The organism is Flavobacteriales bacterium (genome assembly GCA_020435415.1).
In the GTDB taxonomy this organism is placed as follows: Bacteria; Bacteroidota; Bacteroidia; order JACJYZ01; family JACJYZ01; genus JACJYZ01.
The window spans coordinates 1-42,756 of the sequence record JAGQZQ010000018.1; the positions used below are offsets into that span (position 1 = coordinate 1).

At 47.2% G+C, this 42,756-nt stretch carries 32 protein-coding genes; 15 read left to right on the forward strand and 17 right to left on the reverse strand.

Translation table 11 applies throughout. The features are described from left to right. Positions 1 to 180: 180 nt before the first annotated feature. From KDD36_04860 to KDD36_04880, 5 genes are all read left to right on the forward strand, one after another. Complete coding sequence (locus tag KDD36_04860; GenBank protein MCB0395957.1) at positions 181 to 513, forward strand: GIY-YIG nuclease family protein; 333 nt, start codon at positions 181 to 183, stop codon at positions 511 to 513. A 380-nt stretch (positions 514 to 893) separates the two neighbouring features. After that, positions 894 to 1,577 carry a response regulator transcription factor gene (locus KDD36_04865; protein MCB0395958.1) on the forward strand — a complete coding sequence of 228 codons (684 nt, stop codon included), beginning with the start codon at positions 894 to 896 and terminating at the stop codon, positions 1,575 to 1,577. Continuing rightward, on the forward strand, positions 1,574 to 2,929 hold the full coding sequence (locus tag KDD36_04870) for a HAMP domain-containing histidine kinase (protein ID MCB0395959.1): 1,356 nt from the start codon (positions 1,574 to 1,576) through the stop codon (positions 2,927 to 2,929). Before KDD36_04865 ends, KDD36_04870 begins: the two co-directional genes overlap by 4 nt. A gap of 140 nt (positions 2,930 to 3,069) precedes the next feature. Further along, positions 3,070 to 4,596, forward strand: a complete 1,527-nt coding sequence (locus KDD36_04875) for a SulP family inorganic anion transporter (protein ID MCB0395960.1) — start codon at positions 3,070 to 3,072, stop codon at positions 4,594 to 4,596. Then, positions 4,593 to 5,426, forward strand: a complete 834-nt coding sequence (locus KDD36_04880) for a hypothetical protein (GenBank protein MCB0395961.1) — start codon at positions 4,593 to 4,595, stop codon at positions 5,424 to 5,426. Before KDD36_04875 ends, KDD36_04880 begins: the two co-directional genes overlap by 4 nt. A 38-nt stretch (positions 5,427 to 5,464) precedes the next feature. On the opposite strand, the gene KDD36_04885 is transcribed toward KDD36_04880, so the two are convergent. The 3 genes from KDD36_04885 to KDD36_04895 form a co-directional block, all read right to left on the reverse strand. Beyond that, a complete protein-coding gene (locus KDD36_04885) occupies positions 5,465 to 6,943 on the reverse strand; it encodes a hypothetical protein (protein ID MCB0395962.1) in 1,479 nt (492 codons plus the stop codon). A gap of 123 nt (positions 6,944 to 7,066) precedes the next feature. Further along, positions 7,067 to 8,212 (reverse strand): 4-hydroxyphenylpyruvate dioxygenase, encoded by a 1,146-nt coding sequence (hppD, locus tag KDD36_04890; GenBank protein ID MCB0395963.1) that lies wholly within the window; start codon positions 8,210 to 8,212, stop codon positions 7,067 to 7,069. Positions 8,213 to 8,268: 56 nt separating this feature from the next. Further along, positions 8,269 to 9,426, reverse strand: coding sequence for a homogentisate 1,2-dioxygenase (locus KDD36_04895; GenBank protein ID MCB0395964.1), 1,158 nt, complete (start codon positions 9,424 to 9,426; stop codon positions 8,269 to 8,271). Positions 9,427 to 9,612: 186 nt separating this feature from the next. Here KDD36_04895 and KDD36_04900 point away from each other — a divergent pair, with 186 nt between their 5' ends. Next, positions 9,613 to 10,152 carry a CopD family protein gene (locus KDD36_04900; GenBank protein MCB0395965.1) on the forward strand — a complete coding sequence of 180 codons (540 nt, stop codon included), beginning with the start codon at positions 9,613 to 9,615 and terminating at the stop codon, positions 10,150 to 10,152. Here the strand turns inward: KDD36_04900 and KDD36_04905 are convergent. From KDD36_04905 to KDD36_04920, 4 genes are all read right to left on the reverse strand, one after another. Further along, positions 10,139 to 12,040, reverse strand: coding sequence for an amidophosphoribosyltransferase (locus tag KDD36_04905; GenBank protein ID MCB0395966.1), 1,902 nt, complete (start codon positions 12,038 to 12,040; stop codon positions 10,139 to 10,141). The two genes, KDD36_04900 and KDD36_04905, sit on opposite strands and share 14 nt — an antisense overlap. 159 nt (positions 12,041 to 12,199) lie before the next feature. Beyond that, positions 12,200 to 12,898 (reverse strand): response regulator transcription factor, encoded by a 699-nt coding sequence (locus tag KDD36_04910; GenBank protein ID MCB0395967.1) that lies wholly within the window; start codon positions 12,896 to 12,898, stop codon positions 12,200 to 12,202. Between the two features lie 8 nt (positions 12,899 to 12,906). After that, positions 12,907 to 14,502, reverse strand: a complete 1,596-nt coding sequence (locus KDD36_04915; protein MCB0395968.1) for a HAMP domain-containing histidine kinase — start codon at positions 14,500 to 14,502, stop codon at positions 12,907 to 12,909. Between the two features lie 186 nt (positions 14,503 to 14,688). Further along, positions 14,689 to 15,195, reverse strand: coding sequence for a redoxin domain-containing protein (locus KDD36_04920; GenBank protein ID MCB0395969.1), 507 nt, complete (start codon positions 15,193 to 15,195; stop codon positions 14,689 to 14,691). A 33-nt stretch (positions 15,196 to 15,228) separates the two neighbouring features. On the opposite strand from KDD36_04920, the gene KDD36_04925 reads away from it, so the two are divergent. Then, positions 15,229 to 16,014 (forward strand): hypothetical protein, encoded by a 786-nt coding sequence (locus tag KDD36_04925; GenBank protein MCB0395970.1) that lies wholly within the window; start codon positions 15,229 to 15,231, stop codon positions 16,012 to 16,014. 61 nt (positions 16,015 to 16,075) lie between these two features. Here the strand turns inward: KDD36_04925 and KDD36_04930 are convergent, their stop codons facing one another. Both KDD36_04930 and KDD36_04935 read right to left on the reverse strand, forming a co-directional pair. Then, positions 16,076 to 16,222 (reverse strand): hypothetical protein, encoded by a 147-nt coding sequence (locus KDD36_04930; protein MCB0395971.1) that lies wholly within the window; start codon positions 16,220 to 16,222, stop codon positions 16,076 to 16,078. A 143-nt stretch (positions 16,223 to 16,365) separates the two neighbouring features. Further along, the gene (locus KDD36_04935; GenBank protein ID MCB0395972.1) at positions 16,366 to 17,373 is read right to left on the reverse strand and encodes an aspartate-semialdehyde dehydrogenase; all 1,008 of its coding nucleotides are present in this window, start codon (positions 17,371 to 17,373) and stop codon (positions 16,366 to 16,368) included. Positions 17,374 to 17,505: 132 nt separating this feature from the next. Here KDD36_04935 and KDD36_04940 point away from each other — a divergent pair, with 132 nt between their 5' ends. Beyond that, positions 17,506 to 19,293, forward strand: a complete 1,788-nt coding sequence (locus KDD36_04940) for a lamin tail domain-containing protein (protein MCB0395973.1) — start codon at positions 17,506 to 17,508, stop codon at positions 19,291 to 19,293. Positions 19,294 to 19,420: 127 nt separating this feature from the next. Here KDD36_04940 and KDD36_04945 read toward each other — a convergent pair whose 3' ends face one another. Continuing rightward, complete coding sequence (locus KDD36_04945; GenBank protein MCB0395974.1) at positions 19,421 to 22,657, reverse strand: hypothetical protein; 3,237 nt, start codon at positions 22,655 to 22,657, stop codon at positions 19,421 to 19,423. Between the two features lie 368 nt (positions 22,658 to 23,025). Between KDD36_04945 and KDD36_04950 the strand changes: the two genes are divergently transcribed. The 5 genes from KDD36_04950 to recO all read left to right on the forward strand — a co-directional run bounded on the left by KDD36_04950 (position 23,026) and on the right by recO (position 30,797). Then, positions 23,026 to 24,831 carry an excinuclease ABC subunit C gene (locus tag KDD36_04950; protein MCB0395975.1) on the forward strand — a complete coding sequence of 602 codons (1,806 nt, stop codon included), beginning with the start codon at positions 23,026 to 23,028 and terminating at the stop codon, positions 24,829 to 24,831. Between the two features lie 142 nt (positions 24,832 to 24,973). After that, positions 24,974 to 27,073 (forward strand): S9 family peptidase, encoded by a 2,100-nt coding sequence (locus tag KDD36_04955; GenBank protein ID MCB0395976.1) that lies wholly within the window; start codon positions 24,974 to 24,976, stop codon positions 27,071 to 27,073. Positions 27,074 to 27,130: 57 nt separating this feature from the next. Further along, on the forward strand, positions 27,131 to 27,631 hold the full coding sequence (locus tag KDD36_04960; GenBank protein MCB0395977.1) for a hypothetical protein: 501 nt from the start codon (positions 27,131 to 27,133) through the stop codon (positions 27,629 to 27,631). A gap of 90 nt (positions 27,632 to 27,721) precedes the next feature. After that, positions 27,722 to 30,076 (forward strand): hypothetical protein, encoded by a 2,355-nt coding sequence (locus KDD36_04965; protein ID MCB0395978.1) that lies wholly within the window; start codon positions 27,722 to 27,724, stop codon positions 30,074 to 30,076. Positions 30,077 to 30,086: 10 nt separating this feature from the next. Further along, entirely contained in the window at positions 30,087 to 30,797 is a 711-nt protein-coding gene (gene recO, locus KDD36_04970) for a DNA repair protein RecO (GenBank protein ID MCB0395979.1), read from the forward strand. A gap of 24 nt (positions 30,798 to 30,821) precedes the next feature. Here the strand turns inward: recO and KDD36_04975 are convergent, their stop codons facing one another. The 7 genes from KDD36_04975 to KDD36_05005 all read right to left on the reverse strand — a co-directional run bounded on the left by KDD36_04975 (position 30,822) and on the right by KDD36_05005 (position 40,361). Further along, positions 30,822 to 31,853 (reverse strand): DUF4837 family protein, encoded by a 1,032-nt coding sequence (locus KDD36_04975; GenBank protein MCB0395980.1) that lies wholly within the window; start codon positions 31,851 to 31,853, stop codon positions 30,822 to 30,824. Then, positions 31,840 to 33,372, reverse strand: a complete 1,533-nt coding sequence (locus tag KDD36_04980) for a LysM peptidoglycan-binding domain-containing protein (GenBank protein MCB0395981.1) — start codon at positions 33,370 to 33,372, stop codon at positions 31,840 to 31,842. The genes KDD36_04975 and KDD36_04980 overlap by 14 nt, the downstream gene beginning before the upstream one ends. A 36-nt stretch (positions 33,373 to 33,408) precedes the next feature. Then, positions 33,409 to 33,606, reverse strand: a complete 198-nt coding sequence (gene tatA, locus KDD36_04985) for a twin-arginine translocase TatA/TatE family subunit (GenBank protein MCB0395982.1) — start codon at positions 33,604 to 33,606, stop codon at positions 33,409 to 33,411. Positions 33,607 to 33,828: 222 nt separating this feature from the next. Then, a complete protein-coding gene (locus KDD36_04990) occupies positions 33,829 to 37,272 on the reverse strand; it encodes an efflux RND transporter permease subunit (protein ID MCB0395983.1) in 3,444 nt (1,147 codons plus the stop codon). A 1-nt stretch (position 37,273) separates the two neighbouring features. Continuing rightward, positions 37,274 to 38,410 carry an efflux RND transporter periplasmic adaptor subunit gene (locus KDD36_04995; protein ID MCB0395984.1) on the reverse strand — a complete coding sequence of 379 codons (1,137 nt, stop codon included), beginning with the start codon at positions 38,408 to 38,410 and terminating at the stop codon, positions 37,274 to 37,276. Further along, a complete protein-coding gene (locus KDD36_05000) occupies positions 38,407 to 39,744 on the reverse strand; it encodes a TolC family protein (protein ID MCB0395985.1) in 1,338 nt (445 codons plus the stop codon). The genes KDD36_04995 and KDD36_05000 overlap by 4 nt, the downstream gene beginning before the upstream one ends. After that, positions 39,741 to 40,361 (reverse strand): TetR/AcrR family transcriptional regulator, encoded by a 621-nt coding sequence (locus KDD36_05005; GenBank protein ID MCB0395986.1) that lies wholly within the window; start codon positions 40,359 to 40,361, stop codon positions 39,741 to 39,743. Before KDD36_05005 ends, KDD36_05000 begins: the two co-directional genes overlap by 4 nt. 135 nt (positions 40,362 to 40,496) lie before the next feature. Here KDD36_05005 and asnS point away from each other — a divergent pair, with 135 nt between their 5' ends. Both asnS and KDD36_05015 read left to right on the forward strand, forming a co-directional pair. Next, a complete protein-coding gene (gene asnS, locus KDD36_05010) occupies positions 40,497 to 41,900 on the forward strand; it encodes an asparagine--tRNA ligase (protein MCB0395987.1) in 1,404 nt (467 codons plus the stop codon). 112 nt (positions 41,901 to 42,012) lie between these two features. After that, the coding region (locus tag KDD36_05015) for an RNA polymerase sigma-54 factor (protein MCB0395988.1) at positions 42,013 to 42,756 on the forward strand (744 nt) is incomplete at its 3' end.

A 42,756-nucleotide genomic window follows, 5' to 3' on the forward strand; every position in this document is an offset into this window, starting at 1 on the left:
TATGCTCCACCCCTGAAGTAGAAAAGCCGGGATATGATGTCCCGGCTTTTTCTATATGTACTACTCCGGCTTTTCACTTCAGGGGTGGAGTCCCGAAGCGAACGACCAAAGGGAGTTCTGCTTCGGGGCAGTTCTTCTTGCTTCTGTTATATTTGTTCAGAGGGCACTAATTTTTTTACCATGCCCTTACCTTATTGCGTCTACATTTTATTTAGCCAGAAAGATCATCTGCTTTACGTGGGTTATACGAGCAACCTTGAAAAACGATTGTTATATCATCACCAGGGAAAAACCAAAAGTACTGCCAACCGACAACCACTGAGACTCATATTCTGCGAATTTTATCTTTTCAAAAAGGATGCCCTCAAACGGGAATCATATTTCAAAAAGACTGCAGGCAAAAAAGCACTGCAACTCATGCTTGCCTCAACATTCACTCAATTGAACTACAAGGGAAACCCTACCGTGATAAATTTGTTAAAGGAGAACCCTGAAATCGAACCGAACGAATGAGTCCATTGTATACCGTAATTTCCCAGTCTGCCGTAGCTTGTCGGCGATGCCGTTAGGCGAAGGTTGCACCTTCGTCTTGCTATTTTGTAGCATCCGCTACGGGAACCTGACTGTTCACGATTAGCCGTTACGAGCTGTTCCGGTGAATGCCAATAGCTAACAGCTACTTTTCACCATCTAAGAAACACGTATCTTGTATGCTGTATGTGGCAAAGGGCATTTACAGTAGCTGCAAGCTACCCGATAGACAGACGAAGGTACAACCTTCGCCTAACTCACAACCGGTCATATCGGCAAGCCCCAGAGAACGGGGTATACAGCGTGTGTCATACGTCCGGTACCTGCACAATTTTTATCTTTCCGTCAAAGAACACCATCACTTGAAAATATTGCTCATAGAAGACGAAGCCAAGGTCTCCGCCCTGCTGAAGAAGGGACTGGAAGAGCAGGGGCATGATGTGAAAGTCGCGTTCGACGGTAACTCCGGACTTGCACTTTATCGCCAGTCCGAATGTGACCTCATCATCATGGATATTGTGATGCCTGGTATATCCGGGTTAGAATTATGCCGGAAGATCAGGGAAAGCGGCAATGACTATACACCCATTCTCATGCTCACAGCACTTGGCACCACAGAAGACATTGTGGAGGGACTCAATACAGGCGCCGATGATTACCTGACCAAACCCTTCCGGTTCAAAGAACTGCTTGCAAGAATCAATGCGCTTGGAAGAATGCATAAAAAGGTGAAAGCACCGGAAAAGATACTGACTGCCGGAGACCTGGAATTGCATACCGCTTTGAAAGAAGTACGCCGTGCTGGCATCCCGGTTGATCTGACCGCATTGGAATACCGGCTTCTGGAATATCTGATGATCAACAAGAACCGGGTCGTATCCAGGATCGATATTCTGGAGAACGTGTGGCACGACAATGTGGATGTGACATCCAACATTGTAGAGGTTTACATCAGCTACCTGAGGAACAAGATCGATAAGAACCATACACCAAAACTGATCCGTACCATCATCGGTATGGGATATGCTATCAAAGATCAGGGATGAAGATCCGACACAAGCTTTCATTATTCTTTTCGCTGGCCGGAGCCTCCATCCTCTTGCTGTTTGGCATCGCCGTTTACCTGTTCTCATCGAATCACAGGGAAGAAGCGTTTGACAATAGGATTTCCCAGCGTGTCAACATCACGGAAAAGATGTTCCTTGAAAGAGACGCTTTTACAAAGGAAGAATTTGAAACGATCAAGGAACAATTCCTGCATACCTTACCTGAAGAGCACGAGGATGTGATCGCTCTTTCGGAGAACCCTGAAAAACACGACCGCTATTCGCAGGCTTTTATCCACAAAACCGTTCAGGAGAAAATGGTGGTTTTCCGGAATGGCGATCGCCAGGGGATTTCGAAACTCTTTCATGTGGATGGAACCGACTACATCGTTGTTGTCACCGCCATCGACAAGGAGGGATTGGAAAAACTCACTTACCTCAAAGGTATCATAGCCATCAGCTTGTTTGTCGGCATCCTCCTCTTTACGCTGCTTAGCATTCCCATATCCGAGAAGATCATACAACCGCTATCCTATAAGATCAGGCTGGCCAATATGATCAGTGAAAATAACCTGCATCAGAGGCTCACCGGAATTTCATCCAACGATGAGATCGGAGAGCTTGCCGTTGCTTTCAACGGCCTGCTGGATCGGATTGAAAGTGCATTTGAAGCCAAGAAGTCCTTCATATCAAACGCCTCCCATGAGATTCGGAATCCGCTCACTGCGATTATCAATGAAACGGATATCGCCCTTGAAAAGGAAAGGACTGTGGAGGACTACCGTGAGGCATTGCATTCCATCTCCCAGGAAGCAGAACGCCTGAACCTGTTAGCCGATAATCTGCTGGAGCTCTCAAAAGTGAACTACTCGCTGACTCCGCTTCGCTTTGAATTTCTTCCCCTCAGGTCATTACTTCATGAGGTCGTCGCCAAGATCGGGTTTACCAGACCAGAAAGCCAGATTACACTTTCTGACAGCACACCTGAGTTGGAAGCAGGAATCTGGGGGAACCGCAACCTGATGTTCACCGCCTTGCTGAACATCATTGACAATGCCTGTAAGTTTTCTTCCAATGCACCGGTCGGTATCGACTTGTTCATGGAAGATAACCAAATCGGGATCACCGTGACCGACCAGGGCATAGGGATCCCGGAAGAGGAGATCGCACTTATCACCGAACCATTCTTCCGATCATCAAATGCCCGCACCACCAGTGGATCAGGCATTGGCATAACCCTGGCTGCCAAGATCATTCAGATACACAGGGGAATGCTCAGAATTGATTCCGTGGTCAGTTCCGGTACCAGCGTAACCATTACGCTTCCCACCGAAGAACACCTGAAGGCATAGTTGCTTTTGCAGATCGTGATAACCCTGTTTCCATAACCTGATATCACACTAATCCCATTCTAATATCCGCCTTAAACACCTCTAAGACGGTCTGCTTAGCATTGCCATAAATTAAAAAGACAATGCAAACAGCAAAAGGAATGGGAAGGCCCACGCAACAGGACATCTTCTCAGGTGTAGTGGTATTTCTTGTGGCACTTCCATTGTGCCTGGGGATTGCACTGGCCAGTGGTGCCCCTTTATTTGCCGGATTGATAGCCGGCATTATCGGAGGAATTGTGGTGGGTGCAATAAGCAATTCTCAATTGGGTGTGAGCGGTCCCGCTGCAGGACTTGCCGTGATTGTGCTCACGGCCATAGAATCGCTTGGTGGTTATCAAACTTTTCTGGCGGCCGTGGTGGTGGCCGGACTGATACAACTGGTACTGGGGCTACTCAAGGCCGGGATCATCGGGCATTTCTTTCCGACCTCCGTCATCAAAGGTATGCTCTCCGGCATCGGAGTGATCATTGTTTTGAAAGAAATCCCTCATGCTGTCGGATACGACAAAGATTATATGGGTGATCTGTCTTTCGACCAACCGGACAGTGAGAATACTTTCTCGGAATTTTTGGTCATGCTCGACTATATCACCCCCGGCGCCGTGGCGGTAAGTATTGGGGCGCTGTTGCTCATCATACTTTGGGACCAGGTTCTTGTAAAACGATTCAGTGTACTGAAGATCGCACCCGGTGCGCTGGTGGCAGTAATTGGTGGCATTATATTCACCAATGCCGTGAATCCGGACAGCCTGTTTGCCATTACAAAAGAACATTTGGTGAGTGTACCGGTAACAGACGATCCGAAAGCATTCTTCAGCTTCTTTACACTTCCAAAAATTGCGGATTTCGCTAAGATGGAGGTATGGACCACCGGTATTCTTATGGCGGTGATCGCCAGCCTGGAGACCTTGCTCTCGGTGGAAGCGATTGATAAGCTTGATCCGAAGAAAAGGGTCACCGGCAAAAACCTGGAACTGCTGGCCCAGGGCACAGGCAATATCGTTTCAGGGCTGATCGGCGGACTTCCCATCACACAGGTTATTGTCCGCAGCTCCGCCAACGTTCAATCCGGTGGGGACAGTAAACGCTCCACAATTATCCACGGCTTCCTGCTTCTCATCTGTATCATTCTCATCCCTGTTTTGCTGAATATGATTCCGTTGGCTGTCCTTGCAAGTGTGCTGTTCATCGTTGGTTACAAACTGGCCAAACCATCGCTTTTCAAACAGATGTATAAAGCCGGATGGGAGCAATTCGTACCGTTTATCGTAACGATTGCCGGGGTGGTATTCACAGACTTGCTGAAGGGGATACTGATGGGTTTGGCCGTAGCGATATTCATCATCCTGCGGAACAGCTATCGCAACTCTCATTTTCTTCACATGGAAGAAGCGGGCAATGGAGAGAAAAAAATAAAGATGACGCTGGCCGAAGAAGTAACCTTTCTTAACAAGGGTGCGGTAAGGCATGCGCTGGATAGTTTACCATCCGGATCCAGTCTTTCCATAGACATGAGCAAGTCATTTCGCATTGATCCCGACGTGATGGAGATCATAAATGATTTCCGTGAAACGTCCGCAGAACGTGACATTAGTGTAGAGCTCATCTCATCCGCGAAGCCATGATCAACAGAAGAACGAAGATCCTGATCCCTGGTGATTTCGAACGTACATTCTTCACGCCCGCTCAAACATATTATATCAGATCAATTGCCGGGGCATGTCATGCACATATCCGGTTAATACATCTGAGTTCTACCCATGACTACTTCCAGGGAGATAATCCCTACGCTTTTCTCAGGTCATATCAGTCCACCCACAGTGCCGTAGAGCGCAACACACAGCGGCTTTCGGCGCAGCTTAAGAAACAGGGATTGGAAGTGGATTATGTTATCACCGGATACGGGAATCAGATGAAAGAACTGCTTGATCAGATCATTCTGTTTTCCCCTGACTTTGTGATACTGCGAAAGAAGCGTGGGTTAGCACCGGATCATCACAAACTGCTCTCAAAGATACCGGTACTCTGTATTCCCGAATCACCACCCCAATGTCTGCCATCACGTCTTGCCCTGCTTGAAACCGACACCGAACCGGCAGACATGAAGAAGTTGGATTTTTTTTTCCGGCTCACCCGCAACCTGACAGGCAGTCTGGTCATCCTGGATCGCAAGCATAAACCGGGCATGCAAATCAATGGTGACCGGGTCATGCACGCAAATAACATCAACCGACAATACGGTATCAACATAGAAACTGTGACGCGGTTCAATCATACGGGGCCACGAAAAAATAATGCGAACCACCAAATGGATGAGGCGGACCTTCCGTTTGTCTTATGGAAGAATAAAAGTACAGTTACCAGATTATTGGGAGATCAAGGCCTCAGGAAGCTTTTGAGAACCACCGAGAAACCTTTCTTCATTTACTCTCCGGAGACCCGTTCAGGAAAATAACCCCTCCAAAGCATTTACCGGTACTGCATGCTGTAATCTTATACCCTGAATCTTAAAAAGCCGAAGCTCATGGAAAGGGTTGGATTGTTCGGGGAGAAATACGTAAGCACATCTCTTGTAGCGATGCCCATTTCCCAGCCGCCGTTCTCTCCCATCAAGATGCCTATACCTGCCGGCAGATTGAAACCATAATTACCTCCGACGATCAATCCGGAAGAAAGCCTGAGCCATGGTAGCGCCCGAAAATCCAGTCCGGCTGCAACCAGCGGATTTTCAATATTACCGGGTTCGGTATTCGCGGGCATGACGGCATCAATACCCACTTCCAGTTTTTCACTGAACATGATGCTGGCACCTGCGCGGATTACCGTGGGTAACTTTTCTTTTCGTTCCACCACACCATCCCAGTTAAATGTGCCGCTATCGCTCAGAATTTTCGGGGCCTCTGCAAAGATGTTATAGCTTTCAAAACCACCGGAATTGGTGTTAATGACAAGCGTGTCATTCATCTGGTAAACGTTGCCATCCCAGGTCATGCTGCCCATATCGGTCATCGCTGCAGATATCTTCACATTATCATTAAGGGTGAGTGTCAAACCCAGGTCGATACCCATCCCGGAACCCACCGTATTGGGGAGTCCACCGGATTGTTCAACTGCCGAAGGATTCGCATCGCCCGCACTTCCGTAGTCGATATCAAGGAAGGGGGTAACCGCTGAGAAGGCGCTGAGTTGGTTGTTTTCCGAGCCAATGTCGATAATGGCAACTCCTGCCAGGTATTTAAAACCGATCCCACCGAAAAGGGCCAGTTTATCCCCTTCACCTTCATCCTTGGCGACACCGAATAACTTCACTCCGTAAGCGAAATTGAATTCCCTGACCCATGACATGGTCACCCTGGAGCCATTCATCAATGAAGAGATGAGTTTGGGACTTGCGGAGATCCCTGAAGTTACCGAATCGGGATTAAAATTAGGGTCATTGGCCATAAGGGTGTCACCGTTGGTCATCACCTTCCAGTCAAAGTACGGGGCATTATAACCTAAGAACAGAATGTCAGAAGTGGTTTCATTGAAAATCGAATACCACTGGATACGTTCCTTGATGCCAAAGGCAAATCCTCCGATCTTTTTTGTATTCACGCCAATTCCGAAAAGGGTCAGATCGGCATTTACGCTTACGCCGGCCTGTGCAAACGATCGGGCAGCATCCACCTGATCCTGATAGGTGAATTCATCCGAATCAATATTTCGGATGCTATTTCTGAGATCCGGTTTGGTGAGAGCTTCACTGTGGATGGAATGCGCCCATTCAAAAAAACCGAAGGACACATGCTTATCAGGATATTTTGAAGGAAGTCCCAGGTTAGCAGGATTGATTCCGATGGTCTGATAATCTGTAACGAAAGAAGTGGAAACACCCGCACGGCCGCTGGCCGAGAATACACTGCGTTCCTGTTGGGCCATGATTGCAGTTGTGCATCCCATAGCCAGTAATAGGATTCCGTATTTTTTCATAGATCGTTTGGGATGAATACTGATCGAAGATAAGAAATTCGTGAAGACCCGGGGATGGTAAAAACAAAAATCCCCCCGCCGATGATGGCAGGGGGATAACAGGTGTTTTAATCAGGGGTATGATTAAAGTGTACCGCGATTTGCCTGCTCACGTTCGATGGCTTCAAAGAGCGCTTTGAAATTGCCTTTGCCAAAAGACTTCGCTCCCTTACGCTGGATGATCTCATAAAACAGGGTTGGTCTGTCTTCCACAGGTTTGGTGAAAATCTGCAGGAGATAGCCTTCATCATCACGATCTATAAGAATGCCCAATTCCTTCAGAGGCTGAAGATCTTCGTCGATCTCCCCTACGCGATCCAACACTTCGTCATAGTAAGTATCAGGAACATGAAGGAATTCCACGCCTCGTTTTTGCAATTCCGTTACCGTAGCGATGATGTTATCCGTAGCAATGGCAACATGCTGTACGCCGGGTCCGCCGTAGAATTCCAGATATTCCTCGATCTGTGATTTCTTTTTGCCTTCGGCCGGTTCGTTGATCGGGAATTTGATGCGACCGTTGCCATTGCTCATCACCTTACTCATGAGTGCGGTGTAGTCGGTTGAGATATCCTTATCATCAAATGAAACAAGTTGGGTAAAGCCCATCACGTCCGCATAGAACTTGGCCCATTTGTTCATTCCATCCAGCTCTACATTACCCACCATGTGGTCGATGAATTTCAAACCGATAGGTGTGGGGTTATAGTCGGATTTCCATTCACGGAAACCCGGAAGGAAGATGCCGTTGTAGTTTTTACGCTCAACGAAGATGTGAACCGTTTCACCGTATGTGTAAATACCTGCACGCACCACTTCTCCATTGTCGTCTTTCTCAACCACCGGTTCCATGAAGGATTTTGCACCTCTTTTTGTAGTTTCTTCATATGCACTGCGGGCGTCATCCACCCAAAGAGCGACTACTTTTACGCCGTCACCATGTTGCCTGATATGCTCGGCAATGGGACCTTCCGGGGTCAGTGGAGTAGTAAGCACGAGGCGAATCTTATCCTGTTTTAACACATAGGATGTCTTTTCGCGATCGCCGGTTTCCAGGCCTGAATATGCGCAAGACTGAAAGCCGAATGCGGTCTTATAGTAATGCGCCGCCTGCTTGGCGTTGCCTACATAGAATTCCACATAATCCGTTCCATTGATGGGAAGGAAATCCTGAGCATCATCGAAAATCTTCTCTGTTCCGTACTCCACATTTTTCAAGTTTGTTGCCATAACGATACGTATTTAATGAATGTATAGTTCTTTGCTTTGGGAAAAGGGAAATTGGTTTATTCCATCCAGGATTTATAGTAGTCTGCATCCTGAATGCGCAATGCATCTTCCGTTATCTTCAGGGGTTTGAACGGATCGATCATCACGGCTAGTTCTTCGGTTTCTTTCTGACCTATGCTGCGTTCCATGGCACCGGGATGCGGACCATGCGGAATGCCGCCCGGGTGAAGGGTAATATGGCCGGGGCCCACATCGTTTCGGCTCATGAAGTCACCATCCACATAATACAGCACCTCGTCCGAATCAATGTTGGAGTGGTTATAAGGCGCTGGAATTGCCTGCGGATGGTAGTCATACAGGCGCGGGCAGAAAGAGCACACCACAAAATTGTGCGCCTCGAAAGTTTGATGGATGGGTGGCGGCATATGAATCCGGCCGGTGATGGGTTCGAAATTGTGGATAGAGAATCCATAGGGAAAATTATATCCGTCCCATCCGACAACATCAAAGGGATGTGTTGCATAGATGTATTCATGCAACATATTTTCCTTTTTGATTTTGATCATGAAGTCTCCCTTCTCATCATGGGTTTCCAACTCCGAGGGCAGTTTCAGGTCACGTTCACAGAACGGAGAATGTTCCAGCAGCTGTCCGAAATGGTTGCGGTACCGTTTGGGCGTGTACATCGGACTGAATGATTCAACAATCAGCAAGCGGTTGTCTTCGGTGTCAAAATCGATCTGGTAGATCATTCCACGTGGAACAAGGAGGTAATCGCCGTACTCAAAGGGAATGTTCCCGAGCAGTGTGCGCAGGGTACCAGACCCTTTATGAATGAATAACAGTTCATCCGCATCCGCATTCTTGTAAAAATAATCCCTGAGTGATTTTCTGGGAGCAGCAAGTGCAATGGCGAGATCGTTGTTCACCATCAACACCTTTCTGCTGTCCAGGAAGTCATCCTCGGCTGGAACCTCGAAGCCACGCAAACGAAGCGCCTTCATATTTTTTTCAATCGCAATTTTAGGTGCTACCGACTTTGACTCGCCCACGGCTTTGACCATGGTAGGGCGATAAACGTGGTAGAGCAGGGAAGACATCCCTACAAACCCTTCAGTACCGAAAAGTTGTTCATAATAGTAACCGCCTTTTCCATTCTCAAATGTGGTGTGACGTTTCTGTGGTATGTTTCCAAGGTGATGGTAGATAGGCATAACCGCAATTTTGTTTCGTGGATATCTACAAAAATACGTCGATACCATACAATAAATCAATATTTTATATGAAATACATAGATCATTTTACATTGCCACTCCAGGTCTTTACTTTATTCTATATAATTAATTAATCTTGGAATATAATTTCGCCTACACCTTCTTCAAATTACCTTACTTTTGAGCATGACCTGGATTTATCTCAAAGCCATTCATATCATTTTCGTAGTGACCTGGTTCTCGGGTCTCTTCTATATTGTCAGATTGTTCGTCTATCACGCCGAGGCTTCCGATCAGGACGAACCGAAGCGTTCCATTTTACAGCAACAATACAAGATCATGGAACGTCGGTTGTGGTATGGTATCACCTGGCCTTCCATGATTATTACCCTCATTACCGGATCATGGTTGGCTTTAGAGCTTTACCGTGTTTCCGTTCCTTCATGGTTGTGGTTGAAGCTGGCACTGGTTCTTGGATTGGTATTATATCACCTGCGTTGCCATGCGCTGTTCAAGTCTTACCAGAATGATAAAACAGGTTGGAGCAGCATCCGGCTGCGCATGTGGAATGAAGTGGCGACCTTGTTCCTTGTTGCCATTGTCTTCATTGTAGTATTAAAGAACATTCTAAGTTTCTGGTGGGGATTGCTGGGAATGGTATTGTTCGGCCTGCTGTTGTGGCTGGCCATTCGAATCTACAAGAAAAGCAGGGTTAATAAGCCCTGACGTTCTTGCCTTCCACGAAGTTGATAAAGGCCCGGTTGACCACCGCGTTGCCACCCGGTGTCGGGTAATCGCCTGAGAAGTACCAATCACCCATATGATTTGGAATGGCTTTGTGTAATCCTTCAAGGCCGAGAAAAATAATTTCCAGATTTGCCTTCATTCCTTCAGGTGTCAGTAGTGTAGCGATCTTGGCGGAAATTTGTTTGGCGGTGAAGGGTGCGTAAATCTCCTTGACCACATTTTGCAAATGCTCTGCAGGAAACCCCTCCTGTCCTTTTGCTTTCTCGTACAGCTGTTCAATCAGGTTTTCCTGATGCGTCTCATGTAAAAGTGCAATGGCTGCGCGGAACGCAATGAAGTCACCCAACTTGGCCATATCAATTCCATAGCAATCGGGATAGCGAATCTGCGGGGCGGAAGAGGCAATAATGATCTTCTTTGGTCCCAGGCGATCCAGTATTTTGATGATACTTTGTTTCAGGGTTGTTCCCCTGACGATGGAATCATCAATGACCACCAGGTTATCGGAGCCTTTTTTGACAACGCCGTAGGTGGTATCATAGACGTGAGCAACAAGGTCGTCACGCTGGTTATCAGCAGCGATGAACGTTCGCAACTTGATGTCTTTGATGGCTATTTTCTCCGCCCTGGGCTTAACGGAAAGTATCTTCAGAATTTCCTCTTCCGTTAGTTTTTTATCTGCGTTGGCCAAAGCGGACGCCTTGACCTTATTAAGGTGTTCGTTGAACCCTTCGATCATTCCGTGATAGGCCACCTCAGCGGTATTCGGGATAAAGGAGAAGACCGTATTCTCGAGGTCGTAATCCACTGCTTCCAGGATATCGGGACATAGGGCAGCGCCGAGTGATTTCCGCTCATGGTATATGTCCTTATCATTTCCTCTTGAGAAATAGATTCTTTCAAAAGAGCAGGATTTTCGTTCAAGGGGCTGAGAGATTTGTTCTTCGCTGAACGTCCCGTCCTTTTTAATGATGAGTGCATGACCTGGTTTTATCTCCTTGATATTCTCAGGCTGTACATCAAAGGCAAGTTGTATCGGTGGTCTTTCAGAAGTCACCACCACCATTTCATCGTCTTTATAGTACCATGCCGGTCTGATGCCCCGCGGATCGCGTATGACGAATGAATCTCCATGTCCGAGCAATCCGGCGATGACATAACCCCCATCCCACTTTTTGCTGGACTCATGAAGGATATCTTTCAGGTTGATCTCCCTCGCAATTTTCGGGGATATGTCCGCATTGCTTAAACCCTGGTCTTTAAATTTCCTGAACAACCTCTCATTTTCCACATCCAGAAAATGACCGATCTTTTCAAGCACGGTAACGGTATCCGATCGCTCCTTCGGGTGTTGTCCGAGTTCAACCAGGTGGTCAAACAGTTCGTCTACATTGGTCAGATTAAAGTTTCCCGCGATCACCAGATTCCTGGTCATCCAGTTATTCTGACGAAGGAACGGGTGACAATATTCGATGGAGTTCCTTCCAAAAGTGCCGTATCTCAAATGGCCCAAGAGCAATTCGCCCATGAAAGCCACATTGTGTTTGAGCCAGTCAGTGTGCGCCATCAACCTTGGATCTTTTCTCTTGACCACATCAAATTTCTGATTGATCTTGGAGAAGATATCCTGAATGGGTTGATTGCTGTTGGAGCGATACCGGCTGATATACCTCTTACCCGGAGGCATATCCAGTTTGATTGTGGCTACCCCGGCTCCATCCTGACCCCTGTTATGCTGTTTTTGCATAAGCAGGTATAGCTTATTCAAGCCATACAGCGGCGTACCGTATTTTTTCTCGTAGTAATCCAGGGGTTTCAGGAGCCTGATCAAGGCTATCCCGCATTCGTGTTTGATCTGGTCGCTCATCCGCTATCCCCGGAGCCGGACAGGTTATGCAATTTTACACAACTATTATCCCGCTTTTTTAGGGAATTGCAAAGTTACGATAATTTCACCTGTTGCGAAGAAATATCGACAGTCAATGTGATAGGTGGAATAAAGTCGTCCTGCCGGGGGTTAAACAACTTATGAGGTTTCCAGCAGTTTGAATCCCCTCCCGTGCACATTCAGGATTTCCACAGTGGGATCACCTTTCAGATGCTTTCGGAGTTTGGCGATATAAACATCCATACTGCGGGAATTGAAATAATTATCATCTTTCCAGATGCGCTGCAATGCATAGTTTCTTTCAAGCACCTGGTTCTTATTCACGCACAACATCCGCAACAGGTCGGATTCCTTCGAGGTTAGTTTGATCTGCTTGCCATCCAGCGAAAGCAACTGCTGATCATAATTAAAATGAAACTTCCCCAGGTCAAATTCCTGTTGTCCCTGATCTTCGGTGACGGTACCTGTTCGTTTGAGTACCGCTTGTATTCTGAGAAGCAGTTCCTCCATACTGAATGGCTTCGTGATATAATCATCACCCCCTAACCGAAAGCCTTCAAGGGTATCTTCCTTCATCGACTTGGCTGTTAAAAAGATGATCGGGGTTTGGGTGTCGATCTCCCTGATCTCCTTGGCCATGGTGAAACCATCTTTTACGGGCATCATCACATCCAGAATGAGCAGGTCAAAATCTTCCTTGACGAATTGTTCGTAGCCTTCCTTTCCATTACGGCAAAGGCTTGCTTTAAATCCTTTGGTGTTAAGGTATTCCTGTAGAATATTCCCGAGATTCGGGTCGTCCTCAACCAATAAAAGTTTATGCCTGACAGGTTCCATATGCTTGATCAACTAAAAGGTAAAAAGATTTCGAATGAACTTCCTTTTCCGATCTGACTATCCACAGAAACGTTTCCTCCATGCATTTCTACGATGGTTTTAACGTAGCTGAGGCCAAGGCCAAAGCCTTTGACATTATGGATATTTCCGGTCGGAACACGGTATAATTTATCAAATACTTTCTTTTGTGCTTCTTTGCTGATGCCTATTCCATTATCCTTTACCGTAATGACCAACCCTTCCGAAGTGTTGCGTGTGAGGATGTGAATCTCAGGCTCATTCTCGGTATATTTAATGGCATTATCCAGCAAATTATAGATCACATTGATCACGTGCACCCGATCCACCGACAGCATGTCCCTTCCGGCATCCAGATGGGATACGATTTTTCCCTGTTTGCGTTCCAGCATCACAGTGGTATTCCGGATCGCTTCTTCAATAAGTGAATGAATACTGGTATCGGATCGTTTTAATTTCAGTTCCCCTTTATCCAAAATGGCCGTCCGCAAAATATTCTCGGCCAGTACCCCAAGTCGTTTGTTTTCATCATGAATAATGTTCACGTAATGGGCACGGGTCCTTTCACCCGGGTTCATCTGGGGATCAGAGAGTGCTTCGCATGCCAGCGAAATCGTGCTGATCGGCGTTTTGAACTCATGCGTCATATTGTTGATGAAGTCATTTTTGATATCAGACAATTTCTTTTGACGAAAGATGGTGGAGATGGTGTAGTAAAACGAGAAGATCAGCACCAGGATCAGGACCACTGACGTCAGCATGATCATGCGCATATTCTTAAGGAGATAGTAGCTGCGTTGGGGAAAGTGCAAAATCAGAAACTCGGGTTTACGGAAGAAATCGTTCCGGTTCAGGTTTACTTTAAACCGGGATTTAAGCAATTTCTCCTGGCTTGCACCATCGTTTACAACCACAAAAGACTTGGAAGGCCTGTCATATACGCCAAGATCAAACGGTGCATCAATTCCTTTATTCTTTAATTCGGCGGTAACAACGGAATCCAATGTTAAGCCATCCGGAATGAGCGGTTCGTCAGTGGGTGAAACCGCCTGATAGAACTCATCAAAAAGATCACTCATCAGACCCTCTTCGCTGAATACTCCTTCCTGAAAGAGCTCCATATTCTGGAACCATTCCCTCCCGATGACAGCAAGGTCATTGATATTATTCAAACGTTTGCCGGAGAACTGCATATCGGTCCCGAACTCCCGGACCATGGTATCCACACCATCCCCAGACCATTCAATCCGGATATCGGAGGGCGTATGAATAACGAATGAGTCCGGGTGCTCCTCCATTCGTTTTGAAATCATATCTGCGGAATTTTCCAGGGCCTGCCGGATCGAGTCGAGTTTCAGATGCCATACGCGTCTGTCTGAATGTGCCAGCTTGGCTTCGAGTCTTTTCGCCATACGTGCTTTATCCAGATTGTTCACAACCTGGTTCATGGCCTCGGTCACGCTTTGTTCAAACCGGTGATTCTTTACGACAATGGCGCTGTGGATCCAATACATCTGAATACCCACCAAACCAATGAGGGCCATTGTGATCAAGGCAATAATGAGCCGTATGACGTTCTTATTCATTCCTTGCAAAAATAGCCTTGCCTATTCGCAATTCCCTGTCGCTTAACACTTTTTAACACCGGTTAACGCCTCATTAACAGCATCGGGCGCCATACCACATTATCTTTGTTTCAATTCTTTCGAGCAGTAGCGTAGTGCTTGATTCATTGATGCGTAGAAAAGACCCCGCCCCCAAGCGGGGTTTTTTTATGGTTCGGTCATCACTTCCTTCACCGCCTCCTCCAACGCTTCAAAGGTCAGTGCACTTTCCATAAACTTCTTTCGCCCGGATTCCGGGTGTATGATCAACGTTGCGGGTATTGCCCCCGACCATCCCTCATCTACCTTAGGTATCCACCCGTTGGCATCCGGATCATTGAGATGAATAACGGTTGCCTTTAGTCCTTTTTTTCTGACAAATGCGGGTAGTTTCCCGTCAACCTCACTTTTGAAGTCCAGGCTCACCAGAACCACTTTCACTTTGTGACCGGCATAGGTGGTATTCAACTTTTCGAAGGCTGGCAATTCCTTCACACAAGGAGCACACCAGGTGGCCCAGAAATTCACAACGACCGTGGTATCACCCGCATCTTTCCAGAAGTGTTCCGCGTGTTCAAAATTCAAGCTGGGGATATCCGATTGTTGCGTAAAGGCCGCAACTGAAAGGAGGAGCGCCATGGAAAACATGGCCACAAAGGTTTTAAGATTGCTCATAATAACGTAAATTTAGTGGTTTCAGGAGAACCGATGGGTAAATTGTCTGGGGTCGTATTGTTGTTGTCAGCCACGGTGTTGATGGTATCCTGCAAACGGGATGCCGTTCCTCCATGTCCTTTGACCGGGGCATTCCAGGGAAAAATCTGCAAAGAGTTTCATTATCAATCGGACACATATGTGGGGATGATCCAATGGGAATGGGACCAGGATATGGTTTTGAAAAAGACATTCTATACTGATAAGGAACAACCATACAGCTACAGTCTTTTCCGCGGTGATGCTTCCGGTTATCTGCGAACGGAATCCACGTTTCAAGAGTCTTCCCAGGCCAGGATGGTTTTCAGGCAATGGGAAGAAGACAGCCTTCACCGCCTCATCCGGTTCTGGGAACAGAAAGGGGGGACATCTCTTTTCAAGGAATTCAATTATGACGCCCAGGGACGGATTGAACGGATTGAATGGGATATCAATGCCGGTGAAACCATGTATTATGATATTTTACACTATGACAGCAATGACAGCCTTTACAAGTGGCTCAGATATGATTCCGGTGATGACACCTTTCTTGGGATATGGAGAAAGAGCTACTTCCCTGACCAGGTGCGGATAGATTGTTATGATGCCCAGAATATATTTACAGGTTATGAGTTGTTTCGTTATGATGGGGAAAAACTAAAGAATCGATTTGTGTATGACGCTGATGGGAAAATTCTCGAAGATGAAGCATTCACCTATTACCCGACCGGCTTATTAGAAAAGATCATATTAAAAAAACAGCGGGAACCGGATCACACCACCGAATACAGTTATTTCTGAATAAAAAAAGGCCGGGAGATTCCCGGCCTTTTTTGGCAAACACAGGTATTACCATCATACGCTAAGCTTTGCCCAGAATCTTAAACATGCCTGTTCCACATGTGGGACAGGTTCCCTTCAATGCCTTACGTCCGTTCTTCATAACTACCTCCTTGGCATCTTTCATCTCCCGCTTCGCCTTACATTTTACACAATATCCTTCTGCCATGATATGGTCCTCCATTTTTGGTTAGTACTCAGTGGATTGATAACGGATACGTTCATTCCATCGTAAGGTTACCCCGGAACAAAACAGAACGAGCCTTCCCGGATACCCAGGGAGGCTCGTTGCTATTTACAAGTATCTAATTATCAAGCCTCTACTGAAGCATTCACCCAACCCTTTTTTGTAAGGTACTGGGCGATCTGCACGGCATTCGTAGCAGCACCTTTTCGCAGATTATCAGATACAATCCACATATTGAGTGTGTTAGGCTGTGATTCATCGCGGCGTAACCGGCCAACAAAGACTTCATCTTTATGCTGTGCATTCAACGGCATAGGATACACTCCGTTTTGAGGATCATCCTGCAAAACCACCCCTTCGCTGTTTCCAAGAAGCTCACGAACCCGATCCAGGTCAAAATCCTTTTTGAACTCAACATTCACGGATTCAGAATGTCCTCCGATCACCGGAACACGCACAGCAGTTGCCGTAACCCCAATATTCGGATCCCTGAGAATCTTCCGGGTCTCATTCACAAGTTTCATTTCCTCTTTGGTATACCCGTTCTCCGTAAACACATCACATTGTGGCAGGCAATTCCGATCAATGGGGTGTGGATAAGCTTTCTCGCCTTCGACACCGTTCCGCTCGTCTTCCATTTGCCGGGCGGCTTTCACACCGGTACCGGTAACGGATTGATAAGTGGAAATAACCAGACGCTTGATACCGTATTCCTTATGTAGCGGGGCAAGCGCCACCACCATCTGGATGGTTGAGCAGTTGGGATTGGCAATAATCTTATCCTTTTGGGTCAACGCATCGGCATTGATCTCCGGAACTACCAGTTTCTTGTCAGGGTCCATACGCCATGCCGATGAATTATCGATCACGGTGGTTCCTACCGCCGCAAATTTCGGCGCCCATTCAAGAGAGGTACCACCACCTGCAGAGAACAACGCAATATCCGGCACCATGTCAACAGCCATCGCCATGTCCACCACCTTATACGGTTTACCCTTGAACATAATTTCCTTACCTACGGATTTTTCGCTGGCAACAGGGATGAGTTCAGTGATAGGTAAATCGTGCTCGGCCAGCACCTTCAGCATTACCTGGCCCACCATTCCGGTGGCGCCTACGACGGCAACTTTCATGCTTTCTTGTTTTTAGTTTGGATAATGTGTTGTTAAAACTTACACCCCTCAAATTTGGGCCTGTAAAAATACTAATTTGCCCCCGATTCTCTTAGCATTGAGGGCTTTTATTATTAAATTTTAGGAAGACTGATGGTCCGTTTCCTTCGGCTTGCCCTCGCCATTTTACCACTGATTACCCAACACGTCTATTCTCAGACAACCGATCCGTTCAAAGATGGGAACCTCTCCCACAACCCGCCATGGACAGGAGATACAGCCATGTTCAAAGCGGAAAACGGGGTATTACACCTCCATGGCAAAACGGCTTCAGACTCGGCTGGCATTCAAACGTTAATGGCCAATTATGACAGCCTGGAATGGTATATCCGATTGTCCCTGGGATTCTCTCCAAGCAACAACAACCAATGGCGTTTTTATCTCGCATCAGGTTCCGGGGGACTAAAAAACGGCCCTTCAGTATATACCCAAATCGGAGAAACAGGCAGTGAAGATGCTATCGAACTGCTTTACCGGGATCAAAACCAGGAGACTTCCTTCTTCAGAGGACTATACCACATCAACAAAAACCGGAATGACCTCTCACTCAAAATACGGTACCATCAGGGGCTATGGGAAATCTTCCTGGACAGTCTGGGAGCAGATGACCTGTACCTGGAAGGATCGGCATTCTATCCACTGACATTCATGCCGGAATACCTGGGCATATGGTGCCGGTATACGAAATCCAACGCCGCGTCTTTTTGGATGTCGGACCTTTACGCCGGTCCATGGCGCATCGATACACAACCACCGGTCCTGGAAAACATCCGCGTGCTTCCACCTTCAACCCTCCATCTCGATTTCTCTGAACCGGTACAATTCCTTGCTGCAGGTCAAATCGGGAACTACAGTTCAACCAGGGGAATCGGACATCCTTCATCCGCTTCGCGGAAACAAGACAAAATCAACGAAGTGGTTCTGCAATTTGCCACCCCTTTTGAGGAGGGCATCATTTACGGCCTCGATATTCGCGGCGTCAAAGACCTCTCCGGATGGCCCGTGGCGCACACCACGCACCTGTTTTCATATTATCATACTTCGCCTCACGAGGTGGTGATCAATGAGGTCCTGTTCAATCCCAAAGGGGACGGGGTAGACTTCGTAGAGATCGTTAACAGGTGTTCTCACCTGGTTGACTTGTCCGGTCTTTTACTTTGGAATGAAGACGAAAACGGAAATCTTCAACATCCTACCCGGTTGACAACAAATCAGGATTGGCTTTTCCCGGGCGAGTATGTCTATTTTACAACCGACAAAGAACGTCTCAAACGTGATCATCCGAATATGATCTGGGACCAGGGCGTGCAACTAACAATGCTACCTCCGTACTATAACGACCAGGGAACGGTGGTCCTGACAACGATGGACACCTTCATCATTGATCGTATGAAATACAATGAGGAAATGCATTTCCCCACGCTGAACAATGTGGAAGGTGTGTCTCTCGAACGCATACGACCTGACGGGCCTTCCGACGATCCATCAAACTGGCATTCGGCATCCTCTGCATCCGGATATGCCACCCCTGGGTTTATGAATTCCCAATCCGATCCCTCAACAAAGAAAACCGCCATATTGAGCATTCAACCTCATGTATTCAGCCCGGGAAATGACGGCAAAAACAACACTGCATTGATCCGGTATGAGATGCCTGAACCGGGATGCCTCGGAATAATACGGATTTATGATGCGGCCGGCCGGCTGATCCGTTTCCTGTTGTCGGAATCATTACTCGGGAGATCCGGAGCCTTATCCTGGGATGGTACCAATGAAGAGGGAGTACCGGTTGATGCGGGCATTTACATTGTATGTTTGCAATGGATGCACAACAACGGAATACCTGAAAAAAACAAGGAGTTGGTGATCGTCCGGTTTTAAATCTATCCGATGATGAGCATGGTAATGCTGAACAGGAACAGGCAAATGGCCAGTCCGACGGATAACGCCAGGGTATATCTGGCCAGGTGTACGGTAAATGTTTGCGGGGTGTTTGATTCCTGTTTCTTCATCGTGTTATGATCAGCATTTCACTGGCAATGGACTGATTACTGCTTCCAATGACCATATAAAGTCCGGGAGAAAGACGTTGATACGGGTCTATGACACTTACCGCTTCTCCATTGGAATTGGTGAGTATGACTTTTGAATAATACTCTTTTCCATTGTTATCCATCACCACAACAAGCACTTCTTCATTTTCATTGAACTGTGTCAGTCTCACGTTCACTTCATCGTTGCTTGTAGGATTAGGGAACAGTCCCAGCGAAGGCTTGCTCGATGCATTGGCCTCCGACAAGGGTGCAATATAAACCGCCACCGGTGAAGAATAGGTCACATCACCATTGTAGTCGGTTTGCTTCAGTCGGTAGTAAGACATCCCTGTGTAGGGCATCTCATCCGTACCGGCATAGTATTGAGTGGTGATGCTGTTTCCGGCACCCTGTTTCCTTAACACTTCCTGATAGATAATTCCATCCAGGGATTTCTCCACAGTAAAGTAATCGTTGTTTTGTTCGCTGGCTGTGACCCATGTCAGATCCACACCACCTTTTTCAGGTGTTGCATCAAAGGACAACAATTCAATGGGCAACGGAGAACTCAGTCCACCACCTACGGCCATCGGACCGATGTTGGTCACTGCAGAAGCCGTAACCGTATATGGATTGGAACCACCTGCGGCAGCGGTAGCACCTTGCTGATCCCAGGCTCCACCAGTGTAAATACTGATGTATGAATTGGCGCGATCAAAGTCACCGGTTTCATCAGCCGCATTCCATTGCGCTGTGATATCAGCGATCGGAGAACCTGAATTGGTAGACACCTGCCACGTCTTATTGGATACCTGTACACCCACCTGTGTACCTCCACAGGTACCGTCATCATAAACGTTGTTACAAACGCGTACATCGAACTGACCGGAAGCACCGGCAGAGTTGTCAATGGTCAGAGGTGTATAGCTTGTGGTACTGGTTCCGACCGGGAATGTTCTTGAAGCGGTCACCGCAGCGATATTCAGCGTTCCTACACCACTGGTCACAACGTAGGTGGATGCGCTAAAACCGGTGATTGCATTTCCGCTTGTGACAGTCAGATCATATGCACCGAGGTCCAGTTTCCCGTTGGAGAAGGCCAAAGAGCCATCCACGCTGATATCTCCGGCGGTGGTCACATCACCGGAAGTATTGGCAATCGTCAGATTGTAAAAGGGAGAAGAAACCGGTGTGATCAACTGCGCTGCACCGCCATTCAGTGTTACGGTACCACTACCTCCATGGGTAAAGGTACCAGCGGTGAGCCTCCAGTTTCCACCCACTTCTATATTGCGTCCAGACGCATTAAGATCGCCATCAAAAAGATTAATTGTACCGTCAACAAACAGATCATCACCAAGATTATAGTCATCATTACCGGAGGCACCGGTATTATTTAACTGCAGGGTCCAGAAATGGGATCCGTTACTGGTAATTCCCTGGTCTGCAGTTGTGCCTGAGAACCAAACAGAACCACCTCCACCATGGGTAAAAGAACCTCCTGTATTGGTCCAGTTTCCTCCAAGTATGATGTTAAAGGCATTGGCATTCAAGTCTCCATCTGTTATTGTAAGGGTATTATTCACCGTCAACGCATCTGCCATTAGAATATCATCATTTCCCGCTGCTGCCGTATTGTTAATAACGAGGTTATAAAACGGGGAACCATTACTTGTAATGGTCTGGTCTGCAGCGGTGCCATTAAAAGTAACAGAGTTCGCACCTCCGTGTGTAAATGTGCCTCCGGTATTGTTCCAATTACCTCCTACCGTAATATTGGCACCATTGGCATTGAGATCACCATCAGAAATCGTTAGATTACTAGTAACGGCTAAAGCATCCGTTAAAATATAGTCATCAGATCCCCCTGCACCAGTGTTATTCAATGTCAGCGCGTAGAAATCCTCACCCGACGACTTAATGTTCTGATCCGCGGTACCATTCAGAGTAACGGTACATGTATTGTTATGGTTGAAGACCCCTCCGTTGTTCGTCCAATTTCCAGCCACGGAAATATTGAAGGTAGATGTTGCAAGGGTAGGACCTGCATTAAGTGTAAGGTTACGATTAACCGTAATGTTGCCTTGCAGTGTTTTATTGGAAGAACCACCAAAGGTAACATCATAGTAGGTGGTCGATTGTATATTCTGTGCAGCCGTACCATTCCAGTTGACCAGGTTTCCGGAAGCCGTAGCCGTCAATGTAGCGAGGATGTTTCCGCCGGTATTCAGCGTTCCGGTGGCCGTGTTAACAAATGTTCCCGTACCCTTAAGATTGGCTGTGGTATTGAGCGTTCCATTGTTGGTAAGCGTCTTGCTTGCAGCAATATCAATGGGTTTGGTGAATGAAAGGCTGGCGGTCGCATCAATACTCATATCATACATCACATACATCCCGGCACTCACCGCAAAGGACCCGTTTCCGGAGATTGTTGCACCAGCGGTCTGAAGATATACGTAACTATTTGCGTTACCGCCATCATGCGTACCGTCATTGGTATAATCGCCATAAACATCAATCTGGTCGTTGTTATCATGGGAAAGGGTCGCTGTATTCTCTATCTCCAGATCGCTGCATGAATAATCATTGTTAACGGTTACGGCATCGCCTGCTTTGATGATGACATTGTCACACGCTGTTGGCACAACGGCACCATTCCAGGTAGCACCTACGGACCAGTCACCACCTCCGGTACCATTGGATTCTATTGTACCACCGCCTGCAATAACCGTCAGGTCGGCATGGTTGGTTCCATCGGCCACATTCCAGGAACCCGTGCTAGTACCGGCATCGAAGGTTACTGTTTTGGGGCCTCCGGCTACTGTAGCCGTCGTTATCTTCATTTGTAAACCAGAAATGGTGAAGTTGTCATCTTTATTGGCAGTTCCGTCGGTCGTTATGGTTACTGTGACCGTAGATGAAGTTACTCCAATAGCAACGCTGGTAATATCCCGTCCATTCTGCTTAGACACACTTGCACCTGTGGTATTGAATTCAAAACCGGCAGGTGCCTGCAGTACATATGTTTTGTTGGTTTGGCTGGCAGCAAAATCACCATTGGCATTTTCATCCACGTTGATATCACCCAGATCCTTCCAGGCAGCGCAACCTTCTGTGAAGGTGGCTGCACCCTTTGTGATCGTAGGTTGTGCCCATGCACTGGCTGATGCCAATACCCCACATATGATGAGAATATAGAATTTCGGACGCATAATATTTTTCACCTTCGTATGCTGTGTTATACCGTTGGTTTCATAAGTAGTTTCACTTAAATCCGTTAAAAAAGCTCAGGTGTAGCTACCATCCGACAAAGTGATTATTATTGTCTACTAAAAATTCGGATAGATTTGCCTCACCATCAGGCTTTCAGGTACTTTAATCCCCACCAAAACGGGCAAAGCCGGGGCCAAAACAACCTCAATAAAATAAATACTTTATAATCAATTACTTATAAATTTTAGCCTAGGTATTAATACCTGCTTTTTTGTTATAATCGGGACATGTATTCCCGAAATGGGAATCAATGAGGGTTTTCAACAAACGAGGCTTCACTTAACTTTGGTTTTTGTTAATTTTACACATGGGTAAAACCACAGACCAACTCAAACAAAAGATCACCGAACTACCTGCAAATCCGGGGATCTACCAGTTTCTTGACACGGAAGGGAACATCATATACATCGGAAAAGCCCGAAATCTGAAAAAGCGGGTACAGTCTTACTTTACAAAATCATTCGACAACCGGAAGACAGCAGTGATGGTTAGCAAGATCACCGACCTGAAATTCATGGTGGTGGAAACAGAGTTCGATGCTTTTTTGCTGGAGAATTCCCTCATTAAGAAATATCAACCCCGTTATAACATCCAGCTTCGCGACGACAAATCATTCCCGTGGATTTGTATTAAGAATGAACGATTTCCCAGGGTATTCGGTATGCGTAATCCGGTCAGTGACGGATCGGAATACCACGGACCCTATGCCAATGTGAAGGTGATGAATACCGTGCTGGACCTGGCATCCAAGCTCTACCCTATCAGAAACTGCAATTTTCATCTATCCGGGGAAAACATTGCGGCCAAAAAGTTCAGGGTGTGCCTGGAGTATCAGATCGGCAATTGCCTGGGGCCATGCGAAGGGTTTCAAAATGAACAGGAATACAACGAAAGCATTAACCAGATCCGCCAGATCCTGAAGGGCAATGTGAGTGAGGTCATTCACCACCTCAAAGCACAGATGCAGGCTTTTTCTGCAAAACATGCTTTTGAAAAAGCGGAGCTGATCAAACAAAAACTCCAGCGACTGGAGGCGTTCCAGGCCAAGTCAACTGTCGTTAATCCGCGCATATCGCATGTGGATGTCTTCGCCATTCAAACGGATGACAACCACAGCTTCGTAAATTACCTGAGGGTGGTTCAGGGCGCCATAGTACAAACCCATACCATAGAGCTGAAAAAGCAACTGGATGAATCACCGGAAGAGATGTTGTCCTTCGCCATTACCGACCTGAGAAATCGTCTTAAAAGCAGTGCAAGGGAAGTGATCGTTCCCCTGAAGATCGAATCTGACGGCCAGTTTTCCGTGACCGTTCCGGAGCGTGGAGACAGAAAAAAACTGCTGGACCTCGCCGATCGCAATGTTCGTTATTACATGCTTGAAAAGCACCGGCAAAAAGAAACACGAACATCAAAATCAGACGACCGGGCGGAACGAATACTGACGCGTTTGCAGAAAGACTTACGGATGAAAGAACTGCCGGTACACATCGAATGCTTTGATAACTCCAACATTCAGGGATCCGATCCGGTCGCTGCCATGGTGGTATTCCGATCAGCCCTGCCCGCCAAGAAAGACTACCGTCATTTCAACATCCGCACCGTGGAAGGCCCGGACGACTTCGCATCAATGGAAGAGATCATCACACGCCGATATGGTCGCCTGATCAGAGAACAGCAACCATTGCCCCAACTGATCGTTGTGGACGGAGGAAAGGGTCAGTTGAATGCTGCCCTGAAAGCACTCACCCAACTGGGATTGAAAGGCAAGATGGCGGTGATTGGTATCGCCAAGAGGCTGGAAGAAATATACTTTCCCGGCGACCCTGTGCCGCTTTACCTGGATAAGAAGTCCGAAAGCCTGCGGCTCATCCAGCACATGAGAAATGAAGCCCACCGTTTCGGCATCACCCATCACCGCAAAAAGCGGGTAAAAAACTCACTCACTTCCGAACTGGATGCCATTCAGGGCATCGGACCCAAGACCCGCACCACCCTTCTGAAGTCGTTCAAATCGGTACATCAAATAAAAAAAGCATCGATGGATGAAATCACTGCGGTCATCGGACCCGCAAAAGCCAGCCTGGTGTTTCGTACCTTGCATCCGGAGTGATCTGCTTACAATCATTTTTTCCATATATTCAAAAAATAAATTGCCGGAACCCCATATGTCCAAGACCATCAGATTTCTGCTGCCATTGTGCATCGCACTTTCACAGATGGCTTGTGAAACGGGGTCCGAACACCAAACCGCCATGAACCAGGAATTACTCGCACCCCCCATTGCAGCTAAAAAAGACTGTGTGCTTACCAGTCACGGTCACCAACGCATTGATCCGTATTTCTGGATGCGACTAACTGATGAACAAAAGACGGCTGCCAATCCGGATGAACAAACGCAGGAGGTATTGGAATACCTGAACAATGAAAATGCCTTTACCCGGAGCGTACTCAAACATACCGAATCATTGCAGGACACGCTCTACGATGAAATGGTGGCACGCCTGAAAAAAGACGACGAGTCGGTTCCCTACCTGCACAACGGCTATTACTATTATGCCCGTTACCGGGAAGGTGGCGAATACCCTATCTATTGCCGAAAGAAGGAGAATCTGGAGGCAAAGGAAGAGGTTATGCTGGATGTAAACCAAATGGCCGAAGGTCATGCATATTATGCAGCCGTAGGGCTGGAAGTGAGTCCGGATAATCGCATCCTGGCTTTCGGTGAGGATACACTCAGTCGCCGCATTTATACCCTAAGGTTTCTGGATCTGACCACCGGTCAGTGGTTGCCGGATCGGGTAGAAAACACAACAGGTGGGGGTGCCTGGGCGAGCGACAACAAAACCTATTTCTATACCACCAAGAACCCTGTATCACTTCTGTCGGAAAAAATCTGGAGTCACTTTCTCGGCGAGAAAGAAGATCGCCTCAGATACCATGAGAAGGATCCCTCTTATTACATCGATGTTCGTCAAAGCAAGTCCGGAGCCTACATCTTCATCGAAGCATCCAGCACCACCACAGACCATCACCTGATTCTTGACGCTTCACATCCTGATGAAGAATTCCGATCATTCACGGAGATCAAGGCCGGGTTGAAATATGACATCGAACATGCGGGTGATCGGTTCTTTGTGCTGACCAACCTGGATGCATTGAACTTCCGTGTGATGGAATGTCCGACCCATAAAACATCAATCGCAAATTGGAAAGAAATTGTAGCACACCGACCAGACGTACTGGTCCAGCATATCGATGTTTTTGAAAACCACCTGGTATTAAGCGAGCGTTCACATGCATTGACACATCTGCGCATCATGAACCTCAGTCTGCATGAAGAACATACCATCTCCTTTGACGAGGATGTCTACGTGGTATACTCCAATGCGAATTATGAATACCATTCGAAAAATCTGAGATTTACCTATGCGTCTCTGACAACACCGGCCACCGTGTACGACTATGATATGATCACAAAAGAACGGGTACTTAGAAAACAACAGGAAGTTGTGGGCGGGCATGATCCGGACATGTATGTTTCAAAACGTTTGATGGCAACCGCCGCCGATGGAACATCTATCCCGATTTCCCTGGTATACAAAAAAGATACACCGATCGGAAAAGATACACCGTTGTTGCTTTATGCATACGGCTCCTATGGGCATTCAATCGATCCGGGATTTTCTCCAGATCGCCTGAGTTTACTGAACAGAGGGTTTGTATATGCCATCGCCCATATCAGGGGTGGACAGGAAATGGGACGCTCCTGGTACGAGAACGGAAAGATGTTTCAGAAGAAAAATACTTTTACCGACTTTATCGATTGCGCCAAATATCTGAGCCGTGAAGGCTATACTTCACCAGGCCATTTATATGCCATGGGCGGAAGTGCGGGCGGTTTGCTAATGGGAGCCATTGTGAACATGGCCCCTGAAACATTTCACGGTGTGGTAGCCATGGTGCCTTTTGTTGATGTAGTCTCCACCATGCTGGACGAATCCATCCCCTTAACCACGAATGAATTTGATGAGTGGGGAAACCCTAAGAATAAAGACAGCTATGACTATATGCTTTCCTATTCTCCCTACGACAACGTAAAAGCCATGGACTATCCGAACATATTGGTGACAACCGGACTGTTCGACAGCCAGGTGCAATACTGGGAACCCGCAAAGTGGGTGGCAAAACTCCGGGCAATGAAAACGGATCACAACCTGTTGTTACTTGATACCAACATGGAGAGCGGTCATGGCGGCGCTTCCGGACGATACAAAAGATACCATGAGACGGCACTTATTTATGCCTTCTTGCTTGACCTTGAAAAGAATTCCGCACAAAAGGCGGATTCATAAAGGTTTTATTATTGATGTAAATCCATTAGGTTTGAGAACTCACACAGCAACGTGCCTATGAAACTGATGACGATGACATTGCTGACCCTGACCGTACTTCTGCGTCAGTCGGCTTGCAACCAGGACAAACCTGGTGAAGAAGTAACGAAAGAAGATCATGCAACCAAAAAGGAACAACTAGACACAAAAGTGATCATGAGCAGGGAAGCACAACTGGGTGCGACAACACTCCGTTGGGAAAAACGGTCCGACCAATCCATCCATTGGAATGAAGAGGCAATGAAGGCAGCTTCCGGGTGGAAGGCGGATTCCGTTCGCGAAAACGGCACGGCCCGAAATGCAATGGCAGAATTTCTGGATGCAGATTCGTCATTGATCCTGGGATTAAGTGCCGATGAGATCGAAGCCTTTCTGGGTCCGCAAGAAGGTCCCGAAGACCGCTTTCAGTACCGTTATGATAAACACTATACCGGCGAAGACCAATACATGGGTTGCTGGCTGGTGATCTTCATGAATGAACAAGGGAAAGCAAAGGACGTCGCAAGAATGTGTCCGTAATACCCGTTGACCGGTCTGCAGATTACAATATTACGGACCGGTTAAAGTTATGAGAGCTATACGCTATTCCTGTAGATTCATCAACCAACCATGCAGATAGAAAGAAAGAGGTCGCGCTTTACACTCACCGCAGGTTTGTGGCTTGGCTTGCTGTTTCATACGGCAGGTCAGGAGATCGCCATCGGCCAGTGGCGTGATCACCTGCCTTATCAGAATGTAAAAAGGATTGCACGGGCCGACGATCGCATTTACTGCGCAACCAACTTTGGCCTCTTCGAATATTCGTTTACTGATCAGTCCATACAACGCCTTTCCAGCGTGAACGGACTTTCCGATTTCGGGGTGAGTACCATTGAATGGAGCGATGACTACAACCTCCTGATCATCGCCTACAACAATGCAAACATTGATATCATTGAAAACAATAAGATATATAACATCAGTGATATCAAACGAAAGTCCATCCTGGGCGACAAGTCCATCAAAAGTGTACTTTTCATCGGACCGTATGCCTACCTGTCCTGTGGCTTTGGGATAGTGGTTCTGGATATCACTAAAAAAGAAGTCAAGGAAACATACGTGATCGGACCGGGTGGCAGTCAACTCGCGGTAAATGCACTCACCTATGATGGTACCTGGCTATACGCGGCTACGGAAAAAGGGGTATACAAGGCAAAAGCCAATGACCCGAACCTGGTGAACTTTGCTGTTTGGAGCAGGTATGAAGACATATCCCAACCTGCCGCCAACTACAACATGATCGCCAGTTTCAACGGTAAACTTATCGTAAATAAGAACGGTGCTCAATACAACACCGACACCTTGTTGGTCAATGATGGAATGGGATGGACCTACTTTAATCCGGCCGTTTCCTGGACCAATCATGGTCTTGAAGTCCATGACGGTTTGCTATATCTTACGAACTACTTCAGCGTGGAGTCTTATGACACATCCCTGGTCAGGCAGGAACAAATGTTCGGTTGGTCAGGTGATGCTTCTCCTATGCATGCCATACCGGAGAGCCCGGGTCTGGTATGGATCGCGGATAGCAGGAACGGCCTGATACGATATTCCAATCCTTCCCTCTGGCAGATCATTGCACCGAATGGACCGATCAGCAACAATGTTGCAGATATGGATATTCGCGACGATATCCTTTGGGTGGCTTCAGGGGGTGTCAGCGAATCCTTTGGAAATCTTTGGCGTACGGAGGGCATTTTTAAATTTGACAACCAGAGCTGGGTAAACATCAACAAGGGCAACACCTCCGGTTTGGATACGCTGTTTGATCCCATCAAGATCATTACAGATCCTGTTGATGCCGGGCACATTTTTGTGGGCTCCTGGGCACGCGGCCTGGCAGAATTCAGAAATGGCAGCCTCGTTACCTATCACACCGATCAGAACAGTGCATTACAACGGATTGATCTGCCCAACTTCTATTGGATAGGAGTAGGCGGTTTGGATTTCGATGAGCAGGGGAATCTCTGGATCACCAATACTTCGGTATTAAACCCGCTGGTTGTGAAACGCAACAACGGCACATGGAAATCTTTCTCGCTGTCACCTTATGTCACCACGAGCCATAACGTCTCTGAAGTGTTGAGCAGTCAAAGCGGACAGCAATGGGTTATTATACCAAGAGGGCCTACAAAAGGCATCGTGGTCTTTGATAGCAATGGCACTATTGATAATACTTCAGACGATAAAAAGATCATGCTACGTACCGGTGTTGGCAGTGGAAACCTGCCATCAGACGAGGTGCTATCCATTGCTGAAGACAGGGATGGGGAGATATGGGTCGGCACCAGGGTAGGACCAGTCATTTATTATACCCCCGAATTTGTGATGTCGGGTGGGGATGCCGCAGACGCACAAAGGGTCCTTGTGGAACGCGACGGCTTTACAGAATACCTGCTGGATGGAACGGCCATCACATCCATCGCCATAGACGGTGCCAACCGCAAATGGCTGGGAACCGAACTCAGCGGCGTTTTCCTGTTGTCGGAAGATGGCACGGAAGAGCTGGCTCATTTCACTTCGGATAACAGTCCGCTTATTTCAAATAAGATCAATAACATCACCATCAACCCCGACAATGGAGAAGTGTTTTTTGCCACGGATCAGGGACTCATTTCATACAAAGCTTCCGCAACAGAGGGGGGTGAAACATTCGAAGAAGTACTTGTATACCCCAATCCGGTAAAAGAAAACTATGAAGGTCCGATTGCCATCCGTGGGTTGGTGGAAGATGCCAACGTAAAGATTACCACGGCGAGTGGATCCGTGGTTTACGAAACTACCGCGTTGGGTGGACAGGCCATATGGAACGGGCGTAATTTTGATGGTGTTAAGGCAGCCACCGGTATCTACCTTGTTTTCTGTACAAATGAAGATGGCAGTGAAACAATGGTGACCAAAATTCTGGTGATCCGGGGAATTTAGCGCCATGTTGTTGTCCACCCGAGCACTTGTCCTGCAAGCCATACGGTACAAAGATCATCAACTCATCATCAAGGTGTTTTCAGAAGCAAGAGGTGCCCTTACCCTCATCACTTCGGCTGGTGGCAAAAAAGGCAAAACCAACCGACTCGCCTTTCAGCCCCTTGCAGTGGTAGATGTGCAGATAGACTACAAAGAAAAACACGACATGCATCGCATAAAGGATTTACGCATTCAGGATCCTCATCACAGCATGCATTCACATCCTGCCAAGGTATTTCTGGCCTTATTCATGGCAGAGCTCACACAAAAGAGCACCCGAAACGAGGGGCAATCACAAACATTATTTGAATATCTGGTGTCCTGTTCAGACAACCTGGAGCAATGCACAACCCCGTCCCCTGATTTTGCTATCCGTTTTATCCTGGGGCTTGTTGCACAATTGGGGATTCGGCCACATGCACGACTGAGAGAAGAAGACCGGTATTTTAATCTGAATGAAGGAACATTCGACGGTCGATATATCAATGATGAGGTTTGCCTGGATATTGCCCATAGTGATATTCTGAATAGAATGCTGACCTCAAAAGATGGGGAGCAGGAAACCATGAAACGTTCGGACCGCCAACAACTGGTAAGGGCCATGATCCGTTATCTTCAGATTCATAGTCCGGGTATGGGGCCGGTCAAATCTCTGGATGTGCTTGAAAGTATTCTGACTTAGGGTGCCGTAAAAGCATTCATGAAATTATTCTTCCCCGGCACTTTCCTGAAATGAGAATGACTGAAGAATGGATTCCAGGTTGATGATATAATCCCGCTTTTTGAACTTGGGTGCATATACGAAACCCATCACCGTAACGAGCCTGTCGCCATCCGGATATAGTCTGGTTTGACAAACAAACGGGCCACCCATGTAATCATTTTCCAGTTCCCACAAACCCCGCAATTCCGTAGAGTAAAGAGAGTCAGCATGTATGCGTACACCTTCGATGGGATAGTCTTCCACCAGCTTCATGTAAGAGCCTTCGGCCGGACCAGGAATGTACTTTTGCAACATCTTGTTTAGCGCTGCCCGTGTTGATTCGACAGAAAAATCTGACGTATCTGCATATGGTCTGGTCATGATAACAAGTCCGGAAGACGTCTCACGTGTTTCCCTCCTCATCCATATAAAACCAGGGGTATCCACGGCCAGGTAATAATCGAATGGAACTTTCATGAAAATGCCGTGTTCACTTTTCAACCAGCGAATCAATTTGCCATTCAGATCCAGACTGTTCACCAACCGTTCACGATCGTTCTTCTGGAAGAAATACCGTAACTCGTTCGCATGATCCGCCAGCAATGCTGCTGTTTCTTTATCATTGCGTCCCACAACGGATGCCACCACCTGATCCTTGGCCCATACGGATTTCTTAAAATAGATACCCGGTTTTTGAGCGGTATCCAACTGCACGACCAGGATATTCAGGGTATTTCGAATGGTACTCTTAAAACTCTCCGGTGGAAGGGTATTCAGGGAAAACTCCGGTTCCGGTTGTGGAAGACCTTCCATGGGCCTTTTGAAAATCTCTTTGAGTTGTTCACCGGATGAACCCATAAACAGTTCATTGGAAATCACGGCGAGTAGCTCGCCCGGCCTGCCCGTATATGGTGGAAGCAGGGCGCCTTCTTCTCTTTGGCAACCCTGGTGAAGGAGAAGTATTACGGCCAGAATTTGAATGGCCAGGCTGAACCGGTGAAATGCGTACTTACGTATGGTACTAGCCTTTAACACTCACTTTTAATTTGGTTCCGGGAGGCGGTTCCTGTGAATCATTCAGACCGTTCAACTCCCTCAGATGTGAAACGGAGATCCCGGCATATTTATTTGCAATATCATGAAGGGTATCGCCGGGCTGCACCACGTACATGATGTATTGACTTTCTTCGTGAGGTTTTTGTACTTCCTTTTGCTGATCTTCTTCGGATTCTTCCGCTGCCGCCTGATCAACCGTTACAACCGGCACCGCTTCGGTTACCTCACGATAAATTACAAGCTTCTGTCCCGGATGGATCATATAGGATTTCAGGTTGTTCCATGCCTGGATCTGGCCTACCGAACAATGATTCTGAGATGCAATGGCACCCAGATACTCACCGCTGCGAACGGTATGGTAAACCTTCTTTTCTTTGGTCACATACTCAACCAGTGTTCCGTCCGGTAAGCTATCACGTGGATTGGCATAGGCGTATATGGCCTGCTCATTATTGATAAACGCAGCGATCTTTTCAACCGGCAATGTCAACTTCATGGGTTTCTGATTCACCACCGGAATTTTTCCCAGGCGATAAACAGGGTTCAGGAATTCAAGATCTTCCAAAGGTATGTGCAGCGTTAGCGCGATCTGCTTAAGTTCTAACGGTTGACGCACCATCACTGTGTCTATCTCATAAAACATGCGCTTGGGACGTATGGGATAGATGTTGTGATCGGAGGCATAGTTCATAAAATATGCAGCGGCGATAAAAGCAGGCACATAACCTCTTGTTTCACTAGGTAGATAGGTTCTGAGTTTCCAGTAGTCCATCTCGCCACCGGACCTTCTGATCGCCCGACTTACGGTTCCAGGTCCACTATTATATGCAGCCAGCACAAGCAGCCAGTCGTGGAACATACCATACAGGTGCTCGAAATATTCACAGGCAGCGATGGTAGACAAGTAAGGATCCCTGCGCAGATCCATATAGGAATCAACCTTAAGCTGGTACAATTTCCCTGTGCTGTACATGAATTGCCACAAGCCGGTAGCGCCTGCCCTGGAAACCGCATTGGGATTCAGAGCGGATTCTACAATGGCAAGGTATTTCATCTCCAGAGGGATCTGGTAAGCGTCCATTACCTCTTCGAACATTGGGAAATAAAGTTCACTTAAACCAAGGATGCGGGATGACATGTTTCTCTTTCGAACAACATAAAGTTCAATGAACTTATGCACGGCATCGTTGTAGGTAAATTCAATCGGACTGCGTTCATTCATCAACGCAATGCGCTGCATATACTCCGCAGGCTCATACCTCGGCACAGAGTCGGAAGCAAATGAACAGGCATTGAGTTCGTTGGTATCTGTGGTAAAATTCGAACACTCGAAATAGTGTTTGAGGATCAGGCTGTCAAGCATGGCAGCCACCGGGTTATCATCATCTACCCAACCCGGTTCTGTGTCGTTGTTTTGTGCGAAGGTGCTGACTGAAATGCATAGTGCCAGCGTCACCCCCGCCAATATCCGGCGATATGGTTCTTGCAAAATCATCATGTCTTTCAAATGGAAACGGCTAACAACGGGCGGGAATTATTTTGAATCTTTCGATTCACCGATCTTTTCCTTGCCATCATCATCCTTGGTAGCCTTTTTAAACTCATTGATCCCTTTACCTACTCCTTTCATTAGATCGGGTATGCGTTTGGCACCGAACAGGAGGATCACGATAACGAGAATCAGGACAACCTGTTGGGGACCTATCATACCTAGTATATTGGGGGAGATCATAACCTTCGGCTTTTGCTGTTTAACAAAAGTAGCAAATGTTTTTCAACCGGGGGTTACGGCTCCGTCCGCAAACAATGTTCATACTATACGGAAATCCCGGAAGTTTGTTATGATGATGGTTTGGTGGTGTTTAGATGATTATGGGGGCGGTAGGCAGTAGACAATGGTCATTAGCTGCTACCTTCTAATGACCATTGTCTATTGACCAATCATTGTCAATTCTTACGACCTCTTTAATCTGTATTTCAGCCTTTCCTTCATCAGATACATGACCGGAATGATGACCAGGGTGAGGAAAGTGGCAAAGGTCAGACCGAAGATCACAGCCCATGACATAGGCCCCCAGAACACCACGTTGTCTCCACCGAAATAGATGTCGGGGTTAAAATCGGACAACAGGGTGAAGAAGTTGATGTTCATACCTGTGGCCAACGGGAACAATCCCATAACCGTTGTGATAGCGGTAAGCAATACCGGACGTAAACGTGTTTTTCCACCTTGTACGACACATTTCACCAATTCATCATACGGCAGGCGATCATCTTCGCCCAGACCAAGTTCCGCCTTTCTGCGCTCACGCAACAGGTTGGTATAGTCTATCAATACAATGGCATTGTTCACAACCACACCGGCCAGAGAAATGATACCGATCATGGTCATCATGATCACGAATTCCATCCGGAAGATCACCAGTCCGAGCAACACACCTGTAAGGCTGAATACCACAGAGGCAACAATGAGTACAGGGGTGGTGGCGGAATTGAACTGCGCCACAATGATCAGGAAGATCAGGAATACAGCGATGATCAGTGCTGATCCCAGGAAGGCCATTTCCTTGGCCTGTTCTTCCTGCTCACCGGTGAATTTATACTCTACTCCATCAGGAAGTTCGAAGTCATTCATCGCTTCCTTGATCTGGCCTACCACTTCCGTCGGGTTATAATTCTCCGTTACCGAAGAGAACACCGTTACTACCCTGCGGGAGTTCTTACGTTTAACAGCGCTATAGGTAGAACTTTTATGAACGCTTGCCACGGCTGAGATGGGTACTTGCTTGATCTTACCTGACGTCTGATCACGAAATGTGATCCGGGTGTTCATCAGAGCTTCTGCATCATAGCGGTAGCGATCATTAAAACGAATCTGGATGGGATATTCATCCTCACCTTGTTTGAACTGTGACACTTCGCTACCATAAAGAGCAGTTCGGATCGTGGACGCGATCTGGCCGGTTGAAAGGGATAAGCGTCTGGCTTTCGCCCGATCAATGTCTACGATCAACTCCGGCTTACCCAACTCGATATCAAGCTTCAGCTCATCAATACCTGGAATGTTTTTGCTTTCGATAAAGCTTTTGATGCGATCGCCTTCTGTCAGCAGTTGGTCGATATCATCCCCGGCAACCTCTATATTAATCGCTGCACCGGCAGGCGGACCAACATTGTCTTTTTCCACCCTGATCTTCACGCCCGGAATTTTGCCTTTTACCGCATTCCGAATATCTTCCATGACCACACCTGTGTTCACAAAGCTTCCGGTTGACGGGTCAACACGGTATTGGTATTCACGAAAGTTAACGGTGATACGTGCACGATGGGGTGTATTGCTCATGGAAGGTCCTTCATTCGGGTCAGTGGTTCCTTCCCCAACGTTGGCAATCACACTTTCCACCAGAAAGTTTCTTTTGTTCTCACCTACCTCGAACTTTCTCACCTGATTCATCACGATTTCCTCCACCTCGCGTGTGGCCTTATCGGTTTCCTCTATATCCGTTCCGATCGGCATTTCCAGAAATATGTTCACATACTTGGGCATATTCTCAGGAAAGAACAATGTTTTGGGAGGGAATACCCCCAGCAAAACAAAGGACAAGAAGAGCATAACAATGGTTCCACCCAGGAATGCAAGTGGTCTGTACCCGGAAAGTGTACGTGTCAGGAACCGCTCATAAAAATTCTCTACGCGCGGCATCACCCCATTCTGAAACTTATGAGCGCCAGGCACCAGAAGGAAGCCGTTCACCAACGAAATCACCACGCTAAACAGCAATAAGCTACCCATGGTAATCATTTCACCTGCATAAAAAAGGAGTGCCAATACGAAAGCAATGGCGGAATACCGAAACATGGCTTTTCGGTTTACCTTCTCCTGTTCCACCTTCATCCAGATTGCCGTGAATACCGGATTGATTACAAGCCCCACAAAGAGGGACGAGCCAAGTACGATAATCAGTGTCAATGGCAGGAATCCCATGAACTCACCCATCATACCCGGCCAGAACATGAGTGGTAAAAAGGCTGCCAATGTTGTTGCGGTGGATGCAATGATGGCCACGGCCACCTCACCCGCTCCTTCCTTGGCCGCTTGCCGTGCGGACATCCCCTCACTCATCAGACGGTAAATGTTCTCCACAACCACGATCCCGTTATCCACCAGCATACCCAGTGCCAGGATGAGCGCAAACAGCACCATCATATTGATGGTAGCACCCATGGCACCCAGGATCATGAATGACGTGAACATGGAAAGCGGTATCGCGATACCGACGAACAAGGCATTGCGCACTCCCAGAAAGAACAGAAGGACCAATACCACCAGAATGACACCTGATATAATCGAGTTCTCAAGGTTATCCACCATACTCCTGGTCATCTGCGACTGGTCATTGGTAAGGGAAACCGTAAGATTATCCGGTAAAACATTTTCTTCCGCCTCGTCGAGCACTTCCTGGATATGCTCCATGGCGGATATCAGGTTCTGACCTGCACGTTTCACCACATCAAGCATCACCACCGGTTTCTCGAACTCGCGGGCATAACTTTCCCGTTCCTCGAACTGGAAGCGAACATCTGCGATATCTTTCAGGTAAACAATGTTGCCATGCTCCTGCTTCACAATGATATTCTCGATCTCCTCCATACTTTCAAAATCACCGACCGCTCTGACGGTACGGCGAATTCCGCCGACTTTGATATCGCCACCGGCGATGGTGAGGTTCTCATTGGCAACAGCGCCGGAGATATCATTAAAACTGATCTTCAGTGCCTCCATGCGGTGCATATCCACACTGATCTCTACCTCTTTCTCCTGCAGCCCACGAATATCTACTTTGGAAATTTCCGGGATATCCTCGATCCGGTCTTCGAGATACTCAGCATATTCCTTTAGCTGATCGGATGAGAAATCTCCGGAGAGGTTGATATTCAGGATGGGGAATTCCGAGAAATTCACTTCGAAGATGTTCGGTTCTGCAGGCAGGTCGGTCGGGAAGCTTGGCTCAGCCCTGGCTTTGTCTACCGCATCCTTCACCTTCCGGAGCGCCTCTGTGGGACTCACACTGAAGTCGAACTCCACCAGAATGGTAGAATAACCCTGGAGTGAAGTAGAGGTGATCTTATCCACATCGCTGATGGATTTGATCTCTTTTTCCAGTGGCCTGGATATTAATTTCTCCATATCGGCCGGAGAGTTTCCCGGATAGGCAGTACCTACATAAATCTGAGGCATTACAATATCAGGGAATGATGCCTTTGGCATGGACCGATACGAAACGATGCCAAGTATCACGATGATAAACATGAGCACCATCACGGTACTCCGGTTATTCACGGATAAGGTGGAAAGGAAAAACTCCCTTTTTACACCGGTGTTTTTTTGATCACTCATGTCAGTTCTTCACTTCAATTTTGTCACCCTCTTTGATGTTACGTGCGCCTACCACGATCACGTTCTCACCCTTTCGGAGCCCTTGCTTGATGTGTGTCTTATTATCGTATGAAAGGCCGGTTTCAACAAACTTTTTCACGGCTTGCTTATTCTCAGCTGTATAGATGTAGTCCTTGCCTTGTGCGTCCTGCATGATGCTGGAAGAAGGAACGGTCAGTGCGGTATCCTGCATAAAATCCCTTACCCTAACCACCGAAAGCATGTTGGGGCGGAGCTCGACATTCGCATTATTTATGGACAGGTAAATGCGGAAAGAGCGGTTATCGGGGTTGATGTATTTTCCCACAGACCTCACTTCCGCATCGTACCATTGATCGTTCAGCATAGAGAAATTCACCACAGCGGGATTCCCTTTCCTGATATCCTGAACATACCGTTCCGAAACATCGGCCACGAGGTAAGGCTTTTCGGTATTAACCACGCGAACAAGCGGAATACCCGGCATCGCCATTTCACCTAATTTGATAAATACTTCATCAACCACACCGTTGTAAGGGGCCTTTACGATGGCACTTTGTACCTGTTCCCGTACAGTGTTCATGGTTTTCTCAAGTCCTTCTTTGTTGGCCTTTGCCTGAAGAAACTGAATTTCCGAACCGATTCCCTGGTCCCAGAGATTCTTTTGTTTGTCAAATACCGTTTGAGCCAGTTTCAATTGTGTCTCCACTTCTGCGAGGCGGGAATACAGGACGTCGCTATCCAGCGTGATCAGGGTTTGTCCTGCCCTTACAGCATCCCCTTCTTTCACGAGGATCTGCTTCACCTTACCAGCCGTTTCAGCCGTGATCTGTACACTCTGATCAGCTTCCACCACGCCTTGCACTTCAAAAAAGTGGGCAAACGAATCGGGTTCCACCATATAGGTTGTCACCAACGCGGTTTTTACTTTATGAGCGGTATCCAGCTTCACCAGTTCGGATTCGATTTCCGTGAGTCTTGACCCAATCTCTCCGTACACGGTTTTCAGGCTATCTCTTTCAGATTTGAGCTTACGAATAGCCTCATTGGGTTCTTGTTCCTGGCAACCGAATATAAGGGCGGCAACAGGCAGCCAAAGCAAATGTTTCTTGTACATCATTGATTCAGGAGTTTTTGAATACGCGCCCTGGCCAGCAGCAATTCAGCCGAAGCGTTGTAATAAGCTATTTTTGTTGTGATCAGTTGATTTTGTGTCTGGATGAGCTCCGTGCTTGTAGCCAGACCTTCTTTATGGCGGATGGTCATTCTTTCCAGGATCCGTTCAGCAAGCTGGAGATTGTTTTTTGCCGTTTTGAATGCTGAAAGCGATGCATTCCATGAGGTCAAAGCAGACTGGTATTCCATGTTTGCTTTGTCTTCAAGTAACTTCCGGGTGTTTCCCACCTGCTCCAGCGCGAACTGGGCCTGTTTGATCCTGGATGCCTGTCCGCGGCTGTCGAAAATTGGTATTTGTATCGTCAGGCCTGCAATGGTCGTCGGATACCAGCTCCCATTGTTGAAAAAGTTAAACTGGTTGCGATAGGCATTCTGTGAGTGGTTCAGAAAACCGGCCAACGTAGGATAACGTGTAGACTTTTGGCGCTTCACCTCCAGCAACGATAATGCTTCACCTGATATCGCCAGTTTCACATCTATTTGTGAATTGACATCAAAAGCAGGAAATGCGGATGCTGAAAGGGCCGCTTCAGCCAATGTTTTCAGTTCATCTTCAAATGTGATCGACTGGTCTTGTGGGTAACCCATTTGCAACTTCAACAAATCGGCAGCAGTTGTTTCAAATGCCTTGGATTTGGCTACCGCATCATTCAACTGGGCCTCTTGTAGAACAAGGATATCCACATCCAATCCATCCACGAAACCAGCCTCATGCATGGCTTTGATCTCTTTGACCAGCCCGGCGATCTGCTGCTGATTTTCTTCCAGAACTTCCCTGTTACGCTTGGCCATTAACGCCTGGATATAGCTGGTGGTGATCGCATCGCGGATATCTATATCGGTCTTCTTCTTTTGTTCCTCGGAATAGCGGGCATAGGTCTTGGCAGCTTGCAAGCCTATGAGATACTCACCGCTAAACAGCAACTGACTCACCGTGATCCCGGCAGACACATTGTTCTTTGTTCCGAACTTCAGCTCCGCAAACTCACCGGGAGGACCTCCGAAAGCTTCGGCCGGTGCAACGGACACAGGCAGGTCAATAAAATGTTGGTATCCCACCTCACCGCTGATCTGAGGCAGCCCCATTGAGGTCGTCTCCCAGATTTTCTTTTTGGCGATCTGAACATCCAGGTAAGCATTTTTAACCTGCCGGTTGTTCTCCAATCCATATTGAATGGCTTTCTCCAACGTGAACCCCGTGGATGCATCTTGTGCTGTTAGCGGTGCAGCAAAGCACAGGAGCAATCCGATGCCCCATATCATGATCCTTTGTTTCACAGCAAATTGGTTTTCATGGTTTCTATTTTCTTTGAGAGATATTTGATTCCTTTTTCGCTGGCGATGCCCCTGATATGGTATCGCATCAGTTCCAGGTAAACCGTGTTGAACTCATACAGATCCGGCGGAAACACTTCAGGATTGAACATATCCTCCATGCGGGTGATGTAAATGCGGGCGATAACTGATACGTTCAGGTTATCCCTGTACAATCCTTCCTTGATACCATTCTCCATGTTCCGCACCATGCATTGATAAATGAACTCCAGCTTATGTTGCGTATACAGGGCCCAGGCTTCCGGATAGTATTTATTGAGATCATAGTGAATGGACGGATGAAAATCCGTTAGCTTCTCGTTGATCACTTTTGTTACCTCAAATAATTCGTCGATGGCATTCAAGCCGGAAGTAAACAGCTCTTCGAACACACATTGGTCCTGTTCCAGGTTTACCGTCATGACCTGCTTTACAAGATCGGTCTTGTCGTTCACGAACTTATAAAGGGTCTTCTTTGAAATGGCCAGTTCGCGCGCCACATCGTCCATTGTCACACTCTTGATGCCACAACGGAAGAACAACGCCATAGACTTCTGCAAAATCATATCCTTCTGGTCCATGGCGCAAAGGTAACATCAAAAAAACATAGGAAACAAATTTCATGTAAAATGTTTCCGTTGTTTTTTTCTTAACAATTTGGTGCATTGTGAATACACGTAAAAAATCGTTTTTTTGCAGGCCCAAAACAGGATATCATGACGACACAAAGCCCAGGAAGAAAAAAGATCAAGGAGCTGCTAAGTTCAGCCAAGGTATCTGAAAAAGTATGCATAAAAGGTTGGGTACGAACGAAGCGTGAAGGGAAATCGGTTAATTTCATTGCGGTTTCCGACGGGTCTACCATGCACCCCATACAGGTGGTTGCGGACCCGGGACGCTTTTCGGAAGCACTATTGAAAGACATTACTACAGGTGCATGCATTTCCGTTGTGGGAACCTGGGAGGAATCTCAGGGAAAAGGTCAATCGTTTGAGATACAGGCTGAGGACCTGTTTGTATATGGTACCGCAGACCCGGAGACCTATCCATTACAGAAGAAAGGCCATACCCTTGAATTTCTGAGAGAGATCGCCCACCTGCGTCCACGCACAAATACGATCGGTGCGGTACTCAGACTAAGGCATGGAATGTCATTCGCCATTCACAAATATTTCAACGACCACGGATTTTATTATCTGCACACACCCATCATCACAGGTTCTGATGCCGAGGGTGCCGGTGCCATGTTCCGGGTGACCACTATGGACGCGACCAATCCGCCCAAAAATGAGAACGGGGAAGCGGATTTTTCGCAGGACTTCTTCGGCAAGGAAACACACCTGACTGTCTCCGGACAACTGGAAGGAGAACTGGGTGCATTAGCGCTGAGCGATATTTACACATTCGGTCCTACTTTCCGGGCGGAAAACTCGAACACAACGCGACACCTCGCAGAGTTTTGGATGATCGAGCCCGAAATGGCCTTTTGTGAGATCGAAGATAACATGAATGTAGCCGAAGATTTTCTTAAATATTTGGTGAGGTACGGCTTGGAGCATTATATGGATGACCTGGAGTTCCTGAACAATTTATATGACAAGCAACTGATTGAGCGTCTGAAAATGGTCGCCGATCAACCGTTCGAGCGCATTACCTATACGGAAGCCGTTGATATACTTACCGGATCCGGTAAGAAATTTGAATTCCCTGTTTCCTGGGGAAGTGACCTGCAATCCGAACACGAGCGCTTTCTGGTTGAACAGCATTTTAAGAAACCCGTGATCGTTACCGGCTACCCTAAAGAGATCAAGGCATTCTATATGAAGATGAATGACGATGGTAAAACCGTGCGGGCCATGGATGTGTTGTTCCCTTCCATCGGCGAGATCATAGGGGGATCTCAGCGAGAAGAAAATCTTGACGCTCTTCTGGGCCGTATCCGTACCTTGGGTTTGCCTGAAGATGAACTCTGGTGGTACCTGGATACCCGCCGTTTCGGCACCGCACCTCACAGCGGATTTGGTCTTGGGTTTGAACGCCTGATGCTTTTCATGACTGGACTCGGAAATATCCGCGACGTGATTCCATTCCCACGCACTCCTAAAAATGCGGAATTTTAATTGCGACGAAACCGTAACCCCCTTTTGTTACGTTAGTAAAAAAGTTACACAACCGATGGTCGAAATGATTACCTTGATGGGCCCGATCCGACGCCATCTTCATTAAAGGGTTATGTTAAAGCAGTCATTACAGCAAAAGCTACTTCAAAAGCTTTCACCCCAGCAGATACAGCTGATGAAGCTTTTGCAGATTCCGAGTGCCAATCTGGAGCAACGGATAAAGGAAGAAATTGAACAAAACCCAGCCCTGGAAGAGGGTGCCGCGGAATCGGAAGAAGGAGAAACCAACGAATACGACGAAGGAGCAGACGGACTGGGCGATGAAGGAATCGATACCGAAAACAACAACGATGACTTTGATATTTCGGACTACCTGTCGGATGATGACATTCCTTCCTATAAATTAAGCACACAGAATTCCGGTCCGGATGACGAGAAACGTGACATTCCCATCAGCGGTGGAATGAGCTTTCAGGACCTGCTCATTTCCCAACTGAACATGCGCATGGTGGATGACCGGGCTTATGAGATTGCCCTTCACCTTATTGGAAGCATCGATAATGACGGGTATATCCGCAGGCCTTTGAATGCCATCGTTGATGATCTTGCCTTCGCACAAAATATTTTCGCTACCGAGGATGAACTGAAGGAAATGCTTGAGGTGCTGCAGGACTTTGATCCACCAGGAGTTGGTGCTCGGGACCTGCAGGAATGCCTTTATCTTCAGCTCGAACGTAAATCCGGTAGCGAAGATCAGGAGAGAGCTAAAACAATCATCAAAGATCACTTTGAGGAATTCTCCAAAAAGCACTATTCAAAAATTGCGAGGAAGCTGGGTATTGAAGAAGATGACCTG

Bases quoted from the DNA above. Each gene is read 5' to 3' on its own strand.
- KDD36_04860 (MCB0395957.1), top strand. From the start codon at position 181: ATGCCCTTACCTTATTGCGTCTACATTTTATTTAGCCAGAAAGATCAT.
- KDD36_04870 (MCB0395959.1), top strand. From the start codon at position 1,574: ATGAAGATCCGACACAAGCTTTCATTATTCTTTTCGCTGGCCGGAGCC.
- KDD36_04875 (MCB0395960.1), top strand. From the start codon at position 3,070: ATGGGAAGGCCCACGCAACAGGACATCTTCTCAGGTGTAGTGGTATTT.
- KDD36_04880 (MCB0395961.1), top strand. From the start codon at position 4,593: ATGATCAACAGAAGAACGAAGATCCTGATCCCTGGTGATTTCGAACGT.
- KDD36_04885 (MCB0395962.1), bottom strand. From the start codon at position 6,943: ATGAAAAAATACGGAATCCTATTACTGGCTATGGGATGCACAACTGCA.
- hppD (MCB0395963.1), bottom strand. From the start codon at position 8,212: ATGGCAACAAACTTGAAAAATGTGGAGTACGGAACAGAGAAGATTTTC.
- KDD36_04895 (MCB0395964.1), bottom strand. From the start codon at position 9,426: ATGCCTATCTACCATCACCTTGGAAACATACCACAGAAACGTCACACC.
- KDD36_04900 (MCB0395965.1), top strand. From the start codon at position 9,613: ATGACCTGGATTTATCTCAAAGCCATTCATATCATTTTCGTAGTGACC.
- KDD36_04905 (MCB0395966.1), bottom strand. From the start codon at position 12,040: ATGAGCGACCAGATCAAACACGAATGCGGGATAGCCTTGATCAGGCTC.
- KDD36_04910 (MCB0395967.1), bottom strand. From the start codon at position 12,898: ATGGAACCTGTCAGGCATAAACTTTTATTGGTTGAGGACGACCCGAAT.
- KDD36_04915 (MCB0395968.1), bottom strand. From the start codon at position 14,502: ATGAATAAGAACGTCATACGGCTCATTATTGCCTTGATCACAATGGCC.
- KDD36_04920 (MCB0395969.1), bottom strand. From the start codon at position 15,195: ATGAGCAATCTTAAAACCTTTGTGGCCATGTTTTCCATGGCGCTCCTC.
- KDD36_04925 (MCB0395970.1), top strand. From the start codon at position 15,229: ATGGGTAAATTGTCTGGGGTCGTATTGTTGTTGTCAGCCACGGTGTTG.
- KDD36_04930 (MCB0395971.1), bottom strand. From the start codon at position 16,222: ATGGCAGAAGGATATTGTGTAAAATGTAAGGCGAAGCGGGAGATGAAA.
- KDD36_04935 (MCB0395972.1), bottom strand. From the start codon at position 17,373: ATGAAAGTTGCCGTCGTAGGCGCCACCGGAATGGTGGGCCAGGTAATG.
- KDD36_04940 (MCB0395973.1), top strand. From the start codon at position 17,506: ATGGTCCGTTTCCTTCGGCTTGCCCTCGCCATTTTACCACTGATTACC.
- KDD36_04945 (MCB0395974.1), bottom strand. From the start codon at position 22,657: ATGCGTCCGAAATTCTATATTCTCATCATATGTGGGGTATTGGCATCA.
- KDD36_04950 (MCB0395975.1), top strand. From the start codon at position 23,026: ATGGGTAAAACCACAGACCAACTCAAACAAAAGATCACCGAACTACCT.
- KDD36_04955 (MCB0395976.1), top strand. From the start codon at position 24,974: ATGAACCAGGAATTACTCGCACCCCCCATTGCAGCTAAAAAAGACTGT.
- KDD36_04960 (MCB0395977.1), top strand. From the start codon at position 27,131: ATGAAACTGATGACGATGACATTGCTGACCCTGACCGTACTTCTGCGT.
- KDD36_04965 (MCB0395978.1), top strand. From the start codon at position 27,722: ATGCAGATAGAAAGAAAGAGGTCGCGCTTTACACTCACCGCAGGTTTG.
- KDD36_04980 (MCB0395981.1), bottom strand. From the start codon at position 33,372: ATGATGATTTTGCAAGAACCATATCGCCGGATATTGGCGGGGGTGACG.
- tatA (MCB0395982.1), bottom strand. From the start codon at position 33,606: ATGATCTCCCCCAATATACTAGGTATGATAGGTCCCCAACAGGTTGTC.
- KDD36_04990 (MCB0395983.1), bottom strand. From the start codon at position 37,272: ATGAGTGATCAAAAAAACACCGGTGTAAAAAGGGAGTTTTTCCTTTCC.
- KDD36_04995 (MCB0395984.1), bottom strand. From the start codon at position 38,410: ATGATGTACAAGAAACATTTGCTTTGGCTGCCTGTTGCCGCCCTTATA.
- KDD36_05005 (MCB0395986.1), bottom strand. From the start codon at position 40,361: ATGGACCAGAAGGATATGATTTTGCAGAAGTCTATGGCGTTGTTCTTC.
- asnS (MCB0395987.1), top strand. From the start codon at position 40,497: ATGACGACACAAAGCCCAGGAAGAAAAAAGATCAAGGAGCTGCTAAGT.